The sequence below is a fragment of the bacterium genome, from assembly GCA_035281585.1.
Lineage (GTDB): Bacteria > UBA10199 > UBA10199 > DSSB01 > DSSB01 > DATEDP01.
The window spans coordinates 1-57,671 of record DATEDP010000069.1; the positions used below are offsets into that span (position 1 = coordinate 1).

At 62.7% G+C, this 57,671-nt stretch carries 31 protein-coding genes (1 of these 31 running past the window's edge); 16 read left to right on the forward strand and 15 right to left on the reverse strand.

Features of this window, described 5'->3' with window-relative positions:
- Positions 1-346: 346 nt before the first annotated feature.
- The 7 genes from VJR29_05120 to VJR29_05150 all read left to right on the forward strand — a co-directional run bounded on the left by VJR29_05120 (position 347) and on the right by VJR29_05150 (position 9,060).
- Positions 347-2,767 carry a sodium-translocating pyrophosphatase gene (locus VJR29_05120; protein ID HKY62783.1) on the forward strand — a complete coding sequence of 807 codons (2,421 nt, stop codon included), beginning with the start codon at positions 347-349 and terminating at the stop codon, positions 2,765-2,767.
- A gap of 293 nt (positions 2,768-3,060) precedes the next feature.
- Positions 3,061-3,813 carry a hypothetical protein gene (locus tag VJR29_05125; GenBank protein ID HKY62784.1) on the forward strand — a complete coding sequence of 251 codons (753 nt, stop codon included), beginning with the start codon at positions 3,061-3,063 and terminating at the stop codon, positions 3,811-3,813.
- A gap of 184 nt (positions 3,814-3,997) precedes the next feature.
- Entirely contained in the window at positions 3,998-4,570 is a 573-nt protein-coding gene (locus VJR29_05130; protein ID HKY62785.1) for a hypothetical protein, read from the forward strand.
- Positions 4,567-5,415, forward strand: coding sequence for an alpha/beta hydrolase (locus tag VJR29_05135; protein ID HKY62786.1), 849 nt, complete (start codon positions 4,567-4,569; stop codon positions 5,413-5,415). Before VJR29_05130 ends, VJR29_05135 begins: the two co-directional genes overlap by 4 nt.
- A 10-nt stretch (positions 5,416-5,425) precedes the next feature.
- Positions 5,426-5,851, forward strand: coding sequence for a hypothetical protein (locus VJR29_05140; protein HKY62787.1), 426 nt, complete (start codon positions 5,426-5,428; stop codon positions 5,849-5,851).
- A 118-nt stretch (positions 5,852-5,969) separates the two neighbouring features.
- Positions 5,970-7,520: a B12-binding domain-containing radical SAM protein gene (locus tag VJR29_05145; protein HKY62788.1), complete on the forward strand. Its 1,551-nt coding sequence runs from the start codon at positions 5,970-5,972 to the stop codon at positions 7,518-7,520.
- A gap of 64 nt (positions 7,521-7,584) precedes the next feature.
- Positions 7,585-9,060: a PQQ-dependent sugar dehydrogenase gene (locus tag VJR29_05150; GenBank protein ID HKY62789.1), complete on the forward strand. Its 1,476-nt coding sequence runs from the start codon at positions 7,585-7,587 to the stop codon at positions 9,058-9,060.
- A 2-nt stretch (positions 9,061-9,062) separates the two neighbouring features.
- Here VJR29_05150 and VJR29_05155 read toward each other — a convergent pair whose 3' ends face one another.
- A complete protein-coding gene (locus VJR29_05155; GenBank protein ID HKY62790.1) occupies positions 9,063-9,473 on the reverse strand; it encodes a hotdog fold thioesterase in 411 nt (136 codons plus the stop codon).
- A gap of 136 nt (positions 9,474-9,609) precedes the next feature.
- Here VJR29_05155 and VJR29_05160 point away from each other — a divergent pair, with 136 nt between their 5' ends.
- From VJR29_05160 to VJR29_05170, 3 genes are read left to right on the forward strand one after another with little or no spacing between them, the layout of a single operon-like run.
- Positions 9,610-10,284, forward strand: coding sequence for a hypothetical protein (locus VJR29_05160; GenBank protein ID HKY62791.1), 675 nt, complete (start codon positions 9,610-9,612; stop codon positions 10,282-10,284).
- A 28-nt stretch (positions 10,285-10,312) separates the two neighbouring features.
- Positions 10,313-10,783 carry a hypothetical protein gene (locus VJR29_05165; GenBank protein HKY62792.1) on the forward strand — a complete coding sequence of 157 codons (471 nt, stop codon included), beginning with the start codon at positions 10,313-10,315 and terminating at the stop codon, positions 10,781-10,783.
- 16 nt (positions 10,784-10,799) lie between these two features.
- Positions 10,800-11,390 carry a hypothetical protein gene (locus VJR29_05170; protein ID HKY62793.1) on the forward strand — a complete coding sequence of 197 codons (591 nt, stop codon included), beginning with the start codon at positions 10,800-10,802 and terminating at the stop codon, positions 11,388-11,390.
- Here the strand turns inward: VJR29_05170 and VJR29_05175 are convergent.
- Genes VJR29_05175 through VJR29_05195 form a run of 5 tightly spaced genes read right to left on the reverse strand, consistent with a single transcriptional unit; the run spans position 11,387 to position 18,015 of the window.
- Positions 11,387-12,031, reverse strand: a complete 645-nt coding sequence (locus VJR29_05175) for a phosphoribosyltransferase (protein ID HKY62794.1) — start codon at positions 12,029-12,031, stop codon at positions 11,387-11,389. The genes VJR29_05170 and VJR29_05175 overlap by 4 nt on opposite strands.
- A gap of 22 nt (positions 12,032-12,053) precedes the next feature.
- Positions 12,054-15,296, reverse strand: a complete 3,243-nt coding sequence (locus VJR29_05180) for a CusA/CzcA family heavy metal efflux RND transporter (protein ID HKY62795.1) — start codon at positions 15,294-15,296, stop codon at positions 12,054-12,056.
- On the reverse strand, positions 15,293-16,333 hold the full coding sequence (locus VJR29_05185) for an efflux RND transporter periplasmic adaptor subunit (protein HKY62796.1): 1,041 nt from the start codon (positions 16,331-16,333) through the stop codon (positions 15,293-15,295). The genes VJR29_05180 and VJR29_05185 overlap by 4 nt, the downstream gene beginning before the upstream one ends.
- Positions 16,330-17,598 carry a TolC family protein gene (locus VJR29_05190; protein ID HKY62797.1) on the reverse strand — a complete coding sequence of 423 codons (1,269 nt, stop codon included), beginning with the start codon at positions 17,596-17,598 and terminating at the stop codon, positions 16,330-16,332. The genes VJR29_05185 and VJR29_05190 overlap by 4 nt, the downstream gene beginning before the upstream one ends.
- A 54-nt stretch (positions 17,599-17,652) precedes the next feature.
- Positions 17,653-18,015, reverse strand: coding sequence for a hypothetical protein (locus VJR29_05195; protein ID HKY62798.1), 363 nt, complete (start codon positions 18,013-18,015; stop codon positions 17,653-17,655).
- A gap of 170 nt (positions 18,016-18,185) precedes the next feature.
- Here VJR29_05195 and VJR29_05200 point away from each other — a divergent pair, with 170 nt between their 5' ends.
- Together VJR29_05200 and VJR29_05205 are read left to right on the forward strand one after the other, a co-directional pair.
- Positions 18,186-19,511: a hemolysin family protein gene (locus VJR29_05200; GenBank protein ID HKY62799.1), complete on the forward strand. Its 1,326-nt coding sequence runs from the start codon at positions 18,186-18,188 to the stop codon at positions 19,509-19,511.
- A gap of 76 nt (positions 19,512-19,587) precedes the next feature.
- On the forward strand, positions 19,588-19,860 hold the full coding sequence (locus VJR29_05205) for a hypothetical protein (protein ID HKY62800.1): 273 nt from the start codon (positions 19,588-19,590) through the stop codon (positions 19,858-19,860).
- Between the two features lie 165 nt (positions 19,861-20,025).
- Here the strand turns inward: VJR29_05205 and VJR29_05210 are convergent, their stop codons facing one another.
- The 4 genes from VJR29_05210 to VJR29_05225 all read right to left on the reverse strand — a co-directional run bounded on the left by VJR29_05210 (position 20,026) and on the right by VJR29_05225 (position 48,413).
- Entirely contained in the window at positions 20,026-22,821 is a 2,796-nt protein-coding gene (locus VJR29_05210; GenBank protein HKY62801.1) for a hypothetical protein, read from the reverse strand.
- 79 nt (positions 22,822-22,900) lie between these two features.
- Positions 22,901-33,559, reverse strand: coding sequence for a hypothetical protein (locus VJR29_05215; GenBank protein ID HKY62802.1), 10,659 nt, complete (start codon positions 33,557-33,559; stop codon positions 22,901-22,903).
- Positions 33,560-33,692: 133 nt separating this feature from the next.
- A complete protein-coding gene (locus tag VJR29_05220) occupies positions 33,693-36,329 on the reverse strand; it encodes a hypothetical protein (protein HKY62803.1) in 2,637 nt (878 codons plus the stop codon).
- Positions 36,330-36,446: 117 nt separating this feature from the next.
- Positions 36,447-48,413: an FHA domain-containing protein gene (locus VJR29_05225; protein ID HKY62804.1), complete on the reverse strand. Its 11,967-nt coding sequence runs from the start codon at positions 48,411-48,413 to the stop codon at positions 36,447-36,449.
- Positions 48,414-48,779: 366 nt separating this feature from the next.
- Here VJR29_05225 and VJR29_05230 point away from each other — a divergent pair, with 366 nt between their 5' ends.
- Entirely contained in the window at positions 48,780-50,489 is a 1,710-nt protein-coding gene (locus tag VJR29_05230; GenBank protein ID HKY62805.1) for a hypothetical protein, read from the forward strand.
- Positions 50,490-50,576: 87 nt separating this feature from the next.
- Here VJR29_05230 and VJR29_05235 read toward each other — a convergent pair whose 3' ends face one another.
- Complete coding sequence (locus VJR29_05235; protein HKY62806.1) at positions 50,577-51,677, reverse strand: alpha/beta hydrolase; 1,101 nt, start codon at positions 51,675-51,677, stop codon at positions 50,577-50,579.
- Positions 51,678-51,812: 135 nt separating this feature from the next.
- Here VJR29_05235 and VJR29_05240 point away from each other — a divergent pair, with 135 nt between their 5' ends.
- Positions 51,813-52,904, forward strand: coding sequence for a LuxR C-terminal-related transcriptional regulator (locus VJR29_05240; GenBank protein ID HKY62807.1), 1,092 nt, complete (start codon positions 51,813-51,815; stop codon positions 52,902-52,904).
- Between the two features lie 13 nt (positions 52,905-52,917).
- Here the strand turns inward: VJR29_05240 and VJR29_05245 are convergent, their stop codons facing one another.
- From VJR29_05245 to VJR29_05255, 3 genes are all read right to left on the reverse strand, one after another.
- Complete coding sequence (locus VJR29_05245) at positions 52,918-53,334, reverse strand: type II toxin-antitoxin system VapC family toxin (protein HKY62808.1); 417 nt, start codon at positions 53,332-53,334, stop codon at positions 52,918-52,920.
- Entirely contained in the window at positions 53,331-53,573 is a 243-nt protein-coding gene (locus VJR29_05250; protein ID HKY62809.1) for a type II toxin-antitoxin system prevent-host-death family antitoxin, read from the reverse strand. The genes VJR29_05245 and VJR29_05250 overlap by 4 nt, the downstream gene beginning before the upstream one ends.
- A 115-nt stretch (positions 53,574-53,688) precedes the next feature.
- Complete coding sequence (locus VJR29_05255; protein HKY62810.1) at positions 53,689-54,660, reverse strand: hypothetical protein; 972 nt, start codon at positions 54,658-54,660, stop codon at positions 53,689-53,691.
- Positions 54,661-54,799: 139 nt separating this feature from the next.
- Here VJR29_05255 and VJR29_05260 point away from each other — a divergent pair, with 139 nt between their 5' ends.
- A complete protein-coding gene (locus tag VJR29_05260; protein ID HKY62811.1) occupies positions 54,800-55,903 on the forward strand; it encodes a LuxR C-terminal-related transcriptional regulator in 1,104 nt (367 codons plus the stop codon).
- 12 nt (positions 55,904-55,915) lie between these two features.
- Here the strand turns inward: VJR29_05260 and VJR29_05265 are convergent, their stop codons facing one another.
- On the reverse strand, positions 55,916-56,998 hold the full coding sequence (locus tag VJR29_05265) for a hypothetical protein (GenBank protein ID HKY62812.1): 1,083 nt from the start codon (positions 56,996-56,998) through the stop codon (positions 55,916-55,918).
- 106 nt (positions 56,999-57,104) lie between these two features.
- Here VJR29_05265 and prmC point away from each other — a divergent pair, with 106 nt between their 5' ends.
- Positions 57,105-57,671, forward strand: the 5' portion of a protein-coding gene (gene prmC, locus VJR29_05270) for a peptide chain release factor N(5)-glutamine methyltransferase (GenBank protein HKY62813.1). 321 nt of this gene lie beyond the right edge of the window; 567 of the gene's 888 nt are visible here — the first part of the coding sequence; the start codon lies at positions 57,105-57,107; the stop codon falls past the right edge of the window.

Below are 57,671 nucleotides of genomic sequence, written 5' to 3' on the forward strand. Positions count from 1 at the left end.
GACTTAAGTCCCAGCGCCGGTCGAAATACTCGCCGATCAGCAGGCCCCCGACGACCGAAGCCGCCAGCTGGAAACCCACCCCGCCATAGATGCCAAAGGCGATCAAAAAAGGATCGCCGGACTTGGGACGCGGCCGTTTCAACGCCGCGCGTTGCTAGCATAGGCTGAAGAGGCCGGTCAAGCCGCCTGTAAAAAATGTTTAAGCCTTTGAAATATAAAGGTATTCTTATGGTTATCCCCACCAAAAAAATTTCCTTGGCGATCCCCCGATCCTAAGCTATACACGCCCGAATTTTTCCCCCGGCAAAAGCGTTTGCCGCTTCCTTCATCATTGAGGAGTTCAAGAATGAAAAGGCGTCTTTTAACTATGAATTTCCGGCCCTTCCTTGCGATTTTGGGGCTTTTTTCGGTGCTGCTCAGCAGCTCATCCCTCTGGGCCAGCGAAGCCGAGTTGGTCCTGCCGGATTTGAGCTCGATCTCCTTCCTGGGCGTCACCGGCCATGACCTCTTGCTCTACGGTCTCGCCATCTGCGCCTTGGGCGCCATCTTCGGCTTGGTCATCTACTCCCAGGTCAAGAGCATGCCGGTCCACAAATCGATGAAGGAGATCTCGGAGCTCATCTACGAGACCTGCAAGACCTATCTCCTCACCCAGGGCAAGTTCATCCTGATCCTGGAAGTCTTTATCGGCATCATCATCTGGATTTACTTCTATAACCTCCGCCACTTCGCGATCGACAAGGTCGCGATGATCCTGGTCTTCAGCTTGATCGGCATCGCCGGCAGCTACGGCGTGGCCTGGTTCGGCATCCGGATCAACACCCTGGCCAACTCCCGGGCGGCCTTCGCCAGCTTGCGAGGCAAGCCCTTCCCGGTCTACGCGATCCCGCTCAAGGCCGGCATGAGCATCGGCATGCTGCTGATCGCCACCGAATTGGTCATGATGCTCTGCATCCTGCTCTTCATCCCCTCGGACTATGCCGGCCCCTGCTTCATCGGCTTCGCCATCGGCGAATCGTTGGCCGCCTCGGTCCTCCGCATCGCCGGCGGTATCTTCACCAAGATCGCCGACATCGGCTCCGACCTGATGAAGATCGTCTTCAACATCAAGGAAGACGACGCCCGCAACCCCGGCGTCATCGCCGACTGCACCGGCGACAATGCCGGCGACTCGGTCGGCCCGACCGCCGACGGCTTCGAGACCTACGGCGTCACCGGCGTCGCCCTGATCACCTTCATCCTGCTCGCGGTCCCCGAGGCCGTGACCCAGGTCCAGCTCCTGGTTTGGATCTTCGTCATGCGCATCGTCATGATCCTGGCCAGCGGCCTCTCCTACATCATCAACGAAGCCTGGGCCAAGGCCCGCTACGGCAACGCCGACAAGATGAACTTCGAGCACCCCCTCACCTCGCTGGTGTGGGTCACCTCGATCGTCTCGCTCATCCTGACCTTCGTCGTCTCCTACCTGCTCATCCCGACCTTGGGCGACGGCACCCTGTGGTGGAAGCTCTCGCTGATCATCACCTGCGGAACCATCGCCGGCGCGCTGATTCCGGAGATGATCAAGATCTTCACCTCGACCGAGTCGGGCCACGTCCGCGAAGTCGTCACCGCGTCGCGCGAAGGCGGCGCCTCGCTGAACGTCCTCTCCGGTCTCATCGCCGGTAACTTCAGCGCCTATTGGATGGGCATCGTCATCGTCGTCCTGATGGCCATCGCCTACTTCGTCAGCCTTCAGGGCCTGGGCAGCCTCATGATGGCGCCGGCGGTCTTCGCCTTCGGCTTGGTGGCCTTCGGCTTCCTCGGCATGGGCCCGGTCACCATCGCGGTCGACTCCTACGGCCCGGTCACCGACAACGCCCAGTCGGTCTACGAGCTCTCGACCATCGAGACGCTGCCCAACATCCAGGGCGAGATCAAGAAGGACTTCGGCTTCGACGCCAAATTCGACAAGGCCAAGGACCTGCTTGAAGAGAACGACGGCGCCGGCAACACCTTCAAGGCCACCGCCAAGCCGGTTCTCATCGGCACCGCGGTCGTCGGCGCGGCCACCATGATCTTCTCGATCATCGTGCTGCTCACCGGCGGGCTCAAGACCGGCATCGAGAACCTCTCGCTGCTCCACCCGCCCTTCCTGCTGGGCCTGATCACCGGCGGCGCCATCATCTACTGGTTCACCGGCGCTTCCTGCCAAGCGGTCTCGACCGGCGCCTACCGGGCGGTCGAGTTCATCAAGGCCAACATCAAGCTCGACGGCACCGAAAAGGCCTCGATCGCCGACAGCAAGAAGGTCGTCGCCATCTGCACCCAGTATGCCCAGAAGGGCATGTTCAACATCTTCCTGACCGTCTTCTTCAGCACCCTGGCCTTCGCCTGCTTGGAGCCCTTCTTCTTCGTCGGCTACCTCATCTCGATCGCGCTCTTCGGTCTCTACCAGGCGATCTTCATGGCCAATGCCGGCGGCGCCTGGGACAACGCCAAGAAGGTCGTCGAGGTCGAGCTGAAGGAAAAGGGCAGCGCCCTTCACGCCGCGACCGTCGTCGGCGACACCGTCGGCGATCCCTTCAAGGACACCTCCTCGGTGGCGCTGAACCCGATCATCAAATTCACCACCCTCTTCGGCCTCCTGGCCGTCGAGCTGGCGATCGAGCTGCCGCGGAACACCAGCATGATCCTGGCCGCGGTCTTCTTCGTGATCTCGGCGATTTTCGTCGTCCGCTCCTTCTACGGAATGCGGATCAAGTCGGGCGGCGAGGCTAGGGCCTAGCTTGTCATCCTGAGCGAAGCGAAGGATCTGCGACCTGCCAATAAACGAAGGGGCATTAAAGTCCCTTCGTCTCTTCGGAATCCCATTAGGATGACACGAAGGGAATTGGGCCTTTCAAAGAACCTTGGCAAGTCGCAGATCCTTCGCTTCGCTCAGGATGACTCCCTATTGACAGGACCGGCCAGCCTCCCGATAATTCGTCCCCTAGGGGTTCCTATCTTCAAATCTTAATCGATTGATTTGGGTCGATGCCGCGGAGGGGTTCGCGGCCCGCGCCAATCGGAGGAGGCACTATGCGCGGCTCATTCTCCCGAATGACGCTTACCTTCCTATTCGCCCTACTCACGATTCTGCTGGGGGCCGCCACGGCCATGGCCCACCTCTTGGTCGTCGACATCCGCACCAATTGGCTGCCGGGCCAGGAGTTCATCGCCACCCGGGCCCGAATCGACAGCCACGGCCTCACTGAAACCAAGGCGGTTTTCACGACGACGCCGGCCGAGGCCGGCTTCCGAATCGCCGAATTCCGCGACTTGGCCACCGGAACTTACCGGGTCGACATCGACCTGCTGCGCTCCGATGAAACGGTCCTCGACACCTCGGCTTTCATCGTCGACGTCGATGGCACGACCGCCGCCCTCCAGCCGATCAGCCGGGAGGGCGATCCTCAGCCGGCCTGCGAGGAGGAGCTGCCCAAGCTCCAGATCGAGCTCGGCGACGTGAAGGCCTCGCTGCTCAGCACTCAGACCGAGCTGACCGAAACCCATCATTTGCTCGACATCGCCAACCTGGAGCTGGCCTTCTTCCAGGACGACGCCGACTCCGACGGCATCCTGACGGTCTTGGACCAATGCCCCGGCACTCCGGCCGGGCTCGCGGTCGATGCGGTGGGCTGCTCGGTCGATCAATTCTGCCATAACATCGGGGTCTCCCACCCCTCGGAAAATCGGGTCTGCCGGATGGCCGATTGGGGGGCCGATGAGGCCGAATCGCCCGATCCCGGCGACTGCACCTATAGCGCCGGCGTTTGTTCCGCCGCATTTTAAGTAAGCCAAAATGTCATCCTGAGCGAAGCGAAGGATCTACGACTGCCCATGGTTGACCATCAGCCTTGGGTGGTCGCAGATCCTTCGTCGCTTCGCTCCTCAGGATGACAGCATTTGGCGGGGGCGTTTTCTTTTGCGGCTTGGAGAGAGCGGGGTTAATATGCCGCCCGAAACGGAGGCCCCTATGAAGCGAATGACGATTCTCCTGACCCTGCTTGGTTTTCTCGCCGCCGCGCCGCTCCAGGCCGGCATCTACCCCGAGGGGGCCGGGATCGTTTACGGCCAGAACTTCGCCTTCAACATCAAGGCGCCGAAGGGTTGGGTCCTCGACACCGAGAGCGGGGTCGAGCAAGGCGCCCACGCGGTCTTTTACCCGGTCGGCCAAACCTGGAGCGACAGCGTCATCGTGGCTTATGCCCGGTCGCGGCCGATCACCGAAAAGATCAAGACTCCGAATGACGCGGCCCAAGACACCGTCGCCCAGTTCAAGAAGAACGGCAGCCCCAACCACCAAGCCAAGCTCTACAAGACCCTTAAGACCGAAAGCGGCCAAGAAGTTCAAATCTTCCAGTTCACCGGCGACCAATACGGCAACAGCGAGGCCGCCGCCTATTACATGCAGCCCGACAAGGGCCGCATCAATTTCATCGTCCTGTCCTCGCGCGATGCCAAGGCCTATCAGGCCTCGCTGCCGGCTTTCGAAGAGCTGGCCAAGTCCTACAAGCCGATGGACGCCTCGATTAAGGACAAGCGGTGAGAAAAATCCCGGCTCTATTGCTTCCGCTGCTCTTGCTGGCGACGGCTTGCCAAAGGGAGGAGAGCGGAACGGTCAAGGCCGCCGACGGCACCGCGATCCGCTACCAGTCGCGGGGCCAGGGCGATCCGGCCTTGGTCTTCATCCATTGCTGGTCTTGCAATCGTCATTATTGGGATGGCCAGGTGAAGGAGTTCGAAAAAGAGCGCCGGGTCGTGACTCTCGACCTCGGCGGCCACGGCGACTCGGGCAAGGAGCGGCAGGAATGGACGGTGCAGTCCTTCGTCCAAGACGTCCAAGCGGTGCTGAATCACCTCAAGATCAAGCAGGCGATCCTGGTCGGCCATTCGATGGGCGGGCCGATCGCCTTGCTGGTCGCCGCCGCTCAGCCCGAAACGGTGAAGGCGGTGATTTGCGTCGACACCCTGCAAAACGCCGAGGCCGATCCGCCACGCGCCCAGATGAAGATGGCCGCCGACCAAATGGAAGTCGATCTTCGCAAAGTCAATCAAGCCTTTCTGCCGACCTTCTTCTACAAGGACAGCGATCCCAAGCTCGTCGCCTGGGTGGTCGACCAAGCTTCGCGGGCCGACCCCAAGATCGCGGCGGCCTTGATGCGGGACCTCGCCGATTTCGACCTCAAGTCGGCGCTGAGCGCCGCCAAGGTGCCGATCCGCTGCATCAACTCGGCCGAAAGAATCGGCCCGGTTTTCACCGACCAAGCGGTGAACAAGAAATACGCCGATTTCGAGGCCATCCTGATGTCGGCGGTCGGCCATTTCCCGCAGTTGGAACAACCGGCTCGATTCAACGGATTTTTCCGCCAAATTTTGGAACAGCTCGACTAAAGGGGTCTCCATGTCGCTGACTCGTCGCGTTTCACTTATCGTCCTGCTTCTCCTCCTGGCCTCCCCGGCCCTGGCCAAGGACAAGGCTCCGAAGGAGTATCAACAAGGCAAGCTCCTCAACATCGAGGAAAAGGACACGGTGCAGACGACCTATGTCAGCCAGAAGCAAAGCGACGGCCGCACCGTCACGACGCCGGTCGAGGACAAGCAAAAGCATTACTTCATCACCGTCCAGTTGGCCGACATGGTCTACGTCGGGGAATACACGCCGGCCTTCTTCGGCAAGCCCGGCGACTGGGTGATCGGCGATCCGATTTCGGTTCGGTTGGATGGCAACAACATGTACCTGCAAAAACCCAACGGCAAGGAGCTCAAGTCCAAGATCCGGAAACGAATTCGGGCCGCCGAAGCGCCGGCCGCCGCCGCCAATCCTTGAACCGTTCGCAGCCTTTTCAATCTTCGGAATCTTAGAACAAGAAAAATCTTTAGAATTTTTGACAGTTTGTAGCGACGCCCCCCATGATCGGAAAATTTTTCCTCATGAGGAGCTCGCCATGAAAATTCGTCTCATCAATCCGGCTTTCCCCGACACTTTTTGGGGTTTTCGTCACGTCCGAGAGTACGGCTACCGCTACGCGATGGCCAACCTGGCCCTGCCGACCGTCGCCGGGATGACCCCGCCGGAGCATGAAGTTTCGATTCAGGACGAGAACGTCGAGGCGATCGACTACTCGGCCCCCGCCGACTTGATCGGCATCACCGGCTTCAACATTCAGTCGCAGCGGATGTTCGAGATCGCCGCCGAATTTCGCCGCCGGGGCAAGACCGTGGTGTTGGGCGGACCCTACGCCTCGCTCTGCCCCGAGGAGTGCGCGGACCACGCCGATTACCTGATCGTCGGCGAGGCCGAGCGGATCTGGCCCCAGTTCCTCCGCGACTTCGCGGCCGGCGTTGCTCAGCCCCGCTATGTCGAAGCCGAGAAGATCGACCTCCGAACCACTCCGGCGCCGCGCTGGGACCTGATCGACTTCAAGCAATTCGGCCGAATCCCGATTCAGACCACCCGGGGCTGCCCCTTCGACTGCGAATTTTGCGACGTCATCGTCTACCTCGGGCGGAAAGTCCGGCAGAAAACGCCGGCGCAGATCGCGGCCGAGATCGAGGCGGTCTATCCCCATATCTATCGGGCCGGCCGCGATTCGGTCTTTTTCGCCGACGACAACTTCATCGGCAACAAGGCCCATGCCCGGGCGGTCTGCCGGATGCTGATCGAGCTCAACGCCAAATTCAAAAGGCCGCTGCGCTACTCGACTCAGGTGACGATCAACTTGGCCCAGGATAAGGAATTGTTGGAGCTGATGGCCGAGGCCGGCTTCCACAGCGTCTTCATCGGCATCGAGACGCCCAAGGCCGAGAACCTGCTCGAAGTTCACAAGGTCCAGAACACCCGCCGCGACCTCTTGGCCGACATTCGAACGATCCAGTCCTTCGGCATCTTCGTCTGGGCCGGGATGATCGTCGGATTCGACCACGACGACGAAGGGGTCTTCGCCGAGCAGCTCCAATTCATGCAGGAGAGCCGTATCCCGATTTCGATGACCGGAATGCTCAACGCCCCGGCCAACACCCCGCTTTGGCACCGCTTGAAGAAGGAAGGCCGGCTGCTCGAGGGCTACCAGTACCGCGACCAGGCCGACACCAATATCATCCCCAAGAACATGGACAAGGAAGAGCTGCGCGCCGGTTACGTCCGCCTGATGAACGAGCTCTACTCTTACGAGAATTACGGCGAACGACTCTGCGGAACCCTGGCCCAGATCCAACGCCAGCCTCGGCGCCGAAAGAAGGCTTTTTCGGTGGTGCACAGCGCCTACAACCTCAAGCGCCTTTCCCGGCTCCTCGGCTATTACCTCTTCAGCTCGCATCCCGAGCGGCGGCGTTATTTTTTCAAGATCCTGCGCCAAATCTTGAAAAGCAATCCGGCTTACCTCAAGGAAGCTCTCTGGCACCTGGCGCTGCACAAGCATTTTTACGAATACAGCCGGATCCTTGCCGAGCAATTGGAAGCGAAGCCGGTCGAGCAACGGCTTTCCAAGGCGGGATGAGCGCATCCTAGGCAAAGCGAAGGATGACAATTGCCAACGGCGGCGTTCATGCTATTAAGCCAGGATGCAAATATCGCGGGGCCTTCTGGTCCTATCTTACTTTTTCCTCGCTTTGACCCTTACCAATTGCGGCTCCGGTGGAACCAACTCGCCCAGCCCTTCGCCTAGCCCTTCGGCCACTCCGACCCCGACGGCTTCGCCCGACTTCGATCTCGACGGAGTGGCCGATGAGGCCGACAACTGCCTCGAAGTCGTCAATCCGAGCCAAGGTGACGGCGACGGCAACGGGACCGGCGATGCCTGCGACCTGCCTTTGGCCGAATTCTACGAGCCGGCGGTTCCCGGCTTGAAGATCCTCCAGCTCGATCAAGTGGATGTCCCGACCCGACTCAAGATCAGCCCCGACGGCTCGCTGATGCTCGTCGCCGAGCTGGGCGGCAAGGTCCACGCCTTCAACCGGATCAACGACACTTGGGTCCGCCAATCGGCTCCTTTCATCGAGGTGAGCTTGGGCGGCCTCAGCATCGAGGAGGAGCGCGGCATGACCGGCCTCTTCTTCGGCCTCGACTTCGACCCCAACAGCCCTGATGCCCTGCGCCGCGACCTCTTCCTCACCTACCAATTCTTCGACGGCGCCGATTTCGTCAACCGGGTTGCCCGGATGACGGTGAACCGTTCGGGCGGCGATTGGGTGGCCGGCGGCTTCACCGTGATCTACGAAGGACCCGACCCGATCAACAGCGCCTCCCCGATCGGCGCCCATCAGATCCAGGACGGCTTGAGCCTGAGCTATGAGGGTCTGCCCCATTTATTGGTGGCGATCGGCGACGGCTTCTTCCCGGCCAGCGCCACCGACGAGAGCAAGGAATCGCTGGGCAAGATCCTGCTGATGCAACGCGACGGCAGCCCGGCCCCCGGCGACCGGCCCTTCGCCAACGACTTTCTCCAGGCCAAGGGCATCCGCAACGTCTACAGCATGGCTCTCCTGCCGGAGGAGCTGGATCCGCGCCGCCGGGTCTTGGGAGTCGAGAACGGCGCCGGCTTTCAGGACCGAATTTGGCTTTTGGAGCTGATCGACTTCGGCCATGAGACCGATTTGGGAATCAACTTAGGCTGGAACGGGAACGACTCGGCGCCGAGTTGGGAGTCGATCTCCGATTTCAACACCCCCGGGCCTTTCGACACCGAGGGCGTGCTGCGCCTGCTCGAGCCGCCGGTTTCGCCGACCGGCTTGGCCTTGCATCCCGGCCGGGGCATCGTCTCGGCGCCGCCCAATCAAGCGGCCTTCGTTGCCGCTTATTTCGGCCCGACCTTTTGCACCGGCGAGAACTGCCCGGGCAAGGAGATCGTCGTGGGAAGCCTGGGCAATTTCGGCAATCAGCCGACCATCGACAACCTAAGCACCATCGTCCGGCGCAGCGCCGCCGGCCGGGAAGAGCTGGGCAACCCCACCGCCCTCGCCGTCGACCCCTTGAGCGGAGATATCCTCTTCGCCGATATCGTCACCGGCGAAATCGACCGGATCGTGGTTTTTCCTTAAGCTTAGCGCGGCTCGATCACCGCCAAGGTGCAGCGCGAGATGCAAATCATCCGCTCGGCCTCGTCGTAGACCTTGATCTCCCAGACCTGGGAGGTTTTGCCTTGATGGAGGACCTCGCCAACGGCCTTCACCTTGCCCGAGCGGACCGAGCGAAGATGGTTGGCATTGATCTCCTGGCCGACGACGACCTTGCCTTCCTTCATCACCAAAAACCAGCCGCCGATGCTGGCCGCGGTCTCGGCCAGGGCCACCGAGGCGCCGCCGTGCAAAAGGCCGTAGGGCTGGTGGGTTCGGGCGTCGACCGGCATCGTCAGCACCACCCTCCCTTGGCCCACTTCGAGCAATTCCATGCCCAGGGCCTCGGCCATGGTGTTTTTCATACCCTCGCGAAATCTGGCGTCGATCTCGGCCATTGTAACCTCTTCAAATATTAGGGAATCCCCTAAGCCAAAACCAGGTCAACTCCTATTTCATTGTATGCCGGCCGCCGTTAAGGTTGCATCACTCATTTTTGCTGGAGCGACCCCTCACCAGCCCGAAAGGAATTTTATGCCAAGCCTCGATCGCACATGGGTGATTCTGGAAGCCCGGGAGGCCGATTTGCCTTCGGAAATTCAAAAGAAAATCGCGGCCGCCGCCGAAATCCTGCCCTTGAGCCGCGTCCTGCTGCTGATCAGCGAATCGGCCCATGATTTTCTGGAGGAAGAATGCGCTCTCCTTCCGCCGGAGAACGTCTGGCTTCAGCCCGCCGACTGGGGCAACGCTCCGGCTCTCGCCTGGTGCTTCCGCCAGCTCGAGCGGATCGACCGCGGCGCCAAAGTGCTTTTCATCCCTTCGCGCGGCGATTTCCCCAGCCTCGGCGAGCTGGAGAGCTTAATGGATCGCATCGGTCGTTCCTCGACCCAAGTGCTCTTCCTCAATTTGCCGGGCAATCACATTCCGGACTCGGCCTTGCTGGGCTCGGTCTCGACTCTGCTTCTCCTTTTGATGATGTGTTGCCCTCAGCTGGTCCGGCCTTGGATGCCGACCGCAGCCCAGCCTTTCGAAATCGTCTCCCGGGACTTCGAAAGGGACCTCCATCGCGACGTTCTGCTCGGCAATCCCCTTTTCTTGGAAGAATGGAACATGCTGCCGGAAAACGACGCCGCTTTGGGCATCCTGTCCTTCCAATCGCCCCGGCTCGAAAGGCCGGTTTCTTATTTTACGATGGGATCGGTGAATTAATTTCGGGCCCGTGTTAGGCTTGACCGGAATGATCCCCGGCCTTTCCAAGCTGTCGCGCAAGTACCGCAAGCTGAGCAAGCAGGCGGCCGCCGGCCATCAAGTTTACGTCATTCGCTTCGCCAATCCCGAATACCGCCAGAAGAAGCGCAAGCGCTTCAGCGTCCAAGGCTGGGGCCTGCTCACCATCGGCGACCATGTTCTTCGGATCGAGGGCGAGACCCGTAACGGCAAACCCTTGCGCTGGGCGCCCGATTTGGCCTCCCTGGGGCTGGGTTGGACCCGCCGGGAATGGCGCCACGGCTATCTGCACTGGTTTTTCCTCGAGGATCGGAACCGCCGGGTTTACCTGACCACCGAAAGCCTGCGGCGGGAGCCGACCCGCCGGCTCTACGATTTCATCGTCCGGGAATGGCAGGCCCGGATGGAAAAAGCCGAGCAAAAGGCCAGGTCGATGAGCCCCCGGGAAGCCCAGGCAACTCTCGAAGCCCCCGGCCGATAATAGGCCTGGGGTTAATATGGGACGAATCTTTCTCTCCGGGCCGGACGGCCAAGAGCGCAGCAGCGCTTTTTTCGGAGTTAGCACCGCAAATCATGGACTTAGCCCGGAAATCGCCGATGACGGCACGATCACCGAGCTGGAGGTTTCCGACGCCCGGGAACGGCTGGAAGAAGAGATCAACCGGCACATCTGCGGCTATGGCGGCCCCCTAGGCCTCGGCGGCTGGGGCGGAATCAGCGAAGTCTGCGTCCAGCCCTGGAACATGGGCGGCCCGGCCCGGGAAAACACCCCCGACGGCTACTCGATGCCGATCACGGTCCGCCTGACCGAAGATTATCGGGTTCCCTTCGCCTACGTCCTCTCGGAATATCGCAGCGTCGAGCGCACGGTCACGATGACGGCCCGTTGGGAAGCCGGCCGAGTGCGGCTTTACCAATGCGAACCGCCGGCTTACTCGCCACCGCCGCCGCCGGAGCCCGCGCCCGATCCGAGTGAATGGATCGTGAAAACCGGCGAGAACCTCGCCGAGGGCGCCCGCTCCTTCTTCGGCGGCCTCCGCAGCGTCGCCAGCATGGCCGGCGATTCCTTGTCCCGCTTTTTCTCCTAAAAATACCGGGCCACCGGCTCATGGCCCCGCAAGATTTCGATCACTTCTTGGTCGGAAACCTGGGAAAAATCCTCGTAATGCTGGCCCACCGCATCGAAGGGCTCGGGACTGGCCAGACAGACGACTTGGTCCGAATACTCCCGGAGCTTTTGCAAAGTGTCGGCCGGCGCCACGCCGGTGGCGACCACCAGTTTGGCCGGCGATCTTTCGCGCAGAGCCTGCAAAGCCGCGATCATCGTCGATCCGGTGGCGATGCCGTCATCGACCACGAGGACGATGCGGCCCCGGGGATCGATCGGGGCGCGGTCCGGCGTGTACTCGGCCCGGCGGCGCCGCAAGGTCGCCATCTGGGAGCGGGCTTCCCGCTTCAGGTAGTCGGCCGAGATCCCCAGTGTTTGGGCGTAAGGATGCAAGTAGACCCGGCCGCTCTCATCGATGGCGCCGATCGCGAGCTCGGGTTGATCAGGGGCCGGGAGCTTGCGGACCAGCAGCACGTCGACTTGACCGCCGAGGCGGTCGGCGATGATCTTGGCCATCGGAACCGCGCCGCGGGGAATGGCGAGCACCAAAGGGTTTTGCCCGCGATATTCGGCCAAGGCTTGAGCCAGCCGCTCGGCCGCTTCTTGACGATCGCGCAACATCGGACATCCTCCGATTCGGATTTTAGCGCCGCAAGCTCCGCACTTTCCATAGGTAGTAAAGGGCCGGATAGACCAGGAGCTCCAATAGGAAGCTGGTGAACAGGCCGCCGACCATCGGGGCGGCGATCCGCTTCATCAGGTCGGCGCCGGTTCCGCTCGAATACATGATGGGGATGAGGCCCAGGAAGGCGGCCATCACCGTCATCATCTTGGGCCGGACCCGCTTGACCGCGCCGTCATGGATCGCCTCCTTGAGATCGGCTTCGGTCTTGAGCTCGCCCTTGGCCTTCTTGTCGCGGTAAGCCAGATCGAGGAACAGCAGCATGAAAACGCCGGTCTCGGCGTCGAGGCCCATCAAGGCGATGAGCCCCACCCAAACCGCGATCGACAGATGGTAGTCCAAAAAGTAGAGCAGCCAGATCGCGCCGATCGCCGAGAAAGGCACGGCCAAGAGGACGATGCCGGCCTCCACCGCCGTTTTGGTATTGAGGTAGAGCAGGAGGAAGATCACGAAGAGGGTCAGGGGCAGGACCAATTTCAGCCTTTCTTTCACCCGCAGCATGTTCTCGTATTGGCCGCTCCACTGCAGGCTGTAGCCCGGAGTCGAGGGCAGCCGCTCGGCCACCCGGCGCTTGGCCTCCTGGACGTAACCGCCGACGTCGCGGCCGGCCAAGTCGACGAAGACGTAAGCCGCCTTCATGCCGTTCTCGTTGCGGATCATCGCCGGACCGCTGCGCACTTGGATGTCGGCCAGCAGCCCCAGCGGAACCTGGGCTCCGGCGGGCGTCGCCACCAAGACCCGCTCCAGCTCCGGGATGGCGCTGCGGAAAGCTCGCTGATAGCGGACGTTGATCGAATAGCGCTCCGGCCCCTCGATCGCGGTCCCGACCGTCTCGCCGCCGATGGCCTGGGCCACGGCCCGATTGACGTCCTCGACCTTGAGGCCGTAGCGGGCCAAGGCTTCGCGCTTAAAATCGAAGTCGAGGAAATAGCCGCCGGCGGCCCGCTCGGCGAAAACGCTGCGGGTTCCCGGCACCTCCTTCAAGATGTTTTCGAGCTCGATGCCGAGGCGCTCGATCTCGGACAGGTCCTTGCCCAAAATCTTCACGCCGACCGGGGTGCGGATCCCGGTCGAAAGCATGTCGATGCGGTTGCGGATCGGCATGGTCCAAGCATTGGTCCAGCCCGGGACCTGGAGCTTGAGATCCATCTCGGCGACCAGCTCCTCGTGCGAGATATGATCGGGCCAGAGATGCCGGAGCGGCGCTTGGAGGATCTGGGGCAGGCCCGAGTACCAGCGTTCCCTTTTCCGCCACTCGCTCTCGGGCTTGAGGATCACCGTGGTCTCGACCATCGAAAGCGGCGCCGGATCGGTCGAGCTGTCGGCCCGGCCGGCCTTGCCGAAAACCCTTTCGACCTCGGGGAAGCTCTTCAGGACCTCGTCCTGCTTTTGCAATTGGCGAAAGGCTTCGGTCACCGAGAGGCCCGGCATGGTGGTCGGCATGTAGAGGATCGATCCCTCGTGAAGCGGCGGCATGAACTCGGAGCCCAGCTTCATGAAGGGATAAACCGTCGTGAGCATAAGCAGGCCGGCGGCCAAGATCGTCGCCTTGGGATGCCTCAGCACCAGCCGGCAAACCGGATCGTAGACCCGGAAAAGCAGGCGGCTCACCGGATGCTTTTCCTCGGGATAGTATTTCCCGACGGTCAGGCCGTTCCACAGCTTGGAAAGCCAGACCGGCTTGAAGCGCAAGGGATCCATCCGGGTGAACAGCATCCGCAGCGCCGGATCGAGGGTGATGGCGAGGACGGCGGCGATCGCCATCGCGAAGGTCTTGGAGTAGGCCAGCGGCTTGAAGAGCCGGCCTTCTTGGTCGATCAGGGTGAAGATCGGCAGGAAGGAAACCGCGATGACCAGGAGCGAGAAGAAGACCGAAGGCCCGACCTCCTTCAAGGCCTTGAGCCGCACTTCATGATAATCTCCGACCCGGCCGCCGGCCTCCCAGAGCTGGAGCTTCTTGTAGGCGTTCTCGACTTCGATGATCGCCCCGTCGACCAGGACGCCGATCGAGATCGCGATGCCGGCCAAGGAGAGCAAGTTGGCGCTGAGCCCCATCAGCTTCATCGGGATGAAAGCCAGGATCACCGAGATCGGAATGGTCAAAATCGGGATGATCGAGGAGGGAATGTGCCAGAGGAAAATCAAGATGACGATGCTGACGATGATCAGCTCCTCGAGCAGGGTCGACTTGAGGGTGTCGATGGAACGGAGAATGAGATCGGAGCGGTCGTAAGTCGTCACTAGCTCGACGCCCGGCGGCAGGGCCGGCTTGATTTCCTCGAGCTTGGCCTTGACCCGGTCGATGACTTCGAGGGCATTCTCGCCATAGCGCATCACCACGATGCCGCCGACCACATCGCCCTCCCCGTCCAAGTCGGCGACGCCTCGGCGCAGCTCCGGGCCGAGCTCGACCTTGGCGACTTGGGCCACCGTGACCGGGGCCCCGGTCTTGGCATCGGCCTTGAGGACCAGCTTTTCCAGGTCGGCGGTCGCTTTGGCATAGCCGCGGCCCCGGATCATGTACTCGGCGCCGCCCATCTCGAGCAAGCGGCCGCCGACGTCGTCGTTGCCGCCGCGGACCGCGTCGACGACCTCTTCCAAGGTCACGCCGTAAGCCAGCAGAGCTTGGGGATCGACGTTGACCTGGTATTGGCGGGCGAAGCCGCCGACCGTCGCCACCTCGGCCACTCCCGGAACCGACTGGAGATAGTACTTGAGGTACCAATCCTGATAGGCCTTGAGCTCGGCCAAGTCGCTGCGGCCGCTGCGGTCGACCAAGGCGTATTGGAAAACCCAACCCACCGAGGTGGCGTCGGGCCCCAGCTCGGTCCTGACCCCTTCCGGAAGCCGGGGCAGGATCTTGCTCAAATATTCGAGCACCCGGCTTCGCGCCCAATAAAGATCGGTCCCGTCCTCGAAGATGACGTAGACGTAGGAATAGCCGAAATCGGAAAAACCCCGCACCGCCTTCACCTTCGGCGCGCCGAGCAAGGCGGTGACGATCGGGTAAGTGACCTGGTCCTCGACGATGTCGGGCGAGCGGTCCCACTGGCTGTAGACGATCACCTGGGTGTCGGAAAGATCGGGCAAGGCGTCGAGCGGGATGTGCCGCATCGACCAGAGGCCGATCAAGACCGCCACCAGGGTGAGGATCAAGGTCAGAGCCCGGTTGCGGGCGCAGGCTTCCAGAATCCGATCGATCATCGAGCCACTCCCCGGAGCCGCGACTCCGAATCGATCAGGAAGTTTCCGCTGGTCACGATCCGCTCGCCTTCCTTCAAACCCTCGAGGATCTCGACCTCGCCGCTGCCCCGCCGCCCGACCCGGACCGGACGCGGCGCATAGCTGCCGGGCTCGACTTCGACGAAGACCAAAGTCGCCTCGCCGGTCTCGATCAAGGCCTCGTCGGGGACGATCAAGCCGCTTTCGCTTTCGGCGCTCAGGCGCAGCGGCAGGAACATGCCGGGACGAAGCGAGGCCGGCGCCTGGTCCAGCCGCAGCCTCAAGTTGGCGGTCCGAGTCGCCGGATCGACCAGCGGCGAGATCGAGTCGACCCGGAGGCTCCGCTGCTCGCCGCCGGGCAATTCGAGCTCCGCTCCCATCCCGGCTTGGATCCAAGGCAGGTCGGTCTCGAAGACCGAAGCGTAGATCCAGAGCGGCTGGCCGGCCGTCGGCAGCAACAGGCCCATATCGGGCCGGCCGCGCCGGCTCAACTCGGCGATCTCGGCTTCGTCCATGCCCAGGAGCCGAAGCCGGTTCTTCGCCGCCAACACCAAGCTCGATTGAAGTCCGCCCAGCTCGCCGCCGCCGGTTCGCCGGGCCGCCAGGTAGTCGGTTTGAGCGACCAGCAAGTCGGGGTCGCTGGCGATCCGAGCCGAAGCCGCGATCTCGCGTTTCAGCTTGCGCTTGGCCACCGGCTCGACCTTGAGGCCGATCCATTGGCGCCGAGCCTCGTCCAGCCGGACCTCGCCGCGCTGCCCGGCCGGGCCGCTCGCGGCTCCGTGATCATGGGCGGACTCGCCCGGCGAGGCGTAGACCGGCACCAGCTTCATCCCGCAGATCGGGCAATAACCCGGCTCGTCGCGGCGGATCTGGGGATGCATCGAGCAGGTGTAATAGTCGATGGTGGCCTTTTCCTTGACCTCGGATTCGCCCGAAGCCGGCGGCTTCGCGGCCTCCCGGCGCTCGCAGCCGCCGAGCAAGGCCAAAGAAATACCGCTCAAGATCCAAATTTTTTTCATGGCTGGCTCCTTCCTTGGCTCTGCCATTCTTCATAGGTCATCCCGACCGCCTCCTCGAGCTCGGCCCCGGCCTCGGCCAGATCGGCGTAGGCCCGCCAGTAATCGTTCTGGGCTTGAAGGAGGCCGCGGGCGGCGTTGAGGGCGTCGAGGAAATAGCTCTTGCCGGCCAGATAGGCGTTTTGGGTCATCTCCAAGGATTGCCGAACTTGGGGCAAAAGCGTTCCGCCGGTGACCTGCAAGACCCGCTCGCTGGATTGCATCTTCTGATAAATTTCACGGACTCGAAAAGTGACGTCATTGCGGGTCGCCTGCTCGGTGTAACGGGCCCCGGCCAGCTCGGCCTCGGCCTGTTTCACCGCGGCCTTCTTTTTCCCGACAATCAAGGGGACGTTCATCATCAGCTCGCCGGTCCAGGCGTCCTCGGTCTGGCCGGGACGTTGGACGTACTCCAGCTGGGCGCCGAAGTCGGGGTACCAGTCGCGCTTGGCCGCCTTGACCCCCCAGCCCTTTTCCTCGACCCGATGGCGGGCGCCTTTCAGCTTGGGATGGCGGGCCTCGGCGATCTTCTCGAGCTCGGCCAGCGGAAGATCCCAGCGCGGCGGCGGAAGCTTGGCCGGCAGCTGGATCGGGCTCTCCAAGGGCTGGTACATGAGCTGGTTGAGCTTGACCTGCCAAACTTGGCGCCGTTGCTTGAGGGCTTCGCGCTCAGCCAGGAGGCGGGCCAGCTCGGCCTGACCTTGGGCGGCGTCAGCCGTCGCCGGCTCGCCCGCCGCCAGCTTGGCTTGGGCGTTCTGCACCAGGCCCCGGAGCTTGGCTTCGAGCGAGCGGCTGACCTCGAGCTGCCGCTCGGTGGCGAAGAGCTGGTAGTAAGCGGTCTTCAACTCGCGGAGCAGCTCGCGGCCCCGGCCATCGAGGTCCTCGAGGTGATGGAGGTAATTGTGATGGGCAATTTCGGAAGCCGCCTTCACCTTTCCGGGAAAGGGAAACTTCTGGGCGACGATATAGTCGATGTCCACCGCCTGATCGAGATTCCCGCCGATCGGCACCTGATAGAAACGCACCCCGACCATTGGGTCGTCCCAATAGCGCGACTTCTTGGTCGCCGATTTGGCGGCCTCGGCGTCCTGTTGCATCGATTTCAATTCGGGATTCTGGGCCAGCGTCGCTTGCACGGCTTGATCCAAGCTCAAAGCCTCGCTCCGGGAGGTCCCGGGCGCCAGCAAGAGCCCAGCCAGCAAGAGCGCGGCAAGGTCCATCGCTCGCATAAAATATTCCTTCTATGGCGTTGGTTTATTCAGCGGACAGAGAGGTGCCCGGGCTCAACAAAGGAAGGAGTGTTTGAGGAGAAAAATGCCGCTGCGGGGCGGCCGAAGCTCGGCCGAGGACCAAGCCGGTGCGAGAGAAAGCGCGAAATCCTGAGCGAGGGCCGAAAGCGAGAAGGGCGTGGCGGGAGCCCAAGAAAGCCAGGGCGAAGCCGCCGGCGGCGCCGAACCTTGGGTCTCGCAGCAAGGTTGGGCTTGGAGTTGCTGATGGCAGGCAACCTTGGCCCCGCAACAATCGTGGCCTGACATGGCCTTAGCCTCGGCGCGGCAAAAGCCGATCAGGGCCGGCAACGCGAAAAAGAAAAGCGCCCAGCTCGACAGCAGGATCGAGGCGAGCTTGTTTCGGCGGAGCAAAGCCATCGAGCCATCGTAATCGAGGGGCCTCGATTCAGGCAATATAATTTTGAAAAAACTCAAGCAATTCAAGGTCATCCTGAGCGAAGCGAAGGATGACCCCTTAAAAATCGCTGGGTACGGGTCGAGCCCTACGATATATAGCCCTCGAGCTATAGCCTGCGGGCCGCCCTTCTATGCCGAACCATGCTTCCCACGAAATTTCTCCCTGGTACCTGAGCCTTGCCTTGCTTCTGGTCCTGCTCAACGCCTTCTTCGTGGCCGCCGAGTTCGCCATGGTCAAGGTCCGAAGCACCCGGCTCGAAACCTTGCAAGAGAAGGGCGGCTCGCTCGCCCGCTGGGCCTATGCCATCGTCCTCGATCTCAATGCCTATCTCTCGGCCTGCCAGCTCGGCATCACCCTGGCCAGCCTCGGCTTGGGTTGGGTCGGCGAGCCGGCCTTCGCCGCCGCGATCCGGCCGCTGCTCGAGGAATTTCACCTCACGCCGCGCGCGATCTCGGGCATCGCCTTTACCGCCGCCTTCACCGCGATCACCGTCCTTCACTTGGTCTTAGGCGAGCTGGTGCCCAAGCAGCTGGCCATCCAAACCGCCGAGCGCATCCTGCTGGCGGTCGCGGTGCCGATGCGGCTCTTTTACTGGACCTTCTTCCCTTTCATGTGGACGCTCAACGCCATGACCAATGCCTTGGTCAAGCTTTTGGGCTTCAAGACGACCCACGAGGAAAGCCACACCGAGGAAGAGATCCGGCTGATCGTCGAGGACTCCTACGAGGTCGGCTCGCTCTCGCCGCGCAAAGCTTCGCTGCTGGAGAACATCTTCGAATTCACTCACCGCACCGCCCGCCAGGTCATGGTGCCGCGCCAAGACATCGTTTACCTCGAGCTCTCCAAATCCGCCGCCGAGAACCTGGCCATCGCCAAGGAATCGGGCCACACCCGTTTCCCGCTCTGCAAGGGCGACCTCGACCACATTCTGGGCCTGATCAACATCAAGGACATCATCTGGGAGCTGGAAGACGCCGACAACCTGATCAACCTTTACGATTTGAAGCGGCCGGTGCTCTTCGTCCCCGAGACCGTGACCAGCGACCAGCTGCTCCGCGAGTTCCAAACCAAGAAAATCCACATGGCCGTCGTGGTCAACGAGTTCGGCTCGACCTCGGGGCTGGTTTCGCTCGAGGACGTGATCGAGGAATTGGTCGGCGAGATCCAGGACGAGTTCGACCAGGAGCTGCCCAAGATCAGCAAACGGTCGGAATCGAGCTACGTCGTCGACGGCACCGCCAGCCTGCGCGACGTCGAGCAGGTTTTGGATATCGCTCTGCCCGACGAGAACTCGGTCTCGATCGCCGGATTCTTCGTCAACAAGCTGGGCCGGCTGGCCAAGGAAGGCGACTCGATCAAGGTTCCGCCTTATCGAGTCGTGGCCTTGGAAGTGAAAAACCGCCGTGTTTTGAAGCTTCTTTTCGAGAAAATCGAGGCCCAAGCCGAAGGGGCCTGACCGATTTTAGAATTGCCTTCCCTACCCCAACCTTTACAATTTCGACCGGATCCAATGCCCGGAAAAGGAGCTACCCATGAAAAAACTCGTCATATTGCTTTCCTTGAGTTTTCTGCTTCCGATCCTCAGCCCGGCCGTCTCCCAGGCGGCCGAGACCTACAGTGACCTCGCCGTCGGCGATCCGCTCGGCGGCAATTATCGCCGGGCCAAGCGTCGGCCGGCGAAGCCGGCGACTCCCGCCGCCAGCACCGATGCCGCCGCGCCAGCCGCCGAAAAGGCGCCCGAGAAGCCCGCCACCGACCCAGCGGTCGATCAAGCGGTCGACAAGGCTAAAGAGCAGGTGAAGTAAGCGACGCTGAAAAAATCGTTTGCGATCTTACCCCCCTTTGAAAAAGGGGGGCTGGGGGGATTTGAAAGCCGCTGCAAAGCAGCGGGGTTGGATTTCTAAGCTTTTTTCTTCCAGCAACCGCTTTAAATCCCCCTTAATCCCCCTTTTTCAAAGGGGGAAATCATTTTAGTCGGGCGAGACGACCAAGTCGCGGGGGCCTTCGATGTACTCGCGGTCGACGAGATTGCGGAGATGGACGCCGAAGCCGTAGGGCGACTGGGGCTCGACCTTGTTCCATTCGTCCATCACGCCGTTCTCGACCATGAAGGCGATCTCCTCGAGAAAGGCCCGCATCTCGCTGCGCAGCCGCTCCATCGGCTCGGCGTAAGAGTTGCTCTGGCTGTCGAGGTAATGCTGGAATTCGTGGACGACGATGGCGGTCAAAGAGGCGGCATCGCCGACTTTTTGGTCCACCGGCAGCCCTGGATTCTGCCGCTGGATCACGATCAGCGGCACGCCATCGGCGGTCTTGGTGCCGGCGGCGTAGAAGGCCATCGGCACCGGCTTGCCCCGGTTTTCGTTGTTCCGCAGCGAATCGTAAATCTCCTGAGCTTCCTCGCGGCTCACCACTTTCAGCTCGATCTCGCCTTCCAGAATCTTTTCCCGCGCCAATTTCGAGATCCGGGTGCCTCGGAAGTTGAGCAGCTTCAAGATCTCACTGACGCCGTACTCGCCATCGCTCGATTGCCGCAAAACCTGATAGGCGTACTGGTGGAATTGCCGCATCCGCAGCTGCTGCTCCGAAGGCTTCATGACATTGGAAACCTTGTCGTAAAAATTGGCGAACTTCTCGGCCAAAATCGGGTCATGGACGTAGCCGGTGTAGACCGATCCGTTGATGTGATTTCCGGCCAAGCTGAAATCGGGCTGGCCGGCCGAGAGCTTGAGAATCCCGAGGAGGTCGCCCCACTTGAAAGAATCGCCGCCGGCGATCTCGGCCAGCTTGGGGCTCAGATTGCCGGTCGCCAGGATCTTGAACAGGCGATCGAATTGGAGCAAGGGGGTGCCGCTCTGCGCGGCCTTCTGAATCGCGTCTTCCAAACCGCGGACCCGGTCGCTGGTCGGCGTGCCGGCGGTCTTGAGGTATTTGCTCAGGGCCGCCAGCGCCAAGCTCGGAGTCACCCGCTTGCGCTCCTCGCCCTTGAGCAGGATGTAGTTGTGCTCCGACTCGAGGAATTTCTTGGCTTCACGGCCGTGCAGGAAAGTATCGAGATAACGGGTGACCGCGACCTTGCTCGGCGGCGAGAGCGGCAGAGCCTGAACTTCCGAGGCGTAAGTCCAGCGGGCCGGCGGCTGTTTTTGAATTTTTTTGCGATACCAGGCCGCGGCGTCGCGCCAGAGCTTGGCCAAGCGCCCGTCCTCGGGCTTGTCTTGAAAGGCATAGCGCTGGTCCCAGCCCCGCTCCTGCAGGAAAAGCTCGAGCTTATGGGTGTGGCGATCCCAGCCGGCCACTTTGATCAAGGCATCCCAATCCTCGCGCTCGCCCTCGCGGTAAACCCGCTCCAGGGCTTCCTGCATTAAGTGATCGTAGAGGCAGCCGCTGGCCCGGCGCAGCGGGTTCATCTTGAGAACATTGCTCCAGTAAGTCGTGGCGTAGTCGAGGATCTGAATCCGCGCGGTCATCTCCTGCCGGTCATTGAAGACGTCCTTGATCCGGCTGTTGCTCAGCCTCGTGAAGAAATCGACTTTGTCGAGCCCGGGGCTGTTTTGGATGTTCCGGACGATTCGAGACACGATCTCGGAGTAATTGCTTTTGAGCTCGGCCGAGGCCTCCGGCGGCGGCGGAAAATTCCGGCTGAAGGTGCCCTCCATCGCGTCTCGATCGAAAGTCGCCGAGTAGCGCGGTTGATCGGCGGTCATGTAGACGGCTTCGGATCCCTTGGTCGCCGGCTTCTCGGCGCTGGCCCAAGCTCGCGCTCCGGCGAAAGCCGGGGCCGGCCTGAAGGTCGAGAGAAACTTGGGCGAAAGCGGCGGCGACGACTGATGGGCCCGCCATTGGCTCGCCCGCAGGGCCTCGTTCCAGGCTCGGCCCATGAGCCGGTGGCTGAGATCGCCGCCGGCCTTGAGCTGGAGCAAGAAAACCAAGGATTCGGTGAGGGCCGTCTCGGTGTCGCTCGGCGGGCGGAAGCCCAGCGCCGCTTCGGTTTGGCGGCCGGCGTAAAGGCCGGCGAAGGCGCTGACTTCGGGCAGCAGCCGCGAAGCGACCTTGCCGCCTTGCCACTGGGCGCCTTTCCGGCCCAAGGCCCCGAAGCCCTTCAAGTAAAGCAAGCTCAAGCCCAGAGCCGCGCCCTCATGAAGCAAGGTCCCGGCCTGCCAATCTTGGCGGTGGCCCATCGCTTGGTTCAAGCCCTTGCTGGCCAGCAGGAAGGTCGGGACCTCTCCGCCAAAGCCCAGCGCCGAAGCCAGAAACTTGGCGCCGTGCCCGCGGGTCCAAAGGCCGGCCTCGGCGTTCAAGAGCCGGGAAAGCCCGGCCAGGCGGAGCCCGGTGAAAACCGTGGTGCCGGCCATCATTCCGCCGAGCACGGCCGGATCGAAAGCTTGTTGGTTGAAAGTCCGGATCATCCGCTCGGCCCGCAAGCCGAATTCGCCTTCGCCGCGCAGGGCCGCCAAGCGTCGCTTGGCTTTGGCAGCGGCGGGATGGTCTTGGAGCAGCGAGTAAATGGCGGCCGCCCGGTCCTCGTGGCCGGCCCGTTCTTGACGGCCGGCGAATTGGGTCCAGGCGGCGACGAAGATTTCCTCGTCGGCTTCTTTCAAAAGAGAAAGCGCTTCGGCCGAAGGGAAGCCAAGCTCCGACCGAGCGTTTTGACACCAAGTCGCAAAGCGGCCTTGGAGGTCGGAGAAGGACTCCTCACCCTCGGGCTTCGGTCTTTGGAATTTCAGCTCGGGCGCAGGCGGACGCGCCGAGCCGGTCGCGACCGGCATGGCTATGCCCCCTCTTCGTCAATGGTGCGGCCTTTATCTCGGCCGAAATGTACACAAGTTGCTGGTCTTATTGAAATTTTTAAGGCTTTAAATTCATCAGCTTTTCCAGGATCGGGCTCGGATCCGGAATGGTCATCGGTCCGGTCGGCCCCAAAATCGCCGCCGGCCTGAAGTTTTCCTCGGCCTTGGCCTTCGAGGTGACCTTTTCGCCCAAGATCTGGACCAGGACCGTGATGTTGTCCCGCTTGAAGGAGCCTCGATAGCCCTTGGCCTTATCCGTTGCCTGGTCCACCCTCGGATCCAGGATCAAGCCCTTTCCGGTCAGGATCATGCCCTCATAGCGCCATTGGCCGGCCGGCGGCGGGCTGCCCCAAACTTCCTGGTAAGCCTGGACATAGTCGCCGTGAGTGATGGCTTGGCCGCAGCGATTTTCGCGGGCGAAGCGATCGAAGATCGACATCCGAATCAGGGCCTCGTTCATCAAGACCATCTGCATTTGGCCGGAAGTCTTGGCGCCGCTGGCTTTCAGCAAATCGGCCATCTCGCCCTTGCCAATGAAGTTCTCAAAGAGCCCATCGCTGCCGAGGACGGCGATTTGGCCCTTCTGGGCCTTGTGGGTCGAGGTGTCGACCCGGAGCGCGGGCTGGTCTTTTTGGCGGCTGCCGAGGGCTTGGTCGACGGCATTGCGGTAAGGATTGACCCGCATGAACAAAGTCAGGCCCCGCGGCAAAACCCGATTGGTCAGGAATTCCCGGGTGGTGTAGGCGGCGGGGTCAACGTTGAAGCCTGCATCCATCAGGAAGCCTTCGGAGTCGCCGACGTGGGCGAATTTGACGTCGTAATCGCCCTTGCCCTTGTCGTGAACCTCCATGCCCAGCACGACCGCGCCGGGCGCCTTGTCGAGCCCCAGCCTTCCGGCGATCTCCCGGTGAGTGGGATGCTCCATCCATTGGCGATCCGCCATTTGAATGGCGTCTTCCAGTTTCATTTGGGGATGACGGCTGGCGTTTTCGAGGACGTAGCGGATGAAAACTCCGGCGAGCTCGCCCTTGCCCTCGCCCTGGCCGCCCATGCCGTCGATGACGTAGGAGCGGGTGACATGGCTTCCGTCCGGCAGATCAAAGGAGCCGATCGAATAGCGATCCTCGTTGTTGCCCTTTTCCTTGGCGCCGATGCCGGGATGTCGACTGGCGGCGATGCCGCCCCAGTTGACCGATTCGACAGTGTGCTGGGCCCCTTGGGCCGCATGAAGATAGGCCTCGGGCACTTCGATCCGTGTCGGGACCGGACCTGGATCCTTGGCGGGGGTCTCGGATTTTCCGCCCGGGATGTATTTCAAGGTCTTGCGCTGGTCCGGCGGAAGGGTCTTGGTCCCCGCAGGATTGGGATAGTCGTATTCGGTGCCTTCGAAGACGCGGTCGCTGAGCTCGGTGTAAACGTAGTCCCAAGCCTTCCGCTCGGCCGAGTTCTCCGGCAGCTTGTTGATATGGGCGCGCAGCTCGGGGCCGGCCGCGACGTAGGCCAGCTGGACGTCGGCCAACCATTCCTCGAAGCTCTGCTCCTGCATCCGCAGGCGCTCGGCCTTGCCGCCGCCCCATTCCAGGGCGAAGAGAGCCTTGCCCTTGACGATCACCCGGTGGGCCTGGGCGACGTCGTGGCGAACCGCCCAAGGAATCTGGGAGTCGCCTTCGGAATTCAGCCGATAGCGGGCCGCGTTGCCGTGGCCGGTTTCATGGAGGAAAATCGCGGCCATATTTCGCTTCGAGCCCGCAAAGGCGCCCGAATAGAGATAGAGCGAGCCGGTGGCGGCGTCGTAGGCGCTGAAATGAGCGTCGTCCTGCCGCGGCGACTTGAGGAAGATCCGCTTGATCCGGCCGGCGCCGAAGTAGGAGGCCGGGAGAAAATCGAAGAGCTCTTGGAGCTGGGCGATCTGGCCGCCGTTCTTGGCGACGAATTCGCGCAGCGCCGCGCCCTGGAGCGGCCCTTGGGTCGGATCGGCGCCCTCGTAGAGGAGCACGCCGAGCTCCTTGGCCCGGGCTTCCAAGGCTTTCCAAGCCTTGAGGCCTTGGACCGAGGGAATGCGGACGAAGCCGCGCTTTTCTTTCCAGGCCAGGTAGGCCTTGACCTCGGTCGGCGTGGCCGGCCGGATCACCACCGAGTCGGAACCGCTGGGCGGATCGGCCAGCATCATTTGGCCGTTGGGCCATCTTTGGACCCGGGCGCCGCGCTCGAACTTCGCTTCGAGCTCCCGGGTCAAGCCCGGCACCAGCTTGGACAGCGGAGGCCTGGGATGGGCCAGGGAGTGCAGCTCCTTGCCGAGCGGGCTATGGGTCGGGATCTCTTCGACGTAATGGAAGCCCAAGGGATCGCCGGCGTCCGGGACACCGGTTTTTCTCGCCGCCGCAGTCTCACCGCGGCGCTCGGGAACCTTGTTCTCGCCCGATCCACCGGTCGAGCCTTCCGTTTCCAGATTGGCCTTGTAAACCTGCCGGGCTTCGAACAGCGAGGAGAGATAGGAGCCGAGCTCGGGCCGCATGTGCTGGATGTAGGGTCCGAAATTTTGGAGGATGCGCCAAAGCAGGGTCTCATTGGCCGGATCCAAGCGGAAAGATTTGAATCCACCGATCTTGCCGATCTGGGTCGTCTCGGCTCGAATTTTCTCGACCACCGTCAGGACGTTTTGGGAATTGATTTCGCTCACCTGGAGCCGTTCCTGCTCGGTGGCGGAGAGCGAGAGCCTTTCCGGCGGCGGAGTCACCGGCAGGGGAGCGCCAAAGGGCACGCCCAATCGGTCGCGTCCATGGAACTGAAGATATTCTTCGAGCCCCTCCACCCGGGTGCCCGAGCGGCGCTCCCATTCGCGAAGGGCGGTGATCAGGCGGCCAACCAACATCTCGTGGTTGGCATGGCCATTGACCGGCTGCTTCAACAGGTGATCCATCCCATTGATCAAGGTCTGGGCGTATTCGGGGCCGGTGGGATCCTTGAGCTTCTCGACGTTGAGGACGCCAAAGCTTCGGAGGCTCTCCAAGGTAACCGGGTCGAAGCTCCGGACGTCGAAGCTGGGCTGGTCGGAGGCGCCTTGAATGTCTTTTTTGGCGTCGGGCAGGGGCGGCGGACCCTTGCGCTTGAGACCGGCTTCTTCCAATCGCCTGGAGAAATCCCGGATCTCGTTCAAGGTATGGCGGATATCGTCGGCTTTTTTCTGATAGGCGTCGAATTTGGGCTCGCCGGCGCGGCGATCGGCGATCGGCACTCCAGCTCGCAATACCTCGCCCAGGCTTCGAAGATCGGTGCCCCAATGTTGCAGCTCTTGCAGAGCCTCGAAGGCGACCTTGGCTTCGGTGGCCAAGGCCCCGCCGGCATCCCGGGCTTTGTTCAGGGCATTGGCGAATTCTTGGTTGTCTTTCCAGATGGCCACTTCTTCCAGGAGCTTGAACTCCTGGATCTTGACCGGAGTGTCCTGAAGATAGGCGCAGAGAGTGGCCAGGGTTTCACCGGCTCGGGCCTTCTGGACCGGATCGGTCTCGGTCTCGTAGCGGCGAACCGCTTCTTCGAAATTGGTTCCGAAGCGCAGCTTGCCCTGGGCGTCTTGGCCCGGGCCGACCAGCAGGAGCATGCGATAGGCATAGCTGTTTTCGACGGTGAGCCGGCCGCTGGGATCGTTGTGCCAGGCGGTCAATAGAGGCAAGGACTCGCCGGCGAATTGCTCGTAAAGCGCCCGGGCTTCGTCCGGCGTGAAAATTTTCAGCTGCCGGGACTCGAAGACGACCTTCACTTGAGCCTGACCGGCGGAGTTCCGCAGCATCCAGGAGCCGTCCTTGGGATCCTGATGGAGCGAAGCGCCGTATTGGGTCTGCAACCGAGCTTTGAGGTCGGCCTGGCGCTGCTCTCCGCGGACCGTCACCCTCAAGGTCAAGGGAGCCGTGTCTTGGAGCTCGCCCTTTTCCTTGGCTTGGGCGAATTCGGCTTTGGTCAAGCGAAAGGGACTGACGACGACCGGAACATTGGAGCGGTCGGGGTTGAAGGAGGGGGCGTAGCTCGGGCTCCACTCGCCTTGCTCACCGGCCAGGACCTTGTCCGAAGTCTCGATCAGCATCGCCAAGTCGGTGCCTTTGCCATCGGCCCGATCGGCATGGCGCTGGTAAGCCTCCTCCATCAGCCGATCCTTGGGCAGCGGCGGCGGAGTCGGCGCTTGCATGACCTTGGCTTTGGACTGCTCGGGAGCCGGCGCCGGTTTCCAAGTGAACTCGATGCCGCCGATGCGGATCCGGTCGCCGGCGACCAGCTCCTGGGGACCGGCCTTGCCGTCGCGGCTCAGCTCGACCCAGCGGTTCTCCCGGCGGATTTCGACCGAGTTTCCGTGGAGCGGACGGACAAAGCTGCGGCCCTTGGCATCGCGGGTGATTTCGGCGTGCTCGGCGGCGATGGCCTTGTTGCCTTCGATGCGCAGCTCGGCTCCGGCTCCGCTGCCCAAGATCGCGACCTTGGATTCGGAGTTGATTTTCAAGACTCGGCCCTTGCCGAAATGCAACTCGGCCGTCACCGACGTTTGGACCGGCGATTTGGAATCGCTGATGCCGCTCAGATCGGCCTTGGCGCCGCCGGCGGCGCCGCGGCGCTCGGGCACGCCGTCTTTCTTGGGATCCTTCCTCGGGGGGGGCGGCGCGATCGGAAGGCGCATCTTCTTGGTGACGTCGCTGTCGCTCACCGGCTTGGGAGATCCCTCGAGCTGGCTGCGAGGGATGATCCGGGTTTTCGCATCGGATTCATCCACCTTCTCGTAAAAATCCATCAGCCGATCCATCTGCTCGATGTCCCGCTCGATGCCGAGCCTTTGCTCTTTCGGCAAATTGAGGGACAGAGCCGGATCGGCCGGCCGCGGCACGGCGCTCTTGCCCTGGCCATCCTCCAAGGCGGTCAAGTAAGCGGCGACGTCCCGGCAGTAGTCGTTCAGCTGCTTGAAGGTTTCGGCCGGGAGATTCTGATTCTTGTAGATCAACGAGTGCTGGATCTTGCCCCACTTGAAGATCGACTCGGTCTGGATCTGGATCTCGACCGGCTTGCCATTGTGCTCGACCACGATGTGCATGGCCCGATAGCCGGTGCTGCTGCCGACCAAAAGGCGGTCGGGATGGTCCTTGTCCTTGCGGAAGGTGACCTCCATGGTCTCCTTGCCGCCGACGTACTCCTGACCGATGATGTCCATCTCCTGATGGCCCTTTTCGGTGTAGACGTCGCGGACCTTGAGATTCTTTTCGATGTCGGCGGCGACCACCATCGCGTCGTTGGTGTTCTTCACCACGATCCGGGCGCCGGCGTAATCGGTCATCGGCTCCATCGCCAACCAACCCCGGCGGGCGATCTTCGGCGCCACGTCGGCCGGATCCTTGAGCCGGACGTGGGGATTGTCGATCAGCTTGCCTTGATGGTCGTTGAGCTGTTGGCTGAGGCGATGCTCGATCATCTCATCGGCATACAGCCCGTTCAGGTATTGATAAACCTCTTCCATGGCCTCGCGATGGCTTTCGACCATCGGCTCGGCGATCTTGACCTGGGCCGCCCGGTAGTCGGCCGGGTTGAGCTCGGCCTTGAGCGCTTGGCGGGCCGCCGGAGCGAAGGGCGTGGTGCCGCCGGCCAGGCCGACCAGCTCGGTTTCGATGCTGGAGCTGCCGTCGGAGTTGCGGGCGTCCCGCTCGAGCAATTGATCAAAGGCCTTGGTGCGCTTCACCAAGTTGAGAGCTTCGCGCTTCCATTCGGACGTGCCGTTCTCGAGCTGGGCCACCCGGCCGCGGAGGTAGAAGATCGCGTCTCGCTCCTCGAGCAGCTCGGTGCGGGCCTTGAGGTCCTTGGCCAGAGTTTCGGCCGAGCGGAAAACGTAGGGATCGCCGCCCAGGAGCACGACCTCGCCGTCTTGAATCTCGACCTTCTCGTCGGCCTTCAGGCGGCGGAAATCCTGGGTCTTGGGATCGAGGACCTCGACGATGGCCTCGCCCGGCCGCCCCTCGAAGATGGCGGTGGTTTTGCCGCCCTGCTGGCGAAATTCGAAGTTGACGCTGACATTGCCGGCGAGGGTCTCGTTGACCAGGCCTTGGCCCGGAATGGCCCGGACCTCCTTGCCCGACTTGCCGACCAAAAGCGAAGTGCCCGGCTTGACCTCGACTCCGTGATAGAGCGGAACCAGGCGATACTCGTTGCCCGGAGCCTTCTCGACTCGGTAGTGGCCGGCGAGCGCGCCGGCGGTGAGCTGGCGAGCGTCGGCCAAGGTCAGCTTGCCTTCGACGACGTTGACGAAGAGAGCTTGGCCCAGAACGGTGCGGGGGTCGCCATCCTTCTCCGGCTCGCCCTTGCCCATCTTCTCCAGGATCGGCCGCAAAGCGTCGAGGGTCTCCCGGAACTCTCTTTCCATCGCGGCGCAGAATTTGGCGTCGTTGAAACGCCCGTCCTTTTTGACCCGATCGTTCAGGGTATTGTAACCCTCGCGGAACATCGTTTCCTTGCCGGCGAATTCGGCCTCGGCGATGCGGGTGTAATCTTCGACCCATCGAGCGCCTTGCAAGGGCTGAATCGGCGGCAAGGCCTTCGGCGTCGGGGGCTTGTCGCTGATCGGCCGCCGGAGCGGAGGCGGCGGCGGCTTGCTCCCGGTCTTCGCCGGCGGCAGGGCCTTGCGGGCCGGCACGAAGGGGCTGTCCTCGCCACCGGCATCGGGCTGGACTTTGTCTTTTTTGCCTTTGCGCTTGGGTTTTTGGATCGGCGTCGGCGTCAAATCCCGGATCTGGTCATCGCTGATCGGCTCGACCTTTCCGCCCTCGGAGATGATGCCGAGCAGCGAATGGGCCGAACCCGGCTGCGAACCCATGGCGATCACTTGGCCGTCCTTGCCGAAGCGGAGCGGCACCGAGTACTTGTCGAGATAGGCATTGGCCTCGGCGAACATCTTGCCTTGAATCAGCTGGCGCAGCCAAAGGCCCGAGAAGCCGGGACGATTGAGTCCGGCGTCGGTCATCAAGGTGACCAGGAGCCGGCGGGAGCTGCCGTCGACGAAAATCGTCTGGTCCTTGACGGTGCCGTCCTTGGCCTTCACCAGCTGGGTTTCGATGAAGGACTTGCTCTCGGCGTCGAACTCTTCCAAGGGCTTGCCGTCGACCTTGAGCTTGCCGTCCTCGGCGACTTGGATCTTGAGCGCTTCGGCCTTGAAGCCCATCGCGTCGGCGTGGCCCCGGGCCAAAAGCAGCGATTCCCGGTAGGCGACCTCGCCGTGCTGGCGCATCGAGGTTTCGTGCATCTTGCCGCCAACCAACCGATCGGCGGCTCCATGAGCGAGCGCGAATTGAGTATAGCCCAAAACCTCGTGGACCAAGCCCTCCTTCCAGCCGCCGATGGGCTTGGGCGTCAGATTCAACCCTTGATTGATATGGCTGGTCGCGATCATTCCGGCGAGGCCGGCGCTGTGGCCGAAGCCCCAGACCAGCCTTTGACCGCCCTTGCTGAGCTGGGTGCCATTGGCCTCGAGCAACTTGAGGCTCTTGGCGGCCTTGGGGCCAAGGGTCTGGCCAACCTTGCCGAAGCCTTTGAGGCCGCCGATCATGATCAGGGTCGCGCCGTAGCTCTTGGCCAGATGCTCGGCGGTGAAGACCTTGGAAGGATCGCTGAGGGCCGCTTCCTTGAGAGTGTTCAAGCCCCACAGAGTGGTGACTTCGGCGCCGAGGCCGAGGCCGCCGGCGATGACGATGGCCTTGTAGCCGCTGACGCCGGCCTGCTCGAATTTCCGCAGCATCTGCAGCTTGACCAAGTTGCCGAGACCGGCGGCGACGAACATGAAGCCGATGTCGACGAAGACGTTCTTGCTGTTGGCGGCGCCGAAGACTTGGCCGGAAATTTTTTCAAAAGAGCGGCCGAAGCTGGCATTGCCCTGCAGGGCATCGAGGCCTTTCTTGGCCCGCTCCTTCATGAAATCGTCGTCCGACGCCTCGTGAATCAGGCCGTAAAGCGCCAAGGCTCCGTTCAGGGCCTTGTTTTCTTTCTCCAAGCTCCAGGCCTTTTGCAGGATGCGTTGGGAGCGCTCCATGATCGGCGGAACCTTGTGGACCAAGTCGATGATGTCGCCGGCCGCGCTCTGATCGCCGGTCAGCGCGGCCGGGCTGAGCAGGAACTTGGCCCGCTCCCGCAAATTCTCGGCGCCATCGGTCGAGATCTGGCTGAGGGCGTCCTTCAGCGTGAAGGCCTCGCCGGTCTCGATCTTCAAGCGGACCGCGTCGGTCAGCTCTTTCTCCAGCTTGAACTTGGCGGTGACATCGCTGCTCGACATCCCGATCCCCGAGTACCAACCCTTGCTCTCGCTGAGCTCGGCCTGCTCCAGGTCCTGGTTGTAGACTTCCCAGACTTGGAGGGCCGCCTCGTTGTAAAGGCGGAGCTTGCCCTTCTCGAGGGTGGCTAGAACCCGGCTGGCTTCCGGCATCTTCTCGACCGGCTTGAGCTTTTCGACCGCCGCGTCGAGCTTGCCCTCGGCGATGAGTTGGTAGGACTCGTAGATCACCGCCATCTTTTGGACTTCGGGATCGGAGTCGGCCTGGGCGAAGCGGGCCAAGACGCCGAAGGTCTCGCTGGCCAGGCCGTTCATCCCGGCCCGGACCGTCTCGACGTCCTTGGGATCGGCATAGCTCTGCTCGGCGAGCTTGAGGTAGTTTTCGGCCAAACCTTCGACCGCCGCGAGGACCTCGCGCTTGGTGATGCCGCCGGCCTGCTCCGGCTCCTTCAAGCCGGCGAGCTTGGCCACGGCCTTGGCCTTGTCGCCGTTGTTGGCATGAAGGCCTTCGAGGGCCTTTTCGATATCCTTGATCTTGGCTTTCTCGGTCTCGGGCTTGAGCGTCAGGCTCATTGCGTAATCGGCGCCGGCGGCGGCCGACAGCTCTTTGTAGCGCTTCGGATCCTTGGCCTCGTCGACGGTCTGCAAGATTTCTTTGCTGGCCTCGTAGCGCAGCATCAGGACTTGGGCGTCCTTGGGATTCTTCTCGAGAACGGCGGTGTAAGCGGCCCGCGACTTCTCGAAGTCGCCGGCGCCGAAATGGGCGGCGCCGGCCTTGGTCTTGAGAGCAAAATCCTTGGAGCCGCCGTCGGCGAAAGCCTCTTCGAAAGCGGTGGCCGCGGCCGGATAATCGCGAAGCTGGAGCAGGGTTTCGCCGAGCTCGGATTTCCGGGCCGGGTTCTCCGGATCGTAGTAGCTGGCCAAGCGCTGGTGCCGGGCGATTTCCTTCCCATCGACCGGCTCTTGCTTCTTCATCTCGGCGACATCGTAATCGTGCCAAGCCAGCATCTTGCCGGCGAAGTCGAGCTTGCGGAAAGCCTCGTTGTCGTAGGGCAGCTTGGCGCCGGGGACGTCCCAGGGCAGGGTCGGGAATTTGAGGGCTTGAAGGGCCTTGCGAACCCGCGGATCGTTCCAGTTTTGTCCGAGGTAGGACAGGACTTCCTTGGCGCTGACCTTGTGGTCATTGCTCACGGCGCTTTCCATCAGCGAGGAAGGAATGCCTTGGTCGCGAAGCGCCTTGTAGAGCCGGGCCGCGACCGGGTTGTTCTTGTCGGTGAAAAGGATCTCGAAGGGCTTGGCCGACTCCTCGGCCGCCAGCTTCTTCTGGATGAAGGCGGTGTTGGCGGCCGAATCGCCGCGGGCCTGAGCAGCCTTGGCGGCCTCGCCGTAGACCAGGGCGGCGGTATCGTAGCGCTTGGCCTGGATCAGCTGATCGGCGGCAAAGCTATAGGCGTCGGGCGCCGGCGCGTAGAGCCGGGCGTCCTGCTTTTGCAAGCCGGCGACATTCTCGAGGATGTAACGCAATTCGGTTTCGTTCTGGATGGCGACGCCGATGTGGAAGCCGGCCGAGCTCAGCTTGCCCTCGCGGACCAAATAGATCGCGAGCCGCCGGCGGGCCAACGGATTCTCATTGTCGAGCTCGGCGGCGGCCCTAAACAAGAGCCGGGCTTCGGCGAGCTTGGGCTTGGCGGCATCGTCGGACAGGGCCTTGGCCTGCTCCTCCAAATCCAAACCCTTGAGCAACGCGGCTTGGGCGACAACCTTGGGCAAGCCTCGATCTTGCCAGAGCGGCGCCAAGCCCGCCTTGGCCGACGCTTCGCCGACACCGCCCCACTCTTTCAAAATGGCGACCTGGTCATTGAAGGGCAAAAGCGAAAGCTCGGAGAGCCGGAAAGCCCAGCGGACGAACTTCGCGGCCTGCTGATCCGACTTGAGAAAAGCGTTGACCTGGTCTTTGCGATCCTTTTCGGGAAGCTTGGAAAAGGCCTCCCATTTTTCCAGGAACAGCGGGTCTTTGTTCGAAACGCCGGTTTGCTCGGCGATCAAAAATTGAGCAGCCAGGAAGTCGAGTGACTTCGTTTTGGCCGCCGAATCCTCGCCCATCAGGCGGCGTTTGGCGGCGGCGATGAAATCGGCCTTAATCTTGCCGTCGGTGCCGACCATGGCGGTCAGGTCCAGGCCCAGGTTCTTAAAATGCTCGGTGATCTTGGGATAATACTTGGTGATCTTGTTGAAAGCGGCCGCGATGACCTCACGGCCTTGAATTTTATTGTCTTTTTCGGCATTGGCCTTGGTCCCGGCCGTCCCCGGCCCGCCCGCCATCTCCTCGGAGTGAGCCCCGTCCAGCGAGGCGTCGGAAAAGCCCGGCTCCTGGCTCAACAAATCGAAGAAAAAATTGGCGTTGGTCTCGGATTGGACGAAGGCTTTTTCCATGCTGGTGTACCCCGACCCCATTCCCATCCCAAGAATGAGGAAAAATTGCACAAATCGGAGGGCACAGACCCCAGCCTGGGCCCCCTAATTAGCCGTTGGTGAAATGGAGCAAGTTCCATGCCGCCTGGGACGGTCAGGGCAGCTTTTGGAGGTAATCGCGGTCCTCGTGGAGATATTGGCGTTCGATGTGGGTCCGAAGGTAAACCCCAAAGCCGGTGGGCGAGTAAAGCTCGGCGTCTTCCCAGACGGATTTTTCGCCTTGCGTCAAAAGGTAGAGGTTTTCCTCGAGCCAACCCCGCATCTCGAGCTTGAGGCGGTCGCCCCGCTTGCGGATGTTGAATTGGGGCGAATGGAGATGGTGGTCGTATTCATGGACCACGTAGCCGGCCAAAAAGAGGGCGCGGGCGATCTTCTGCTCGCGGCTCAAACGGGGATCGAGCTCGAGGATGGCGATGTAGGGCCGGCCGGTGGGGCTGCGTGAAGCCGGCAAGTAAAGCGCGTCGTGAAGATTGCCGATCTTTTGGGCCGGATGGAGCGCTTTCATCAGGGCTTCCATGCCATCGCGCGTCAGGACTTCGAGGCCGACCTCGCCCGACTGGATGGCCTCGCGGGCCGCGATGGCCCGGGCGGTGGGCCGTTGGTACAGCAGCTCCAAGATTTGATCGGCGCCGAAATTCTCCCGGCCTTCCAACAGCTCCGCCGCTTTTGCCCGGTATTCGACCCGCCGCTGGGAGCTTTGCTCGGGATGAAGCAGCTCCGGCAAAACTCGGTAAAATTCCCGGAACCTCTGACTCAAAACCGGATCGGTGAGGAACCCGGTGTAGACCGTGCCGTTGATCGAAGAGCCCTGCCAAGCGCCGAAAGGATTGTAACTGCTGTCGGCGACCAGCTCCGAGATCTTCTCGGTCAGGTCGCCCGAGCCGACCAGCTTGAAGAAACGGTCGAAATAAAGCAGCGGGACCGGGCTTTTCTCGGCCCGGCGCACGAGCTCCTCGAGGCCCTGGCTCCAAGCTCGGCGATTGGCCGGATCGGCGAAAATCCGGTGCAGCGAATCGAACACGTCGTCGCGGTCGAGGAAATTCCTCCGATGGGTTTGGCCATCGTGCGAGAAGTATTGGTTGTGGGGCGCCTTCGGAAAATCATTGGAATGAAGCCCCATCTCGTAGCTCAAGATGTATTCGGAGAGCCAAAATCGAACCTTTTCCGAAACCGGAAACTCCTCGAGCTTCCGCAGCACCGGGGTCGGGTTCAGCGGCTGGTTGTGACGGCTGATGGCTTGGCGCTCGTAAGGGAAGTGGAGCTGATGCTCGCGGAAAAAACTTTCCAAGGCGGCCGGGCTTTGGCGGACGGCCAGAGTGTAGACCAAGGCATCGAAGGCCGGAACGTTCCCGCCCCGCAGGGTTCGCTCGAAGGCGACCTGGGTTAGATAGTCGTAGAAGCTGCCGCTGCCGCCGTGGAAAGGATTCATCTCCATCGCCCGCCGCAGGATGAGGCCGGCGCTGTGCATGAGGTCGACGGCCGGAATCTCCCGGCCCTCGGCCAAGAACTCGGTTCCCCTCAGTTGGGTCCGGGTCAGCATCTCGAAATAAGCGCTGCGCATATCGCCTTCCCGGTAGTGGAAGGGAGTTTTCCCGTAATTGTCGACGATCGAAGCGACTCGCGGGTCGCTCTCCTCGACGCCCAGCAGCTCGGACAACCTGCGCGGCAGGCGGCTTTTCAAGAACCTGTCGCCGAGACCATGGCCGTTCAGGGACGACATCTGGTTGATCTCGGCCCCGAGCTTTTTCGCGGCGTCGCGGGGCGGGAGCGTCGAAACCAAGGCCGGCATGCCGCCGCGGCGGGCGTGGACTTCGGCGAAGTCCCAGGCCCCGAAAGCTTGGGGGCCCTCGGGGAAGCGCGGGGTCTCGGCGAGACGGCTGCGCAATTGAAGCTCGCCGAGGGTTCGAGAAAGGGCTCCGCCGGTCACCGAGTTCAGGAGACGGCCGCCAACCTGGAGTTGAAGGAGCATGGCCGCCGAGTCGAAGAGCGCCGAGGCGGCGTCGCTGGGCGGCCGCAGCCCGATCCAAGATTCGAAGCGATGAGCGGCGAAGAGCGCGGTGCCGGCGCTGGCCGTGGGGAGCAGCGCGGTGCTGAGCCGGGAACCGATGCCGGCCGGATCGAAGCCGGCCTGGGCTCGATGACCCAGGGCCGAGCCGCACTTGAGCAGGCTGAGACTGACGGCCATGGCCGAGAACTCATGGCCCAGGGCCCTGGCGCTCCAATCGGCCGAATGGCCTTGAGCCTCTTGCAAGCCCTTTGAAGTCAGAACCACCGCCGGCACTTCGCCCGAGAGCCCCAAGGCCGTCGCCAAGCTCCGGGCCCCGAAACCGCGGGTGAAGGCCGAGGCTTCGGCCCCGAGCAGCCGACTCAGCGAGAAAGCTTGGATCGCTTGTCCGACCAGCGAGCCGGCGGCCATGCCGCCGAGCATTTCCGGACTGGCCGCTTGGCGAAAGAAATTGCCGAGCATCTGCTCGGCCCTGTCACCGAAATTGCCCTCGCCGAGCAGGGCCTTCAAACGCCGCCGGGCTCGCGAGTCGTCGCCGATGTTGAGGGTCAATTGGTAGGCGGCGGCGGCGTAATCCGGGCGGCCCTTGGCCTCCTGGCGCGAAGCGAAGCTGCGGAGGGCGTCTTGGCGCAGCTCCGGATCTTTTTCGCCGGCGATGGCCAGAAGCTCGGCCCGCTCGGTCGTCCCGCAGGCCGGCGACTCCAGCAAGGGGCGCAGCCCGGCCATTCCCTCAACAGGCGCCGAAGAACCCGAAATAATTGCAGGAATAGCCGCCGCTTCGCGCATCGGCATGTTGCCCCCAAAAATCAATGGCTGAATTGCGGTTTTCGGAAAGAAAGCCGATTAGTTGCTCGGAGTCAACCGGGCCGATCCGTCGCTCATGATTTGGAAGGTGAAGACGGAATTCCCGAGCTGGACCGTGGCTCCGGGCAGCATGACCAAGGAGGCGTCGCGGGGCACCCTCTGCCCGTTGACAAAAGTCCCGCTGGTCGAACCCTTGTCGTAGATAAAATACTCGCCCTGGTTGAGAAGGATGGTGGCGTGCTCCCGGGACACGGTCTGATCCGTCAATAAAATCTGGCCCTCCTTGACGTTCCGACCCAGGGCGATGGTCTGCTTGCCCTGCAGCGAGAAGCTCCAGCTGCCGTCCGATCCCTGGCTGGCCTTGGCCGGCCGGAGGAAGACTTGGGTTTGATCGGGGTCGGTGGCCGGCTCGGGCTTGACCCGGCCCGGCGGCGCCTTGGCCCCGGGAACGTCGTGGAAATAGGCGTGGACCGTCAGGTTGTCGGCCTTGTATTTGTCGACCGGACCGTAATAGCCGCGGTCGGAGCTGAAGGTGCCGGCGACGACGACCCCCTCGCCCCGGGCATTCTCGGTGTAATACTGGCCCTTGGCCCAGGGAACTTCGATCCCGTATTGGCGGCTGCCGGCCCCGTCGCGAAACTCCACGACCCGGCCGTAGATCGTCCCGTCCTTGCCCATGTAGAAACCGGCCAAGCCGTCGACGGCCACCGCGCCGATCATGCCGTTCTGGCCGTCGGGCAAGCCCAAAATCTGCTGAGGGTCCCTAAAAGCCGCCCGGCCATTTTTCAAACGGGTCATCTTGAGGTGGGCCGCTTCGACGATTCGAGTCTGGGCCTCTTCGGCCGACTTGGCGCCGCGCAGGATATGTCCCAGCTCTTCCTTGCTGAAGCTGTCGCCGATCCCGTCGGAAAACATCAGCATCCGCTCGCCCGGCGCAATCGTCTGGGTGTAGCCCTGGGGTTTGGCGACCTTGTTCAGGCCCAGTCCGCCGGTCACCACATTGGCGAGGTGATTCCGCCTCGCCACCAAGGTGTTGGTGATCTCCCCGAGCCGTCTTCCCTCGGCCACCGCCGACTGCTCCTCGGTCCGAAAACGCATTTCATAGCCGCCGTGGCCGTCGGGCCGGAAAATGATCGCCGCGGCGTCGCCGCTCACCGCCAGCTGCACTTGATAGCTGCCGTCGGGCTGCTTGAGGATGCGGTGCGCGACCGCGGCGGTGCCGCTTTCGGCGCTCATGGCCGGGCCGCCGTTGACCTCGAGGTTGACCTTGTCGCCGGCCTGCACCATCGCATCCACCAAGTTCTCGACCCGGCCGGTGTTGAAGGCCGGGTCTTCCATCAAGCGTTGGAATTCGCGGCCGGCCACGGCGCTGGCCTTGTCACCGCTGCCCATGCCGCCCATCCCGTCGAGGACGATGGCCCAATTCGAGCCTTGGAGGAAGCCATCCTCGTTGACCGGCGGCTTGCCCGGCTTGCTGTAGCCCACGCCTTCGTCGGTATGGGCCGAGACCGAGCCGTACTCAGCGGTGGTTTGACGGCTGTAAGTTCCTTGGCGCGGCTGAGTCGGGGTATTGTCTTGCAGCACCCCCTCGGCGGTGCTCGGAGCCGCCACCGGCTGGGGATCGACCCGCCGCATGGCCAGCGTCCCGTCGGGCGCCAGCTTCTCGCCGTCGTACTTGAACTTGAATAAACCGACCTCGACGGTATCGCCGCTCTCCAGCTTGACCGGGCTCTGGCTGCCGCGCAGCCCCTTCAGCTTGCCGGCCGCATCGGTGACCCGAATGTTTCTTTGCTGGGGCGAAAACCAAAGGTCGGCGCCTTTCTTGGTGAGAATGCCGAAGAGTTGGGTTTCGCTGACCGAGGGATCGGCCGGGATCAGGATGTGCGGCTCCTTGGTCTGGTATGCCGAGTCCGTGGCCGGTGAGAGGACCAGCTCCAAGATCGACCCGTCGGCCATGTCCTTGGTCGGAATGAAATCCCGATTGGGCTCGCTCTTGGCTTCGGCCGCCACCGGCTTGAGCGTCGGCTTCAGGCCGCTGTAGTCGTACTCCCGGCCTTGGAAAACTCGGTCCCGGATCTCCGAATAGACGAAATCCCAGGCCATCCGTTCACGCGACTTTTCGGGGAAAGACTCGATGTGCTGGCGAAGCTTGGGCCCGGCGGTGACGTACATGAAGTTCAGCTCGGCCAAAAACTCGTCGAATGAGCCCTGATAGGAAGCGCGATCCTTGGCGCCGGCCGCCCAGTCGAGACCGAGCATCGCGCCGGACTTGACCAGGGTCGCGTGGGCGCTTTCCATGGTTTGGCGAACTTCGATCGGAATGCTCGGGTCGCCCTTCGGTCCGGTGCTGTAGCGCTCGGCGGTGGAGTGACCGGTTTCATGAAAAAAGAGGGCCGACATATAGCGGCGGGACCCGGTGAAGGCGCCGCTGTAGAGATAAACCGCGCCGGTGTCGGAATCGTAGGAGCTGAGCAAGCCGGCGCCCTGGCGCGGAACGCTCAGGTGGATCTGCTTAAGGTGCATGTTGGCCAGCATCGAGTCGGGCAGCAGCTTCATGAGCTGGTTGAGATAAGCGAGGGCGTCGCCGTGCTGCTTAATTTCGCCCTCGAGGTCGGCGCGTTTGCTGCCGCGCGATTGCTCCTCACCGAGGAAGAGCTTGATGCCCAGGCGATCGGTCCGGGCCTTGAGCTCGGTGTAAGCCGACTTGGCGGTCGCGGCATCGACCGGCTGGAAACTCCGCTCGGCTTTCCAGATATCGTAGAATTTGACGACCTCGGGCCCGGCCGGAACCGCGTTCATCGTTTCGGCGCCGCTCATCCGCTCCATCAACAAAGGCTTGCCGGGACGAAGCTCGATGATCATCCCGCCATGCTCGAAAATCGACTCGGCCTTTTTCAATTCGGCTCGCAGGGCCGGCGTCATCGTCACGCCGGGCAGCTTGACCGTCTCGGAAAGATAGACCCGGTCGCTCTGGAAGCTGGCCAAGTCGGCCCCCAGGCCTTGGCCGGCGTCGAGCTCGAGCTTGCCGAGCTTGACCGGCTCCGTAACCGGAACGGCGGCGGCCCGGCGGGCCGCGACCGGATCGCCCTGGGCCGGATCGGCTCCTGGAAAGGCTTGGGCCTTGGTCTTGGGCAGGAAGCCTTGGAGGAATTCGTGGAGTTGGGGATCCTGGGCCTTGATCAGGGCGCCGTAACGCCGCATCGCCAGGTTCAGGATTTCCACGCCCTTAGGCTCCGGCGCGAAAGCCCGGGGGTATTTTCGGGTGGCGACCTGGGTCGAATTGGCCCGGACCATGCCGATCACGTCCATGACGTTGTCGGCGCTGATCTCGGCATGGGAGCCGTTCAAAAAGCCCTGCTGCTCGGCGCTCAAAGGTATCGGACGCAGCTTGGCTCCGCCGGTGCCGCGGCCGTAAGCGGCCAAGGTTGGATTCAGCGTTTCTTGGACCCAAGTGTTCCACTCTCCGCCTTCGGCATGGGCGGTGTGGCGGAGCGCGGCGACCAAGCGGGTGATCGCCCATTCGCTGTGCGTCGGGTCGGTGCTGGGGTTTTTCAGCGCAAATTCGAGACCGGCGAAGAGGGTTTGGCCATATTCGGCGCTCTTGGGATTGGCCAGGTTTTCGGCGCCGACCACGCCGAAGACTCCGAGCCAGGCGATCTCGGCTTGGTTGAAGATCCGCTGATCGTCGCCCTTGTCGCTGGCGCCGGCGATCTTGGCCTTCGGCGGAGTCCGGCCGACCTTGGTGTCGCCTTCCATCGGCACCAGCATGTCCTCGGTGACTTCGAGAACCGCCTCCTCCTTGGCGCTGCTCTTGAATGCTTCGGCCCGGGCGGCTTGATCCTTGACGTAAGCCTCGCTGCCTTCGTAGCTCTTGAGAATCTTGTCCAAGCGGCCCAGAGCCCCGTCCAGCCGGTCGCGGGCCGCGACGTATTCGTCGTAGACCTGGTTGCCCGGTTTCTGCTCGGCCTGGGGAATCTGGTGGCGCAGCTCCTGGCTCAAAGTACGGAGCTCGACTTCGTATTTGGCGAGCTGGGAATAGTCCTCCCAAGCGGCCTTGCCGGCCTTGGCATCGGAGGCTTCGAGCCATTTGACCGCCTGTCCGATGTCGGTCAAATCGCGGAACTCGGCGCTGCGATGCATCAAGCTCTCTTCGACCTTGAGCATCGGCACGTCGCGGAGATAGGCGACCAACCGGGCCACCTCCTCGCTGGCCCGGGCCCGATCCTCGGGGCTGGCCGCTTTCTCGCTGGCCTCGATGGCGGTCTCCAGGTTCTTGCCGAAAACTTCCTTGCCCTCGCCGCCCTTGATGTAGCCGACCATGTCGAGAACGCTTTGGGCATAGCGGCTGCGCAAATCGGTGCCGGCCGGCAAGCCGGTTTGAGTGGTCTTGGCCTCGCCGAGGACCGCCAACAAGTCGGGCAAATCGTTCTTGCGGAAATCAGCCAAGACTTGCCGGGCTTCGTCGGCGCTGGGGAGCTTGAGCGCCTTGGGCTGGAGGACGATCCGAATCAGGCCCTGGTCGGCTTGGGGCCCGGGCCGCCGCAGGATAAATTCGGTGGTTCCGCGGCCGGCGCTGTCTTCCACCGCGACCAATCGCTCTTTGTATTGGTCTTTGAGGCGGGCGACGGTGTCGGCCAGGCGCTGCTCGCCGCGGATCTCGACTCGGTATTCGGCGATCGCGCTCATCGCCCGGCCGTTCTGCTCGTAGTCAAGCTTGGTCTCGGCCTGGCTGAAGTGCTTCCAGGTGCCGTAGACCGGGCTGTGGGCCATGTTAGGCAAGGCCGGATTGGCGCTGCTGCTGATCCAGCCGTTCTCGGGAATCTTGGTTCCGGTGTTGAGAGTCTCGACCAGCGCCACCAGCTCGACGCTCTCGGCTCCGCGAGCCAGAAAGAGCGCATCGAAAGTCGCTTTAGTGAAGGGCGGATCGCCCGCTCCCACCGCCTGGAGGCGAGCCACCGGCGGCTCCCAATGGACTTCCTCGCCGCCGATCCGGAGACGCTGTCCGGCCTTGAGCGGGAGGCCTTCGGAAGCGATCTCTTTCCAGGAGCCCTTGGCCGAATCGAAGACCTCGACCTTGCCCTTGGCCAGGGCCTTCAAGCGGTAGGCGATTTTCCCGCCGCTTTTGACCATCGCAATCTCGGCCTGGGGCAAATCCAGCGTTTCGAGCGAGCTTGAAGTCTCGCGGAGGCCGGCCCGACCGCCCAGATAAAGGACGTTGCTCTGGCTGAAGTCGAGGCTCAGGTCGATCTTGCCGTCGGTCGAGCTCAGCTTGGCGCCGAACTCCTTGGCTGAGGAGCGGCTATCGCCGAGCACCGGGCCACCCTCGCCGGCCTCGACCTTGGGCTCGGGCATGCCGCCACGGCGGGCCGCCAAGGGTTCGACCTTGGTGTCGCCAATCGGAGTCTCCTCCTTCACGGCTTTCTTGCGGATGACCTTGGTGCTGTCGCCGTCCGCGCTTTCCTTGGCCAAGGCTTTCGACAGGGGCGGCTTCATCGACTTGGTCACGTCGCCTTCGAGCCCCTTCACCACTTTGGTCGGAGCTTCGACCGGAACTTTCTTGGTGGTGTCGCCTTCGGGCACGATCATGTCGTCGGTCACCGGGAGAACTTCTTCCTTGGCTGCCAGCTTGTCCTTAGGCTTGGCCGGCTCGACCGAAACGATCATATCGTCGGTGACTTTGGGCAGGGCGCTTTCCGGAACCGGCGGCGGCTCCAGCGGAATGATCATATCGTCGGTGACGTGGAAAATTTCCTGCTCGGCTTTGGCGTCGCCGGCCCGGTCGGCTTTGACTAGATCCGCCGGCAGCTCGGGCAGCCGGTCCAAAACTTCCTTGGCCTTGGCCGAGCGTTGGCCCTCGGGAACATGGAAGACTTGAATGCCGGCGCCGCTGAGCTTCAGCTCGAGCCGGCCTTTGACCACCAGCCGGGTCAGGCCCTTCATGTTCTCGCCGGTCAGACCCTTTTCCAGGGCCCAGCGGGCCAAGGCCAGCCTTTCGGCCGGTTTGCTCAAGCCGGTGACGGTGGCCAGCATTGGCGCATTGGCCAAGACTTCTTTGCCCGAGCCGATCCGGGTCGGCAAATCGGCCAAGGACTCGCCGGCGTGAGCCTCCCGCAACAGCAGGAAGGACATGAGCTGGCGGCCGGCCGGGGTTTCCTCGCCACCCTTGCCGAACAGCAGCTCGGCTTGAGCGGTCAAGGAACGGTGGAGGTCGCGGCCGACTTCGGGATGGAACAAGGGCTCCAGCGACTCGGCCATCTTGTCGGGCGAGCTGGCCCGGAACATCGAAAAGACCAGGAGCTCGCCGATCAGAGACTGGCCTTCGGGCGTGCGAAGGCCATCGGGTCCGAGCGCGGCTTCGGCGGCCTTCTTCAAGGAAGGTTTCAAAGCCGGGGCGTGCTTGGCGTATTCGGCGAGCAAGGCCGGGTCCATTCCGGTCTTGAGGGCGAAGGCGACCAAGCCCTGGCGGAGTCCGTGGAGCGGAGCGCCGTGACGCTCGAGGCCGGCGCCCTGCAAGAGCTTGGTGGCGGAATCGAAAAACTCGGCGCTGTGCTTGGCGACTTCGGCGGCGGCGATCGGGCGGCCGGGCCCGGCGAAAGGATGATTCTGGGCATAGCCCAAGAGCAGGGCCATGGCTTCCTTGCCTTGGCCGCTCTTCGGATCGAGGCCCATCTGCTCCTGCACGATCTTTTCGTAGGTCGCTTGGTCGGACTCGGCCCGCTTGGCGATGGCGGCGAAGCTCTCGCCGCCGAAGCGTGAAGCGAGCAAAGTTTGTAGCGCTTGTCTTCCCGCCGGCGAAGCCGGATCGAAGCCCATGCCCTGGACCACCGGCAAGAGGCGCTGAGTCTCGTAGCTCATCTCATGCTCGGCGTATTTCTGATGGCTGGCTTTCTCGATCTTGCCGATGCGGCCGCCGGAAAGGGCGTCGATGCTGCGGCCGGCGACGATCATCTGGGCATCCATCACCGCGCTGGTCAGCAGTCGGGCCCAGAAGGGAACGCCGGGTTCGGCCGGCTTAAGACCGATGGCCTCGTTGAAATATTCGGCGCCGGTGAAGGCCAAGACCCGGGTGCCCCAGGCGGTCATCCCATGCTTGGCCACCGAGTTCATTCCCGAAGTGAAGCGAAGCCGGAAAGAGGCGGCTTGCAAACCCGATCCGGTTTCCAAAGCCCGGGCCATGTCGGCCTCGGCCCGGCCCAGGGCCCGGCCGCTCCAGCCGCCGAGGCCCTTGAGTCCCATGCCGGCGCCGTGGAGCAGCGCGAAGGTCACCAGCATCATGCCGAACTCTTGGCCGAAGTGCCCCAGGGTCCATTGGTCGGTCTTGCCCTTGAGCACCGTCAGCATCGCCATGTTGCCGAGGGTGAAGCCCGCCGCTTCGGCGCTCTTGCCGACCAAGAATCCGCCGGCCTTGAACAAGGTCGGATTCCGGATCAGGCTGGCCGCCCGGGCGACGTAGACCGCCTCGGCGCCGACCGCGAAGCTTCGGGCGATCCCGAAGGGCACCAAGGCCATCGCGACGTTCTCGACGTAGTCGCCGCCGCCGGCGCTGCTGGTGGAATTGGCGGCGACGATCCCGGCGGGGCCGGCCGCGAAGGAAATGACGCTCCAAGCGATGTTGATCCCGCCCCGGATTTTGGCCTCGGTCGGAAGCCCATCGAGCGATTTTCGGGCGGCCGATCCGACGTCGGGATCGTCCTTGAGGACGTCGAGAATGCCGGCCTTGGCCATCATGTAGCCGTCGGCGCTCAAGGATTCGCCCAAGGCAAGCGCGGCCCTTCCGAAATCGACATCGCTGCAGGTCGGATTGTTGATCGCCATGAAGAAGTAGCCGACGTTGGAAGCGACGTGGAATTCGCTGGTGTCGGAGGTGTGAGGATCGGCGCCGTAATTTCCGGAGAAACCGGTGCGAAATCCGGGGAATCGCGAATCGCCGGCGACCCGGCCGATGGCCTGCTCGATGTTGGCGGCCTCGCCGCTGGCGACCAAGCGCTGGACCTCGTCCCATCCGGCCATGGTGTCGCGCTTCATGCTTTCGTATTCCTGCTGGCTGAACCCGCCAAAGGTCGAGTCCTTGCCCCGCTCGAGGAAATTGAGCCCGATCGAGCGCAGCACCCCCACCGTATTGGCCAGCCGGCGGCTCTCGTTGTGCTGGCGCAGCGCCCCCAGCAGCAATTGGGCGGTGGGATTCTCCGGAATCGAAGCCAAAGTCGCCTGGGCCTCTCGCATGTCGCCGGCATTGAGCTGGCGCATTCCGGTGGCCAGGGTGCCCATTTCCTTCAAGGCCGGGCCGGCGCCGGTGGCGGCGCCCAAAGCTTCGATCGAGCCAAACATCTCCTCGGCTTCGGCCTTCCTTCCGCCGCCTTGATAGAGCTGAGCCAAGGTGAAAAGCGCGCCGGCCTTGGCCTGCGGATCCTTCATCGCCACGACGTAGAGCTTGACCGGCTCCAGGCTTTCCTGGACTCGCTCGCCCAGGCCGAGCTCGCTGAAGATCTTGGCCGCCTGGAGGCGGCGCTCGAAGCCGCGGGGGCCCTTGAGCTCGGCGGCGTCGAGCAGCAGAGCGTGGGCGCCTTGGGAGTACTCGGCGAATTCCTTGATCGATTGGGGCGTGAGGTTGGAGAGCCAAGCTTGATCGCCGGCCTTGACCGCGGCCCGGTAACGGGTTTTGAAATCCTCGGCGATCTTCGCCGCCATCTTCTGCTGGGCCGGGCTGGCCTCGGCCGGCTGCTGCAAGAGCTCGTCAAAGCTCTTGGCCATCAAGGAGTCGGCAAGCTCGTTGAGCGCGACCAGCTTCTTCGATTCGGTGGCCGGGAGCAGCGGCTTCTCGCCCTGGGTCAAGGGCTCGTAGCTGGCGCTGGCCCGGCGGAGCAGGCCCAGGGCCACCACCCGCTCCTCCGGCGGAAGGTCGGTGGCCTTGGAGATTTCCCGGCTGAGCACCTCCAAGCGGGGGATTTTCACCGACAGCGCGGCGACACCCCGGGTCTTCGATTCCGAGGCGTCCTTGGCGTCGAGCCCCAGCAGGGCCATGTCGATTTCCACCGCCATCGAGGCGAGCTCGATCCGAGTCTTGGCATCGGTCGGCTTGGGAATCTTGGCCTGGGGATTGCCGCCGTGGAGAAAATTCAAGAGGTCGTCGGCGACCCGGGCCAGGCCGCGTTGGGCGTCCTCCAAGTTCTTGCTGTCGCCGACGCTGGAATAATAGGCGACCTCGGCCATCCGCCGCCGGGCATTGACCCTGGGATCGGAGACGCAGACCGCCATCTGCCGGGCCAGGATGTCGCCCTGCTCGCGTAATTTCTTTTCCTGGGGCAGGCCGCTGCCGCGCAAGACGCCGAGCAAAGCGGTGGTCATCTGGAGCCGGTCTTCGCCCTTGCTCTGGTCGGTGAAGGTCGCGTCCACCGCCTGCAAGACCGCATCGACCTCGGCCGAACGGCCGAGCTTGGCATAGCTCGCAAGCACCTCGAGCATGGCCCCGCGCATCTGCGCAGGATCTTTCAGGGCCTTGGCTTCGGCGAAGGCGGTGTCGGTGGCTTGGCTCTCTTCAAGGTATTTGGCCAGGCCGCCGGGCGCGAGATAGACCCGGATCTTCGGCATGTCGCCGGCCAGGGTTTTGTCGATCAAAGCGGTGAGCGCCGGACGCTGCTCGGCCGGGCTGCTGTTGAGAATGCCGGCTTTCAAATCCTCGCCGATTCCCTGGACCTCGGTCGGGCTGATGCCGGTGGCGCCTTGGGCGAAAAGATTGTTCCGGACGAGGTTGGACGGATCGCTCCATTCGCGGAGCAGGGCCGCGAAGTGCTCGGCTTTCTCGGCCGCCGGTGTCGAGGGCGGCAGAGCTTGGACCAAAGCGATGGCCGTCTGCATGTCGTGGACCAAATCGCTTGGGCTCCCGCTTTCGCGGTCGATGCGCAGCGCCAGCTTGGCCATGGCGATCTCATCGCCGGTCGAGACGCCGCTGGCGATCATGGCCGGGCGGATCTCGCCTTCAAGCAGGGCGGTGACGTCGCTCTTGGCGGTGTCGAGCGCCCGCTCCAGCTCCTTGGTTTGAGCTTGGTATTTATCGTAAGGCGAGGAATCCCAGAAGCTGAGGGTCGGAGTCCGGGAATTACGGAAGGCGATGGCGGCCTTGTAATACTCCTGGGTGCGGAGCAGCCGCTCGTAGCTTTGCTCGGGCCCGCTGGATTTCAAAGATTGAAGCTCGCCCAAGGTGGCTTCCAAATCCTTTAAAGCCTGCTCGGCCTTGTCGGGATGGGTCGCGGTCAGCAACTTGAAGGCCGAGAGCTGGCCGTCGAAGGCCTTGGTCCGCTCGGCCAGGAATTCCGAGCTGACGGCCTCGGATTCCTTCTTGGCGGCCTCGTCCTTGGGGTAGGCCGCCAGATAAGTCTGGTAGGATTTCAGCGCCGGCCCTTTTTCGCCGTTGAGCGAAAGGGCCCGGGCCATCGGCAATGCCAGGTCCTTGCGGGTCGGATCGGCGGCCTGGGCGGCGGCATAGGCCGCCTTGGCTTTGGTTCCGTCCTTCTGGCCCAAATAGAAATCGCCCAGCGCCTTTTGATGGGCGGCATTCTCGGGATCGCAGTGGACCGCAAACTTGAGGTGCTTCTCGATCAAGCCGGAGTCGCCGCCCAAGCCGTCGGCTTTGAGCCGCTCGACTTTGGCTTGGTGCCAAGCGGCATAGCGCTGCATCAAGTGGAGCTTGGTGAAATCCGGGGTGTCGAACTCCTTTTTGACGCGGCCCTTGGAATTGAGCCAGGGCAGCTCGAAGCCGATCTTGTCCATCGCCCGCTGCACCCGCTTATCTTTCCAATGGGAGTCGAGATAGCCGAAGACCTCGGCGGCGCTGATCTTCTGGTCGGGGACGTCGCCTTCCCGGCCCGAGGCCCCGTCGATCAGGCCCGAGGGGATCCCGGCCTCGCGCAAGCTGGCGTAGAGCGCCTGGGCCACCGGGTTGGAATCGGCCGTGAACTCCGTCGTGAATGGCGCGAACTTTTCCTGAGCCAGCATCTCCAGCTCGGTGAAACGCTGCGATTTCTGGTGTTGGCCGGCATCGGTGGCGGCCTCGGCCGCCCGGTGATAGAGCGCGGCCGCCTCGACGTAACGGCCGGCTTCGATCAGATGGGCGCCGACGAAGCTGTAGGCGTCGCGATGCTTGCCGAGCATCTCGCGGCCCGATTCGAAGGAAAGCCGCTCCAGGATCTTGTCGACTTCGGCCGGCGAAACTCCGTCGACGATGGCTTGGGCATAATGCAAGCCGGCCTCGCTGAACCGCTCCTTCCGCTCCAGCGACTCGGCCAGGCGCAGCCGGGCCTGGGGATTCTTGCCGTCGAGCTCGACCGCCGTCTGGAAAAGACGATGGGCTGTGCTTTCGAGCTCCTGGGCTTCGCGCTTGCCGCCGACTCGGCGCCGGTCGCGGGCTTCGAGCAGCAGGTCCTCGCCCTTCAAGACCGAGGCTTGGGCCAGAATCTTGGGCAGGGTGAGGTTTTGCCAATGCTTGACCAAGGTCGGCTTGGCCGCGGCTTCCGCGACGCCGAATTTCTTGAAGACCTCCATCTGCTCGTGGAAAGGCAGCAAGCCCAAACGGGTGTTGGCCAGGGCCCAGGTCGCCAGCTCCCTGGCGTATTTCGGGTCGTCGGGTTTGAGCTTGTCCGGATTGGGCCAGGCCTTGAGCGAGCGGCGCGGCTCGCTGCCCAGCAATTCGCTTTGGACCTTTTTGCGATAGGCCGCGCTGAATTGGCCGTCATTCTGCAGCTGTTCGATCTCGGTAAAGCCGATCTGGTGGAAGAAGCGGCGGATGCTGTCGCCGTGCTTGGTAAGGTTGTTCAGGGCCAGAGCGAAGACTTCGGCTCGCTCGACCCGGCCGTCGCCGGGGCCGGGAACCTTGCAAGTGCCGATAGTGGGGCCTCCACGAGCCGTGTCGGCCACGGCCCCGTCGATGTCCTTGTCCTTGACCCCTGCTTCGCGAAGACGCTCCAAAAAGGAAAGAAATGCCGAGTCGGATTTTTGGATGGTGTTACCCATCGAGCCCCTTTTCGCCCCTGGAGCAAGGAGCGCCTGTTAACCCGTCTAGCCAATCCTTTATCGGCCGAGGGCTAAGGCGACATTGCGCCGGGGAGGAAATTTTTTTCAAGGTCCATTTCAGCAAGGGGGTGGAGCCTTTCAGACTTGAAATTATTGTATTTTCCCTCCCCTTTATAAGGGGAGGGTCAGGGAGGGGTAGAGGGTCTCGCAAAAATGGCGGCGTCGGCAAAATTGCCAAGGCTCTACCTCCCCCTGACCCCCTCCTTACAAAGGAGGGGGAATAGGATTTTCCCCTCGGAACCGGAAATTTAAAACCTCTTTCCCGCGCCGCTTCGTCACCGACCTCAAATTCGCTGAGGAGACCTTATGTTTCGATCCCCCCTTCCTTCTTTACTGACCCTTACCACCCTCGCTTGCTCGGCCCTGGCCATTCCGCCGGCTGCTGCGGCGACGCCGGCGGCGGTCATCCGCAGCTGCGCGGTCCGATCCCAAGCCGAGGGCTACTATGCCCCCCAGCCGATGCCCAGGGCCAGCGCTCCGGCCAGCGTCGGCATGGCCGGCGGGCCCAGCGGCGCCGCCGACATGGCTCGGGCCAAAAGCGCCCCGCCGGCGCCGGCGAAGCCCCAGGCCGAAGCCGAGGCCCGGGCCAGCAGCAACCTCCTGCGCGAGGCTCCGAGGCCGGAGGAAAAAGGCGAGGGCCTCGACGTCCATCAAGCCGGCAAGAAGGTCGACAAGGACAGCGGCCGGGCTTCCCAGGTCTACCTCTCCAACGACGATTCGATGAGCCTGGCCAGCGCCCAGCGCCTGCTCTACGCGATCAACAATTTTCTCCCGATCTACCGCAATGAGGTTCGGCCCCATGAGTTTCTCAATTACTTCCACTTCCAAACCTATCCGGTGGTGCCGGGCCAAACTTTCAGCGTGAAAGCCCAGCTCGCGCCGCGGGAAAAAGGCGAGACCTTGGCCCTGGCGGTTCAAGGCCGGACCCTGACCAAGGAGCAGCGCCGGCCGGCGGTCATCACCATGATCGTCGACAAGAGCGGCTCGATGGCGGCTCAAGGCAAGATGGAGTATTTAAAGGAAGGCTTGGCCCTGATGAAGGCCCAGCTCAAGAACGGCGACGTGCTCAATGTCGTCGAGTTCGACCACGAGACCTGCAACGCGATCGAAGGCTTCGTGGTCGGCCGCGACGCCTGGGCCGGCTACGACCGAACCGTCGACGAGCTGGCGCCCCGCGGCTCGACCGCTCTCCACGACGGCTTGGTCGAAGGCTACAAGCTGGCCGAACGCTTCTATGAGGCCGAGAAGATCAACCGGGTCCTGCTGATCACCGACGCCATCGCCAACACCGGCGAGCTCTCGCCCGACCTGATGGCCTCGATCGGCAAGTACTACGACACCAAACGGATCGCCTTGAGCGGCATCGGCGTCGGCCTCGACTTCAACGACGAGCTGCTTGACACCCTGACCGAGAAGGGCAAAGGCGCCTATCTCTTCCTGGGGCTCCGCGAGGCCCTGCCCCGGGTCTTCGGCAGCGATTTCGTCAGCTTGCTCGAGACCGTGGCCCGCGACGTTCATTTCCAGGCGACTTTCCCCGAGCCGGTGAAGCTCGACGTCTTCTACGGCGAGGAGGTCTCGACCGAAAAGGCCAAGGTCCAGGCCATCCACTACTTCGCCAACACTTCCCAGCTTTTCCTGCTCGATTTGCTCGGTGAAGCCAAGGCCGACCAGAGCTTCGCGCTGAAGGTCGAGTACAGCGACCCGATCAGCGGCGAGGCCAAGGTCGACAACTTCAACGCCAGCGCCGGCGCCCTGCGCCGCGAAGGCCAGCAGAACGTCGCCAAGGCCCGGCTGCTGATGGCCTTCGCCGGGCTCTTGGAGAAAACCTCCCTCCCCGGCACCCGGCCCTACAGCGGCTGGCGGGTCAAGGCCGAGCCCAGCCCGAGCCAAAGGTCCGAGGGCAAAAAATATTGCGCCGAAGCCCTGACGGCCATCGGCGAGCAAAGCAAGATCTACTCCGATCAGGAAACCGCCTTCGTGGTCGATTTGACCAACAAGTATTGCGCGAGATTCTAATCGGAGACTCGATGCAAAATCGGCCGGGCTCGCGCCCCCACGGAGCGAAGCCCGGCCTTTTTTTCCGTCCCTCACCCTGCAAGGTGTCTATAAGTTAGCTGCGATCCAATCGTTGATGACCTTGTAGGTTTGAGGACCGCTCTTGTGCAGGGTCACCGCATGGCCGGTGTTCGGCGCGATGTAGACGTCGGGAGTGACTCCGAAATAAGGGGCTTCGAGCGCGAAGATGTTGTCGCGGGTGCACTCAAGGCCGTCGGGCGGGCCGCAAACGATCTGATCGCGGTCGCCGAGCACAATGAGCGTCGGCACTTGGATGGCCCGGGAGGGGCTGGTCTCGGGATCGACGACGAAAGGGACCGTCGGGAGCTGGGGACCGACGATGCCGACGTAGGGCAGGCTCCCGGCCAGCAAGTTGGCCGAGACCATGTCGCGCAAGAAGATGTCGTCGATGCCCTCCAGCATTCCCGGCGCCGCTTCCGGTTCGTAGTAGTAGAGCGGCCCCTTCATCCCCAATTTGTTCGTGATGTAGCCGCAGTCTTCCTCGATGAATTTGAAGACCGGGTCCTGGCAAACCGAGAGCGAAGCCGTTCCGATCGCGAAATCGGCGAAGGTGGCCTTGGTGAAGTGCAACAGCCCGTTGAGGACGAAGGCGTCGATGTCCCCCGGATATTTGAAGGCGTTGATCCAACCGTATTCCGATCCGAAGGAGCTGCCGATCCACACCACCTTGGAAAAGGCGTGGCCGCCGAGCTCGCCGGCCCGCAAGGCCAGAATGACTTGGTGGAGAGCGTCGACGACCAGCTCCGGCGTCACCAGATGGCTGGGTGGATGACTGCTGCGGCCGGTGCCGAGCCGGTCGATGTTGAAGGTGGCGAAGCCGGCGTTATTGGCGGCTCGAACGTGGGAATATTTTTTTTGGGGCGGATCCCATTCGCGGTGATTGTACCAAGTGCTGTGAACCAACAATTGGACGGTGTCGGGAGCCGCGCCCTGGGGCCGGCAAAGCTCGCCGTAGATCGTGGCGTTTTCGGCGACGCCGGGCAGGCTCACCGGGACGTTGAAGGCCTCGCAGCTTGCCTGATCTTCGAAAATGACGGCACCCCCTTCTCGCTCGGTCATGACTTGAAGGCCGGCCGCGAAGATTGCGACGAGGGCCACCCGCATTCCGATGTTTTTGAGTGGTTTCATGATCCCTCCTGAATTGCAAGTTGAGGATCGAGTATAGACTTCGGGCTCGTTCGGGCTCATCCCTACTAATAATGAATTTTTCGATTGCCCGGCGATTTGGGAAGTTCTTAAGATAATCGGCCGTAGGGGGCTGCCTTGCTGAATCCTACTCAAAAATGCGGTTTGGTCGGCGACATCCTTCGCCGCTCTTGCGAGTCCCTCAGCTTGGAGGATCTCGGCGGCCGGGTCTTGCCGCTCATCGACCGGCTCTTCGATGCCAGCACCTCGCTGCTCTATCGCTTCAACGAGAGACGCGAGATGATCGGAGTCGGCGGCGGCTTGGTCGAAGCCCATCTTTATTACGCCGAGCATTACATGTCCCACGATCCGATGCAGCCGGTGCAAAGGCGCCAGGAGCCTTGGGTCCTGCACGGCCCGCGCTGCCCGGAGTGGCGGGAATGGCTGGATCACCCGGTCCATTCCGAGTTCGCGACTCATCATGGCGTCGACAATTATTTATCGCTGCGGCTCAACGATAAGGAAATGCACGTCCCCGGCCAAGTCGGAATCATCCTGGCTCGGACCCGCCGCCAACCCGACTTCAGCGAGCGGGAAAAAGCCCTTTGGACCGACATCCGGCCGGCGCTCGAAGCCCTGACCCGGCGAAGTGAAAGCTTGGACGAGCGGGCTCGGGCTCAACCCTACCTCGAATCGATGGTCGATCTCAGCGCCCATCCCCGGATCGTGCTCGATGCCCGCGGCGGCTTGGTTTGGATTTCGGAGCGGGCCGCGGCCCTGCTCGGCGAGCACCGCTCGGTCCCCGACCCGCTGGCCAAGGCAGCTCGCAGTTTGGCGGCGCTCACCGCCAAAAATTCGGAATTCGCTCTTCCCTTGACCGCGGTCGCCGTCCCCCGCCGCCAGCCGCCGCCGCTCCGGGCCGACTTGCGGCTTGTCCGAAGCCGCGGCGGAGCTTACTTCATCGTCGCCGAGCTCGACGAGCCCGGCATCCCGCCCTTGCTCCAAGAAACGGCCCGGCGCCACCACCTGACCAAGGCCGAGACTCAAGTCCTGGCATTGATCGCGCTGGGTTTGAGCGATCGCGAGATCGGCCGGCGGCTCTTCGTCACCAAGGCCACGGTCAATTCCCACGTGACCCGGATTCTCTCCAAGCTCGGCCTGAGCTCGCGGCTTCAAGCCGCCTTGCTGGCCCACGGGATCCGGCCCGAAGGCGGAGCCGACCGGGAATGATTCGAAAGAAATTTTAAGGTTGGTAGATTGCCACGCCGGCGGACTTGGCAGCCGCCATCATTTTTCGGTCTCGTGAGGCGAGCGGAAGCCCCTGATCCATTGCTAAATAAAGGTAAGCGGTGTCGTAGCCCGAAAGTCCGTAGGTCTTCCCCATCCAAAGGAGCAAATCTTTCCACTCTTTCAGATTTTCCGGAACGACCGATATTGGGAGGTCATTTAGTAAATTCAAGAAGTGGATAGACTCGGCGCGGGTTTGTGTCCCTTTGCGCTCGGCAGTCAACAGAGCATTGGCAACCTCGTAGCTCCAGATGCTGGGCACGACAGCTTTGGAATCACCCATCGCATCGAGAACTTCATCGGTATAGCCATTCGCTTGGGAACGAAAGCACCAGCCCATCGTAACCGAGCAATCCAAGACAAAAGTGCTCACCGCCGACCTTCGTCGATCAAGGCTCGAATTTCTTTTTGCGAAATTCTCGGCTGACTTTTGCGAAATTTTTTCAACTCAGCAATGACTTCTTCAATTGACCTTTTTTTCTCCGTTAGGGTGGGGACCAATAAGGCAATGGGTTTCCCATGTTTGGTAATTGTAATTTTTTCGCCCTTCGCAACCCTCTCCAAAAGTGCTGGCAAATGGGTTTTGGCCTCGTAAACACCTATCTCTTCCATGGCAATCTCCATTCTGGTCTTAATCTAGTCTGAATTGCCAATTCGGTCAAGATGGCGAAAAAGACGCCGGGCCCCGCGGTTCGTTCGGGACCCGGCGCGCCCTATAACCTGGCAACTATTCCAAAGGAACGTCGCCCGGACAATTCGCCGTATCTTCGCCGGCCTGCGGCACACCGTCGCCGCAAGTCTCCAAGCAGTCGTCGGGCGCGGTGGCGTGATCCTCGCCTTGGCTCGGCACGCAGATCCCGTCGCCGATGAAGCCCGCGGGGAAGGGCGGGGAGTTCGGCCAGAGGGCCGCCTCGCCGCTATCGCCGGCCTCGAAGGGATACCAAACCGTCAGGACCCAGGAAGTGCGGTCGAAGATCTTAGGCCAGTGCAGCAGATCGAAAAGCGGCCCCATCGTCTCGTCGTCGGCCAGAGCGTTGAGGCTGGCAAAGTCCGGCGCCGGCGGCGACCAAGGGCCGACCCGGTCGTCGAAATAGACCAGGTTCACGATCTGCTCGTCCTCGTTGTAGAGCATCCACACCGCGACGTAGCGGCGGGCATGGGCTTCGAGCACCACCAAGGGCCAGAGGGTCTTGAGCAAGGGCTCGACCAAGGGGCCGCGCGGCGTGGTCCATCTTTCGGTTCGGACCACCGCCGAATCGGTCTTGTAGTCGTAATCGCCGAATTGATAGGCCCCGATCACCTTGTAGGTATAGGCCTTGACGTCGAGGAAGTAGGGCCGCTCGAGGATGAGGACTCCGTCGAGAGCGAACTCCTCGCTGAGCCAAGAGGCGAAATTCTCCGCGTCCTCCTGGGTGTCGAACAGATAAAGGCCGCCGCCATAGGGCAAGCCGGCCTCGTCGAAGCTGAAGGGGATGTGCTTGCTTTGCCAGCCTTCGCGGGCCGACATATAGATGCGGTCCCGTTCGATGACCGCCCCCAAAAGAAATTCGGGGTCGTTGAGGGTGAGCTCGGGATCGAGCTGGAAGTCGTCGCTGGCTCCACCCTTGGCGTGAATCACTCCCGCCTTCGCCGAAAGCGGAGTGAAAGCGCCGGCCAGAAACAGCAGACACACGAATAATTTGGCTACGTTGCGCAGCATGGGATTCTCCTTTTTAAAATGTCCAACGCCCAACGATTCTACCGATTGGCCGCCGGCGCATCTTCGCCAGGTCCGATGATTTTTCACGGTTGATGTGAGAGGGGCTCTCGTCTAAACTGCGGAGGTTCGGGGGGCTGCCGTGCTGACTCAGGGGGAACAGGAAAAGCTGAACAGCGAGATCCTTCGGGCTTCCTACGAGGCCTTGACCTTGGAGGACATGGGCTCGCAAATCTTGCCGCTGATCGATCGGCTTCTCGACACCAGCACTTCACTTTTATTTCGTTGCAACGATCAGGGCAAGCTGCTCCCGATCGCCGGTTCCTTGATCGAAGGCCACTATATCTATGCCAAGGAATATCTGGCGGTCGACCCGATGCAGCGGGCCCTGCGCCGCTTGAATCCCTGGATCCTCCACGCCGCCAGCGTTCCCGAATGGGCCGAATGGCACCGGAAGCATCCGGCTCACACCGAATGCTCGACCCACTACGGCTTCGACAATTTCCTCCACCTTCGGCTCAACGACAGCGGGATGCATGGGCCCGGCATGGTCGGAATGGTCTTGGCCCGGACCGACCGCCAACCCGATTTCAGCGAGCGCGAGCGAATGATCTTGGGTGGAATGTTGCCGGCGCTGGAAGCCTTGGTCCGCCGCAGCTCGCGCTTGGATGAAAGGCTCCGCTCTCAGCCCTTCCTCGAATCGATGCTCGATTTCAGCCCCCAACCGTCCCTCGCCCTCGACTCGAGCGGCGCCCTGCTCTGGGCCTCGGATCGGGCCGGGGCCTTGCTCAGCCTGGGCGCCGGAAAGAAAGCCTTGCCCGAGGCGCTGAGCCAGGCCGCCCGGCGCTTGGCCGATTTGGCCGCGAAGGGCCGCGCCCCGAACGGCGTCGGCTCCTCGATCTCGATTCCGCGCTCCGGCTCGGCGGCGATCCCCGCCGAATTGCGCTTGGTCCGCTCCCGCGGCGGCGGTTACTTCGTGGTGGCCGACTTGGAAGATCCCGAAATCTCCCCCCATTTGGCCGATCTTGCCGCCCGTCACCGTTTGACCGCGGCCGAGACCCAAGTGCTCAAGCTGCTGGCTCTGGGCCTCACCGATCGGGAGATCGGCCGCCGGCTTTTCGTGGCCAGCACCACCGTCCATTCCCACGTGACTCACCTGCTGGCCAAGCTCGGCCTGAATTCGCGCTTCCAAGCCGCCCTGCTGGCCAATGGCCTGAAGCCCTTCCGCTCCGACGACGAGGAATAATGCCGAATTTATTTATTCGCCGGCGAGGCTGTTGGCCCAAGCTCGCAGCTGATCTTGCCATTCCGCTTGGTCCAGATCCTTGGCGTAGAATTCGAAGTAGCGGGTTCCGAAGGACTCTAGGGCATAGGCCATCCCGTCCATCGGCGTGCCATAGGCCACCTTTTCCGCTTTGGTGGAATCAAAAGGCTCGACCCAGCTCGTCAAGGCTTGCAGGCCGGTGTAACGAAGGCCTTGGGCCCGGGTCAGCGGGGCGGCAAAATCGACATGGGGCGCACCGGTCAAGGGCTCGCAACCGGCGCAAGGACGGGAAGCGGCCAAGTTGTCTTGGAAGAACCCGGTGGAGGGCAATTCGGCCAAGACTCGATCTTGCAGTTCCTCCCATAGCTCGCCGGCTTCGGGATCGTCCCGGATCTTCCACAATCCGCAGAAGTGATGCTGCCTTGGGAAGGCCTGCTGAGCCATCGAGAGCATGGCGACCACCGAATCTAGAAACGCTTCCCGCGAGAAACCCGGAATGTCCACGATCGAGCCTCGGGGACCATCGCGCACCGCGAGGTTTGGCAAGCCTGGAAAAGTCACGCTGACGGCGTACAAGGCCGGATGATCCCGCAGCGGCGTCGAAGTGCCCGGGACGGGGCGGTTGGCAGCCGACTGCAAAAAAGCTCCCATTCGCTCCAGCATATAAGGATCCCAAGGCAGCACTTGAGTTTGGCCCAAAGCATCGGTCCAGGTAGCGCTGGTTTGGAGGACATAATCCGGCACCGCCGGAGTGGAGTCGCCCGTCGGCATGATGATCCAGGCCAATTTTTGGCCCTTCTCCTCCACCGCGCGAAGAATGTGGTCCAAGGGATCGAAAGCATAGACGCCGGCGGTGGGCTCCAGCAGATGCCAACCGTAGCGCCAGGCGTAGCCGGAGACGAAGTCGCGATCCACCAGGTTGCCGTCCCGAAAAGTGCCGCCGGCACCGTCGAGGGCGAAGATCCCGGCCGGAGCTTCGACCTGTTGCTCGGAAATAGGCGGGGCCGCGCTATCGGGAGGCGATGGGCTGGCCGGATGGGAGGAGCAGGCGGAAAGACAAGACAATAGTAAGGCCATCGGGCCCCCGAGCCATGACTTCATGGCGAATGCGATGGCATGGAGCCAAGGAAAGTAAAATGAAAAATCGTTGCCTCACCGAGCGCGGCGCCATAAGGCTTCGGCGGTGGAATGGACTCTCAAGAAGCTCCTCGACTGGGCCACCGAGTATTTCCAAAAACGGGGAATCGACAGCCCGCGGCTCAACGCCGAGCTGCTGCTCGGCCGAGCGCTGGATTTGAACCGGGTGGCGCTCTACGTCCAATTCGATCGGCCGATGAACGAGGCCGAGTTGGCCGCGTTCAAGAGCTTGGTTCAACGGCGGGCGGCCCGGGAGCCGCTGGCCTACATCCTGGGCGAAAGGGAGTTCTATTCGCTCAAGTTCAAGGTCGGTCCGGCGGTCCTGATCCCGCGGCCCGAAACCGAGGAGCTGGTCGAGCGCGGCTTAGGCTTCCTCCGCGGCTTGGCCACCGAGAATCCCAGGACCCTCGACATCGCCACCGGCTCCGGCTGCATCCCCATCGCCCTGCTCAAGAACCACCCGGGCTTAAGCGCGGTCGCCTTCGATGCGAGCGCCGAAGCCTTGGCCCTGGCCGCCTCGAACGCCGCGGCCTTGGGCGTCGACCCCAGGCTTTCGCTTCAGCTTTTGGATTTTCACGGGCCCTGGCCGGCTTGGGCCAAGGGGCCTTTCGAC

Coding starts and splice junctions, on each gene's coding strand:
- VJR29_05210 (HKY62801.1), bottom strand. CDS start 22,821: ATGCCGGTCGCGACCGGCTCGGCGCGTCCGCCTGCGCCCGAGCTGAAA.
- VJR29_05180 (HKY62795.1), bottom strand. CDS start 15,296: ATGATCGATCGGATTCTGGAAGCCTGCGCCCGCAACCGGGCTCTGACC.
- VJR29_05220 (HKY62803.1), bottom strand. CDS start 36,329: ATGGCCGGGCTGCGCCCCTTGCTGGAGTCGCCGGCCTGCGGGACGACC.
- VJR29_05120 (HKY62783.1), top strand. CDS start 347: ATGAAAAGGCGTCTTTTAACTATGAATTTCCGGCCCTTCCTTGCGATT.
- VJR29_05190 (HKY62797.1), bottom strand. CDS start 17,598: ATGCGAGCGATGGACCTTGCCGCGCTCTTGCTGGCTGGGCTCTTGCTG.
- VJR29_05145 (HKY62788.1), top strand. CDS start 5,970: ATGAAAATTCGTCTCATCAATCCGGCTTTCCCCGACACTTTTTGGGGT.
- VJR29_05160 (HKY62791.1), top strand. CDS start 9,610: ATGCCAAGCCTCGATCGCACATGGGTGATTCTGGAAGCCCGGGAGGCC.
- VJR29_05255 (HKY62810.1), bottom strand. CDS start 54,660: ATGCTGCGCAACGTAGCCAAATTATTCGTGTGTCTGCTGTTTCTGGCC.
- VJR29_05195 (HKY62798.1), bottom strand. CDS start 18,015: ATGGCTTTGCTCCGCCGAAACAAGCTCGCCTCGATCCTGCTGTCGAGC.
- VJR29_05250 (HKY62809.1), bottom strand. CDS start 53,573: ATGGAAGAGATAGGTGTTTACGAGGCCAAAACCCATTTGCCAGCACTT.
- VJR29_05225 (HKY62804.1), bottom strand. CDS start 48,413: ATGGGTAACACCATCCAAAAATCCGACTCGGCATTTCTTTCCTTTTTG.
- VJR29_05170 (HKY62793.1), top strand. CDS start 10,800: ATGGGACGAATCTTTCTCTCCGGGCCGGACGGCCAAGAGCGCAGCAGC.
- VJR29_05125 (HKY62784.1), top strand. CDS start 3,061: ATGCGCGGCTCATTCTCCCGAATGACGCTTACCTTCCTATTCGCCCTA.
- VJR29_05130 (HKY62785.1), top strand. CDS start 3,998: ATGAAGCGAATGACGATTCTCCTGACCCTGCTTGGTTTTCTCGCCGCC.
- VJR29_05185 (HKY62796.1), bottom strand. CDS start 16,333: ATGAAAAAAATTTGGATCTTGAGCGGTATTTCTTTGGCCTTGCTCGGC.
- VJR29_05175 (HKY62794.1), bottom strand. CDS start 12,031: ATGTTGCGCGATCGTCAAGAAGCGGCCGAGCGGCTGGCTCAAGCCTTG.
- VJR29_05235 (HKY62806.1), bottom strand. CDS start 51,677: ATGAAACCACTCAAAAACATCGGAATGCGGGTGGCCCTCGTCGCAATC.
- VJR29_05150 (HKY62789.1), top strand. CDS start 7,585: ATGCAAATATCGCGGGGCCTTCTGGTCCTATCTTACTTTTTCCTCGCT.
- VJR29_05155 (HKY62790.1), bottom strand. CDS start 9,473: ATGGCCGAGATCGACGCCAGATTTCGCGAGGGTATGAAAAACACCATG.
- VJR29_05205 (HKY62800.1), top strand. CDS start 19,588: ATGAAAAAACTCGTCATATTGCTTTCCTTGAGTTTTCTGCTTCCGATC.
- VJR29_05265 (HKY62812.1), bottom strand. CDS start 56,998: ATGGCCTTACTATTGTCTTGTCTTTCCGCCTGCTCCTCCCATCCGGCC.
- VJR29_05165 (HKY62792.1), top strand. CDS start 10,313: ATGATCCCCGGCCTTTCCAAGCTGTCGCGCAAGTACCGCAAGCTGAGC.
- VJR29_05230 (HKY62805.1), top strand. CDS start 48,780: ATGTTTCGATCCCCCCTTCCTTCTTTACTGACCCTTACCACCCTCGCT.
- VJR29_05140 (HKY62787.1), top strand. CDS start 5,426: ATGTCGCTGACTCGTCGCGTTTCACTTATCGTCCTGCTTCTCCTCCTG.
- VJR29_05215 (HKY62802.1), bottom strand. CDS start 33,559: ATGGAAAAAGCCTTCGTCCAATCCGAGACCAACGCCAATTTTTTCTTC.
- VJR29_05200 (HKY62799.1), top strand. CDS start 18,186: ATGCCGAACCATGCTTCCCACGAAATTTCTCCCTGGTACCTGAGCCTT.